The sequence below is a fragment of the Gordonia liuliyuniae genome (assembly GCF_021738805.1).
Taxonomy (GTDB): domain Bacteria; phylum Actinomycetota; class Actinomycetes; order Mycobacteriales; family Mycobacteriaceae; genus Gordonia; species Gordonia liuliyuniae.
Window position 1 is genome coordinate 171,530 of sequence record NZ_JAKKOR010000003.1, and the last position, 57,671, is coordinate 229,200.

General features: G+C 65.2%; 52 protein-coding genes (2 of these 52 running past the window's edge). 25 read left to right on the forward strand and 27 right to left on the reverse strand.

The genetic code is table 11. The features are described 5' to 3' along the window. On the forward strand, positions 1-1,079 hold the 3' portion of the coding sequence (locus L5G33_RS04770) for an MFS transporter (protein WP_236997175.1). Its footprint begins 349 nt before the window's first position; the window shows 1,079 of its 1,428 coding nt (coding positions 350-1,428); the start codon falls outside the window, past its left edge; it ends in the stop codon at positions 1,077-1,079. A 70-nt stretch (positions 1,080-1,149) separates the two neighbouring features. On the opposite strand, the gene L5G33_RS04775 is transcribed toward L5G33_RS04770, so the two are convergent. The 5 genes from L5G33_RS04775 to L5G33_RS04795 all read right to left on the reverse strand — a co-directional run bounded on the left by L5G33_RS04775 (position 1,150) and on the right by L5G33_RS04795 (position 5,296). After that, the gene (locus L5G33_RS04775) at positions 1,150-2,112 is read right to left on the reverse strand and encodes a zinc-binding dehydrogenase (RefSeq protein ID WP_236997010.1); all 963 of its coding nucleotides are present in this window, start codon (positions 2,110-2,112) and stop codon (positions 1,150-1,152) included. Positions 2,113-2,296: 184 nt separating this feature from the next. Further along, the gene (locus tag L5G33_RS04780) at positions 2,297-3,211 is read right to left on the reverse strand and encodes an AraC family transcriptional regulator (RefSeq protein WP_236997011.1); all 915 of its coding nucleotides are present in this window, start codon (positions 3,209-3,211) and stop codon (positions 2,297-2,299) included. 97 nt (positions 3,212-3,308) lie between these two features. Beyond that, positions 3,309-3,719 (reverse strand): arsenate-mycothiol transferase ArsC, encoded by a 411-nt coding sequence (locus tag L5G33_RS04785; protein ID WP_308191538.1) that lies wholly within the window; start codon positions 3,717-3,719, stop codon positions 3,309-3,311. Beyond that, positions 3,716-4,807: an ACR3 family arsenite efflux transporter gene (gene arsB, locus L5G33_RS04790; protein ID WP_236997012.1), complete on the reverse strand. Its 1,092-nt coding sequence runs from the start codon at positions 4,805-4,807 to the stop codon at positions 3,716-3,718. Before arsB ends, L5G33_RS04785 begins: the two co-directional genes overlap by 4 nt. Positions 4,808-4,837: 30 nt before the next feature. Further along, a complete protein-coding gene (locus tag L5G33_RS04795) occupies positions 4,838-5,296 on the reverse strand; it encodes an ArsI/CadI family heavy metal resistance metalloenzyme (RefSeq protein WP_236997013.1) in 459 nt (152 codons plus the stop codon). Between the two features lie 94 nt (positions 5,297-5,390). Here L5G33_RS04795 and L5G33_RS04800 point away from each other — a divergent pair, with 94 nt between their 5' ends. The 5 genes from L5G33_RS04800 to L5G33_RS04820 all read left to right on the forward strand — a co-directional run bounded on the left by L5G33_RS04800 (position 5,391) and on the right by L5G33_RS04820 (position 8,754). Further along, the gene (locus L5G33_RS04800) at positions 5,391-5,744 is read left to right on the forward strand and encodes an Rv2640c family ArsR-like transcriptional regulator (RefSeq protein ID WP_236997014.1); all 354 of its coding nucleotides are present in this window, start codon (positions 5,391-5,393) and stop codon (positions 5,742-5,744) included. A 47-nt stretch (positions 5,745-5,791) separates the two neighbouring features. Next, a complete protein-coding gene (locus L5G33_RS04805; protein ID WP_236997015.1) occupies positions 5,792-6,148 on the forward strand; it encodes a hypothetical protein in 357 nt (118 codons plus the stop codon). A 388-nt stretch (positions 6,149-6,536) separates the two neighbouring features. Beyond that, positions 6,537-7,535 (forward strand): LLM class F420-dependent oxidoreductase, encoded by a 999-nt coding sequence (locus L5G33_RS04810; RefSeq protein ID WP_236997016.1) that lies wholly within the window; start codon positions 6,537-6,539, stop codon positions 7,533-7,535. Between the two features lie 45 nt (positions 7,536-7,580). Next, positions 7,581-7,850: a DUF7218 family protein gene (locus L5G33_RS04815; RefSeq protein ID WP_236997017.1), complete on the forward strand. Its 270-nt coding sequence runs from the start codon at positions 7,581-7,583 to the stop codon at positions 7,848-7,850. Between the two features lie 208 nt (positions 7,851-8,058). Beyond that, positions 8,059-8,754 (forward strand): type 1 glutamine amidotransferase domain-containing protein, encoded by a 696-nt coding sequence (locus L5G33_RS04820; RefSeq protein WP_236997018.1) that lies wholly within the window; start codon positions 8,059-8,061, stop codon positions 8,752-8,754. 149 nt (positions 8,755-8,903) lie between these two features. Here L5G33_RS04820 and L5G33_RS19380 read toward each other — a convergent pair whose 3' ends face one another. Continuing rightward, a complete protein-coding gene (locus L5G33_RS19380) occupies positions 8,904-9,983 on the reverse strand; it encodes a TerD family protein (RefSeq protein WP_236997019.1) in 1,080 nt (359 codons plus the stop codon). Between the two features lie 1,359 nt (positions 9,984-11,342). On the opposite strand from L5G33_RS19380, the gene L5G33_RS04830 reads away from it, so the two are divergent. The 3 genes from L5G33_RS04830 to L5G33_RS04840 all read left to right on the forward strand — a co-directional run bounded on the left by L5G33_RS04830 (position 11,343) and on the right by L5G33_RS04840 (position 14,243). Next, positions 11,343-11,843, forward strand: coding sequence for a hypothetical protein (locus tag L5G33_RS04830; RefSeq protein ID WP_236997020.1), 501 nt, complete (start codon positions 11,343-11,345; stop codon positions 11,841-11,843). 1,861 nt (positions 11,844-13,704) lie between these two features. Next, positions 13,705-13,914 (forward strand): antitoxin MazE-like protein, encoded by a 210-nt coding sequence (locus tag L5G33_RS04835; protein ID WP_236997021.1) that lies wholly within the window; start codon positions 13,705-13,707, stop codon positions 13,912-13,914. After that, positions 13,911-14,243: a type II toxin-antitoxin system PemK/MazF family toxin gene (locus L5G33_RS04840; RefSeq protein ID WP_236997022.1), complete on the forward strand. Its 333-nt coding sequence runs from the start codon at positions 13,911-13,913 to the stop codon at positions 14,241-14,243. Before L5G33_RS04835 ends, L5G33_RS04840 begins: the two co-directional genes overlap by 4 nt. 427 nt (positions 14,244-14,670) lie before the next feature. Here the strand turns inward: L5G33_RS04840 and L5G33_RS04845 are convergent, their stop codons facing one another. From L5G33_RS04845 to L5G33_RS04865, 5 genes are all read right to left on the reverse strand, one after another. Then, positions 14,671-15,129 (reverse strand): hypothetical protein, encoded by a 459-nt coding sequence (locus L5G33_RS04845; protein ID WP_236997023.1) that lies wholly within the window; start codon positions 15,127-15,129, stop codon positions 14,671-14,673. A 241-nt stretch (positions 15,130-15,370) separates the two neighbouring features. Next, positions 15,371-15,901, reverse strand: a complete 531-nt coding sequence (locus L5G33_RS04850) for a hypothetical protein (RefSeq protein ID WP_236997024.1) — start codon at positions 15,899-15,901, stop codon at positions 15,371-15,373. A gap of 102 nt (positions 15,902-16,003) precedes the next feature. After that, a complete protein-coding gene (locus tag L5G33_RS04855) occupies positions 16,004-16,693 on the reverse strand; it encodes an LGFP repeat-containing protein (RefSeq protein ID WP_236997025.1) in 690 nt (229 codons plus the stop codon). A 252-nt stretch (positions 16,694-16,945) separates the two neighbouring features. Continuing rightward, positions 16,946-17,371, reverse strand: a complete 426-nt coding sequence (locus tag L5G33_RS04860; protein WP_236997026.1) for a low affinity iron permease family protein — start codon at positions 17,369-17,371, stop codon at positions 16,946-16,948. 90 nt (positions 17,372-17,461) lie between these two features. Next, positions 17,462-18,040, reverse strand: a complete 579-nt coding sequence (locus L5G33_RS04865; protein ID WP_236997027.1) for a hemerythrin domain-containing protein — start codon at positions 18,038-18,040, stop codon at positions 17,462-17,464. A gap of 254 nt (positions 18,041-18,294) precedes the next feature. Here L5G33_RS04865 and L5G33_RS04870 point away from each other — a divergent pair, with 254 nt between their 5' ends. Continuing rightward, a complete protein-coding gene (locus L5G33_RS04870) occupies positions 18,295-19,650 on the forward strand; it encodes a ClC family H(+)/Cl(-) exchange transporter (protein ID WP_236997028.1) in 1,356 nt (451 codons plus the stop codon). 60 nt (positions 19,651-19,710) lie between these two features. On the opposite strand, the gene L5G33_RS04875 is transcribed toward L5G33_RS04870, so the two are convergent. Beyond that, a complete protein-coding gene (locus L5G33_RS04875; protein WP_236997177.1) occupies positions 19,711-20,859 on the reverse strand; it encodes an ATP-grasp domain-containing protein in 1,149 nt (382 codons plus the stop codon). A 468-nt stretch (positions 20,860-21,327) separates the two neighbouring features. Between L5G33_RS04875 and L5G33_RS04880 the strand changes: the two genes are divergently transcribed. Further along, positions 21,328-24,156 carry an aconitate hydratase gene (locus tag L5G33_RS04880; protein WP_236997029.1) on the forward strand — a complete coding sequence of 943 codons (2,829 nt, stop codon included), beginning with the start codon at positions 21,328-21,330 and terminating at the stop codon, positions 24,154-24,156. A 62-nt stretch (positions 24,157-24,218) separates the two neighbouring features. Next, the gene (locus L5G33_RS04885) at positions 24,219-24,722 is read left to right on the forward strand and encodes a DUF309 domain-containing protein (RefSeq protein WP_236997030.1); all 504 of its coding nucleotides are present in this window, start codon (positions 24,219-24,221) and stop codon (positions 24,720-24,722) included. A 16-nt stretch (positions 24,723-24,738) separates the two neighbouring features. On the opposite strand, the gene L5G33_RS04890 is transcribed toward L5G33_RS04885, so the two are convergent. After that, positions 24,739-26,454 carry a phytoene desaturase family protein gene (locus L5G33_RS04890; protein ID WP_236997031.1) on the reverse strand — a complete coding sequence of 572 codons (1,716 nt, stop codon included), beginning with the start codon at positions 26,452-26,454 and terminating at the stop codon, positions 24,739-24,741. Next, positions 26,451-28,217, reverse strand: a complete 1,767-nt coding sequence (locus L5G33_RS04895) for a nitroreductase family deazaflavin-dependent oxidoreductase (RefSeq protein WP_236997032.1) — start codon at positions 28,215-28,217, stop codon at positions 26,451-26,453. Before L5G33_RS04895 ends, L5G33_RS04890 begins: the two co-directional genes overlap by 4 nt. A gap of 115 nt (positions 28,218-28,332) precedes the next feature. On the opposite strand from L5G33_RS04895, the gene L5G33_RS04900 reads away from it, so the two are divergent. The 8 genes from L5G33_RS04900 (at position 28,333) to L5G33_RS04935 (ending at position 35,744) form a co-directional block, all read left to right on the forward strand. Beyond that, the gene (locus L5G33_RS04900; RefSeq protein WP_236997033.1) at positions 28,333-28,899 is read left to right on the forward strand and encodes a TetR/AcrR family transcriptional regulator; all 567 of its coding nucleotides are present in this window, start codon (positions 28,333-28,335) and stop codon (positions 28,897-28,899) included. A gap of 226 nt (positions 28,900-29,125) precedes the next feature. Then, positions 29,126-29,641 carry a GNAT family N-acetyltransferase gene (locus L5G33_RS04905; protein WP_236997034.1) on the forward strand — a complete coding sequence of 172 codons (516 nt, stop codon included), beginning with the start codon at positions 29,126-29,128 and terminating at the stop codon, positions 29,639-29,641. Between the two features lie 121 nt (positions 29,642-29,762). Beyond that, entirely contained in the window at positions 29,763-30,374 is a 612-nt protein-coding gene (locus tag L5G33_RS04910; protein ID WP_236997035.1) for a flavodoxin family protein, read from the forward strand. 120 nt (positions 30,375-30,494) lie between these two features. Continuing rightward, a complete protein-coding gene (locus L5G33_RS04915) occupies positions 30,495-30,704 on the forward strand; it encodes a hypothetical protein (protein ID WP_236997036.1) in 210 nt (69 codons plus the stop codon). A 26-nt stretch (positions 30,705-30,730) separates the two neighbouring features. Beyond that, positions 30,731-31,000: a DUF6480 family protein gene (locus L5G33_RS04920; RefSeq protein WP_236997037.1), complete on the forward strand. Its 270-nt coding sequence runs from the start codon at positions 30,731-30,733 to the stop codon at positions 30,998-31,000. 78 nt (positions 31,001-31,078) lie between these two features. Beyond that, positions 31,079-32,335 (forward strand): ergothioneine biosynthesis protein EgtB, encoded by a 1,257-nt coding sequence (gene egtB / locus L5G33_RS04925; RefSeq protein ID WP_236997038.1) that lies wholly within the window; start codon positions 31,079-31,081, stop codon positions 32,333-32,335. Further along, positions 32,332-33,330, forward strand: coding sequence for an L-histidine N(alpha)-methyltransferase (gene egtD / locus L5G33_RS04930; RefSeq protein ID WP_372476859.1), 999 nt, complete (start codon positions 32,332-32,334; stop codon positions 33,328-33,330). The genes egtB and egtD overlap by 4 nt, the downstream gene beginning before the upstream one ends. Beyond that, entirely contained in the window at positions 33,327-35,744 is a 2,418-nt protein-coding gene (locus L5G33_RS04935; protein WP_236997039.1) for a phosphoketolase family protein, read from the forward strand. The genes egtD and L5G33_RS04935 overlap by 4 nt, the downstream gene beginning before the upstream one ends. Before the next feature lie 28 nt (positions 35,745-35,772). On the opposite strand, the gene L5G33_RS04940 is transcribed toward L5G33_RS04935, so the two are convergent. Then, on the reverse strand, positions 35,773-36,255 hold the full coding sequence (locus L5G33_RS04940; protein ID WP_236997040.1) for a hypothetical protein: 483 nt from the start codon (positions 36,253-36,255) through the stop codon (positions 35,773-35,775). After that, positions 36,252-38,639 (reverse strand): molybdopterin oxidoreductase family protein, encoded by a 2,388-nt coding sequence (locus L5G33_RS04945; RefSeq protein WP_236997041.1) that lies wholly within the window; start codon positions 38,637-38,639, stop codon positions 36,252-36,254. Before L5G33_RS04945 ends, L5G33_RS04940 begins: the two co-directional genes overlap by 4 nt. Positions 38,640-38,790: 151 nt before the next feature. Here L5G33_RS04945 and L5G33_RS04950 point away from each other — a divergent pair, with 151 nt between their 5' ends. Beyond that, a complete protein-coding gene (locus L5G33_RS04950; protein ID WP_236997042.1) occupies positions 38,791-39,291 on the forward strand; it encodes a CinA family protein in 501 nt (166 codons plus the stop codon). 43 nt (positions 39,292-39,334) lie between these two features. On the opposite strand, the gene L5G33_RS04955 is transcribed toward L5G33_RS04950, so the two are convergent. The 5 genes from L5G33_RS04955 to L5G33_RS04975 all read right to left on the reverse strand — a co-directional run bounded on the left by L5G33_RS04955 (position 39,335) and on the right by L5G33_RS04975 (position 48,050). Beyond that, entirely contained in the window at positions 39,335-40,390 is a 1,056-nt protein-coding gene (locus L5G33_RS04955; protein WP_236997043.1) for an enolase C-terminal domain-like protein, read from the reverse strand. Continuing rightward, on the reverse strand, positions 40,390-43,335 hold the full coding sequence (locus tag L5G33_RS04960; protein ID WP_236997044.1) for an FAD-binding and (Fe-S)-binding domain-containing protein: 2,946 nt from the start codon (positions 43,333-43,335) through the stop codon (positions 40,390-40,392). Before L5G33_RS04960 ends, L5G33_RS04955 begins: the two co-directional genes overlap by 1 nt. Next, a complete protein-coding gene (locus L5G33_RS04965; protein ID WP_236997045.1) occupies positions 43,332-45,128 on the reverse strand; it encodes a thiamine pyrophosphate-requiring protein in 1,797 nt (598 codons plus the stop codon). The genes L5G33_RS04960 and L5G33_RS04965 overlap by 4 nt, the downstream gene beginning before the upstream one ends. Before the next feature lie 84 nt (positions 45,129-45,212). Next, complete coding sequence (locus tag L5G33_RS04970) at positions 45,213-46,250, reverse strand: SDR family oxidoreductase (RefSeq protein ID WP_236997046.1); 1,038 nt, start codon at positions 46,248-46,250, stop codon at positions 45,213-45,215. A gap of 33 nt (positions 46,251-46,283) precedes the next feature. Beyond that, on the reverse strand, positions 46,284-48,050 hold the full coding sequence (locus tag L5G33_RS04975; protein WP_236997047.1) for a glycoside hydrolase family 15 protein: 1,767 nt from the start codon (positions 48,048-48,050) through the stop codon (positions 46,284-46,286). Positions 48,051-48,224: 174 nt separating this feature from the next. Here L5G33_RS04975 and L5G33_RS04980 point away from each other — a divergent pair, with 174 nt between their 5' ends. Next, positions 48,225-48,611 carry a VOC family protein gene (locus L5G33_RS04980; RefSeq protein ID WP_236997048.1) on the forward strand — a complete coding sequence of 129 codons (387 nt, stop codon included), beginning with the start codon at positions 48,225-48,227 and terminating at the stop codon, positions 48,609-48,611. Here L5G33_RS04980 and L5G33_RS04985 read toward each other — a convergent pair. The 4 genes from L5G33_RS04985 to L5G33_RS05000 all read right to left on the reverse strand — a co-directional run bounded on the left by L5G33_RS04985 (position 48,589) and on the right by L5G33_RS05000 (position 52,029). Continuing rightward, positions 48,589-49,035, reverse strand: coding sequence for a hemerythrin domain-containing protein (locus L5G33_RS04985; RefSeq protein ID WP_236997049.1), 447 nt, complete (start codon positions 49,033-49,035; stop codon positions 48,589-48,591). The genes L5G33_RS04980 and L5G33_RS04985 overlap by 23 nt on opposite strands. Positions 49,036-49,142: 107 nt before the next feature. After that, a complete protein-coding gene (locus L5G33_RS04990) occupies positions 49,143-49,766 on the reverse strand; it encodes a LutC/YkgG family protein (protein ID WP_236997050.1) in 624 nt (207 codons plus the stop codon). Next, positions 49,763-51,277: a LutB/LldF family L-lactate oxidation iron-sulfur protein gene (locus tag L5G33_RS04995; protein WP_236997051.1), complete on the reverse strand. Its 1,515-nt coding sequence runs from the start codon at positions 51,275-51,277 to the stop codon at positions 49,763-49,765. Before L5G33_RS04995 ends, L5G33_RS04990 begins: the two co-directional genes overlap by 4 nt. Further along, positions 51,274-52,029 (reverse strand): (Fe-S)-binding protein, encoded by a 756-nt coding sequence (locus L5G33_RS05000; RefSeq protein ID WP_236997052.1) that lies wholly within the window; start codon positions 52,027-52,029, stop codon positions 51,274-51,276. Before L5G33_RS05000 ends, L5G33_RS04995 begins: the two co-directional genes overlap by 4 nt. Before the next feature lie 221 nt (positions 52,030-52,250). On the opposite strand from L5G33_RS05000, the gene L5G33_RS05005 reads away from it, so the two are divergent. Further along, complete coding sequence (locus L5G33_RS05005) at positions 52,251-52,826, forward strand: DUF6328 family protein (RefSeq protein ID WP_236997053.1); 576 nt, start codon at positions 52,251-52,253, stop codon at positions 52,824-52,826. Between the two features lie 2 nt (positions 52,827-52,828). On the opposite strand, the gene L5G33_RS05010 is transcribed toward L5G33_RS05005, so the two are convergent. Then, the gene (locus L5G33_RS05010; protein WP_236997054.1) at positions 52,829-53,707 is read right to left on the reverse strand and encodes a sigma-70 family RNA polymerase sigma factor; all 879 of its coding nucleotides are present in this window, start codon (positions 53,705-53,707) and stop codon (positions 52,829-52,831) included. Positions 53,708-53,785: 78 nt separating this feature from the next. Between L5G33_RS05010 and L5G33_RS05015 the strand changes: the two genes are divergently transcribed. Together L5G33_RS05015 and L5G33_RS05020 are read left to right on the forward strand one after the other, a co-directional pair. Continuing rightward, entirely contained in the window at positions 53,786-54,169 is a 384-nt protein-coding gene (locus L5G33_RS05015; RefSeq protein ID WP_236997055.1) for a DoxX family protein, read from the forward strand. 152 nt (positions 54,170-54,321) lie between these two features. Beyond that, a complete protein-coding gene (locus L5G33_RS05020; RefSeq protein WP_236997056.1) occupies positions 54,322-55,134 on the forward strand; it encodes an enoyl-CoA hydratase/isomerase family protein in 813 nt (270 codons plus the stop codon). A gap of 16 nt (positions 55,135-55,150) precedes the next feature. On the opposite strand, the gene L5G33_RS05025 is transcribed toward L5G33_RS05020, so the two are convergent. Next, positions 55,151-57,671, reverse strand: the 3' portion of a protein-coding gene (locus L5G33_RS05025) for an excinuclease ABC subunit UvrA (RefSeq protein ID WP_236997057.1). Its footprint extends 2 nt past the window's final position; only the last 2,521 of its 2,523 coding nucleotides appear in the window; the start codon is cut by the window's right edge — 1 of its three bases falls inside, at position 57,671; it ends in the stop codon at positions 55,151-55,153.

The following is a 57,671-nucleotide window of genomic DNA, read 5'->3' on the forward strand; positions in this document are numbered from 1 at the left end:
TCGGCATCTTCGGCGCCATCGCCGGTGGCGGCGCGGCCGTGGGCCTTCTCTTGGGCGGACTGCTGACGCAGGTGCTGGACTGGCGCTGGACCATGTACATCAACGTCGTGTTTGCCGCCGTTGCGTTGGCCGGGGCCATCATGGAGATCAAGGAACCACCGCGAGATCACGATCACGTGGTCAAACTCGACATCCTCGGAGTCATTCTGGCGGGCGCAGGCCTCGCCGCGGTGGTGTACGGGTTCAGTCGGGCGTCGGAGACCAGCTGGACCGACACCGGGACGGTGGCGAGCCTCGTCTCCGCTGTGGTCCTGCTGGCTCTGTTCGTCGCTTGGCAGACCAGGAGCAGCTATCCATTGCTACCGCTCCGGGTGATCACCGATCGGGCTCGCGGCGGCGCATACCTCGCTGTCGGATTGTCGGTGATCGCGATGTTCGGCTCCTTCCTGTACCTGACGTTGTACATGCAGACCGTGCACCACTATTCGCCGCTCAGTGCGGGCGTCGCGTTCCTTCCGATGGTGCTCGGTATGTTGATCGGGTCCACGCAGATCGCGGCACGGCTGATCACGCGGGTTCCGCCGCGAAATCTCTTGGTTCCCGGCGCGCTACTCGCCGCGTGCGGAATGTTGCTCTTCACCCAGATATCGGCGGATTCCACCCGATATTGGAGTGTGATCTTCCCGGCCCTGCTCATGCTCGGCATGGGAATGGGCACCGTGTTCATGACTGCGATGAACTTGGCGACATTCGGTGTGGAACCGCATGATGCCGGTGTCGCTTCGGCCATGGTGAACACGTCGCAGCAGGTGGGCGGCGCCATCGGCACCGCGTTGTTGAACACGTTGGCCGCGAACGCGGCGACCGCCTACATCACCAGCAACAAAGGATCTGTACGTGGGCCCGACGACGTCGCACACATGCAGGCCCTCGCCCTGGTGCACGGCGAGAGCGTCGGCTTCTATGTCGCCGCGGGCATTCTCGCCGCAGTCGCGGTGATCACGGGTCTCTTGATCAATGTTCGTCGGCCGATCGGTACGCCCAACGAACCGACCGACGCCGCACCGGCCCCGGCATGAACCGTGGCCGGTGGCAGACATCAGAGATCGTCGCAGGCGAACGATCGCGTGGATATTCGCCGGCTCGACGTCATGACACCTTGAGCACTGCGCGGAAGTGCACGGTCGCCGCCATCATCTTGTCGTAGGCTTCGGGCGCCTTCTCCAACGGGAACACCTCGATGACCGGCCGGGTGCCAGTGAGGACGCTGAACTTGATCGCATCCGCCATTGAGTCCGCCTCGGTGAAGGTGCCCTTCACCGTTGCTTGCCCACCGAGGAAGTCGAGTGCGGACCAGCCGATCGGGTCATCGGAGACGGCGGCGAGGACCAGCTCGCCGCCGGTGGCCAGACCACCCAGCAGGGGATTGATGACGTCGGCGTGCGGGGCGGTCGCGATGATGACGGTGGCCCCGCCGAGCTCGGTCAGGCGCTCGGCGACGTCGTCGGCCGCAGCGTCGATGTAATGGTGGGCGCCGAGGTCGCGCGCGAGGTCGGCCTTATCCGCGCCGCGAGAGATCGCCACGACTTCGTATCCGGCCTTCGCGGCGTACTGCACGGCGAGGTGGCCTAGGCCGCCGATGCCGGAGACGGCGACGACGTCGCCGATGCGTGACTTGCTGTTCTTCAAAGCGCTGAAGACGGTCTCGCCCGCGCACAAGATCGGTGCGGCTTCTTCCGGGCTGATGCCGTCGGGGATCGCGACCACACTGCCCTGATACGCCGTCATGTACTCGGCGTAGCCGCCGTCGATCGTCATGCCGGTCGTCTCGCCGTGGCCCGCATGCCAGCCGACGCCGACGCGCTGGCCGGGTTGCCACCCTTCGACCCCGGCTCCGACGGAATCGATCACACCGACGACCTCGTGGCCGGGGATTCTCGGGTACGACGATGCCCACCCGTCGACGATCTTCGCCTCGCCATGGCACACCCCGCACGCCTCGACCTTGATCCGCACCTGCTCGTTGTCCGGTTCGGGAACCGGAACGCTCATGAGCTCCAATGCCTGTCCTACCGCGGGAACATGGACAGCCTTCATCGTCTTGCTCGTCACTGAAATCTCCTCGTGCTCCATCGCGCAGCGCGCGCGAGTTGAGCCGACCGTGCGGCCGGTGAGTACACCGTCGCAGCCCGGTACCGCTGGCGGGTTGCCCGATCATGGCCGAAATCTGCCTGATAGTGCCGCCGCGCCATTCTCGTCGTGACCGGTCCCTGCCGTTAGCCAGACAGTCAGCCACTCAGTCGGCGGGCGGTGCCGGGTCGTCGCGCTGGGCGATCTCACGCAAACGCTCCTGGACGCGGGCGAGATCTTGGCGTGGCGGGCTGCCGAACTCTCGCTTGTACTCGCGCGTGAACTGGGAGACGCTCTCGTATCCGACGTAGACGGCCGCGTCGGCGACACTGCTAGTACCTTCGAGCAACATCCGACGAGCTTCGCTGAGCCGCAACACCTTCTGGCATTGCAACGGGCCCATCTGGACGGCGCTCCGGAACTTCCGGTGAAAGGCCGACGGGCTCAACCCACTCGCACGAGCGAGTTCGTCGACCGTGAACGACTGCCGGTAGTTCTGCTTGATCCAGCTGTTGACGTGGTAGATGTCGGACGCACCGTGCAGGTTGACGACGGTGCCGGCGACTGCGTGACCGTGGCGGCCGATCAAGAGTCGATAGACGATCTCGCGGCGCAGGTGTCTGGACATGAACGTGCTGTCCGTTTGCGTGCTGACCTTGACGAGTCGAGCTAGGGCGTCCAGCAGTTGCGCATCTCCGTCAGGCGACGCGTCGCCTGACGGAGATGCGCCTGTGGGTCCCTCGTCCAGCTCGAGGAGCACGGAGCCGATCTCGTCGATGGAGAAGTCGACAATCAGCGCGAGCCACGAGTCTGTAGCGTCGGCCATTGTCGGCGTCTGGACCTCGGATACGACGTAGTCCCCGGCTTCGAACTGTCGGACGGCGCCCAGTTGGTGCAAAGCCAACGTACCGACGAGCACGAACATTACGTACGGTCGCTCCAGGCTCGGCATCCGCACCGTGCCACGCTCGCCCCGGTAGACGGCGAGTCCGGGCATTAGGGGGTGAACATCGACGGCGTCGGGCGCCAGGTCCAGCACTGCGCGCCGCAGTGTCTCCACTGCGTTAGCCGCGTCGCCCATTGTGCGTCTCCTGTGAACGGGGTACGGCATCGATTCTATCGATGAGGCAATCGGGCTTCGTCTGCTCGTTCGCGGCGAGATCGAGCGCCGACCCGGCTCAGACGTCGGTGAGCAGTTCGGTAGCGAGTAGTCGCGCACGGGCGGCGATGTCGTCGCGTACGAGGCGCATGCGTTCGATTCCGTCGATGCCGTGTTCGGATGGCTCGTCGGTGTCCCAGTTGACGACTCGGACTCCGGGCCGGTCGACGACCGCCTCCCGACCGAGCGTGACGACGAGGTCGACGCGGTGGAGTACATCGGGGTCGATCGGCTTCGGTACTTCGCCGATGATGTCGATGCCGATCTCACGTAACGACTCGGCGGACAGTGCATTGACCGCGGTGCCGGGTCGAGTGCCTGCCGAGTGGACTTCGACGGTGGCGCCGGCGACGTGCGTCATGAGCCCGGCGGCCATTTGGGACTTGCCGCCGTTCTTAACGCAGACGAAGAGGACCGACGGACGTGTCACCGGACGTTCCTTGCGGCGGTCGTCGGGGCGGCGGTGAACGGGAAGCGTCTCCGCAGCGCGAGTGAGACGTAGACGAGGGCGACGAGAACTGGTACTTCGATGAGCGGTCCGACGACGCCCGCGAGCGCTTGGCCGGAGGTGGCGCCGTAGGTGCCGATGGCGACTGCGATCGCGAGTTCGAAGTTGTTGCCGGCCGCGGTGAACGCGAGTGTGGTGGTTCGGGCGTAGCCCAGGCGCATTGCTGCGCCGAGCAGGTAACCGCCGCCCCACATGACGGCGAAGTAGGCCAGCAGGGGGAGTGCGATTCGCACGACGTCCCACGGCTTGGATGCGATCTGGTCGCCTTGCAGGGAGAACAGGATCACGATGGTGAACAGGAGTCCGTAAAGGGCCCAGGGGTCGATCTTGGGAATGAACGATTGTTCGTACCAGTCGCGGCCTTTGGCGCGCTCGCCGATCCGCCGAGAGAGGTAGCCGGCCACGAGTGGAATGCCGAGGAAGATCAGGACTGACTTCGCGATCTGCCAGGGCGAGGCATCGATCGTGGTCTGCTCGAGGCCGAGCCAGCCGGGCAGGACCGACAGATAGAACCAGCCGAGGACGGCGAACATGATGACCTGGAACACGGAGTTGATCGCAACCAGAACGGCAGCGGCTTCGCGGTCTCCGCAGGCGAGGTCGTTCCAGATGATGACCATCGCGATGCAACGTGCGAGACCGACAATAATCAGGCCGGTCCGGTACTCGGGCAGGTCCGGCAGCATCAACCAGGCGAGAGTGAACATCAGCGCTGGGCCGACGACCCAGTTCAAGACGAGTGATCCGATGAGAAGCTTGCGGTCGCCGGTGACCGTGTCGAGGCGGTCGTAGCGAACTTTCGCCAGGACCGGGTACATCATGATCAACAGACCCAGGGCGATAGGGAGGGAGACGCCGTCTATCTGGACCTTTTCGATAGCTGTGTCCACACCGGGGATCAAACGCCCCAGGAACAGTCCGGCGACCATCGCCACACCGATCCACACCGGCAGGAACCGGTCGAGCGTGGAGAGGCGGGCGACGACCTTGTCGTCTGTGGGTGCACTCATATGGGCTTCTTCTCGTCGAGCGGGGCGGGGTCAATTCGTAGCAGAGGGCGTGCAGCAGGGGGCGTCTATCGCTCGCGCGTCGCCGCTCGGATCGGACAGGAGCAGCGGGGTCTCGCCGAAGGTGTCCGAGTCGGCCAACACTGTGTAGACCTCCCAGCGTTCGCCGTCGGGAGCGCCGACCCAGACCTTGTCCTGGGTTGCGAAGCAACATGTGGTGTCGATCTGCTCTTCGGTGAACATACCGCCGTCGGTCAGGCGAGCGATCTCGCTGTGCACTGCTTCGCTGGAGTCTACTTCGACGCCGAGGTGATTGATGCTGCCTCCCTGCCCGGGATTCTCTAGCAGAACTAGTTTCAACGACGGTTCGGCGATCGCGAAATTGGCGTATCCGGGCTTCACCTTGGCCGGCGTCGTGTCGAACAGACGACTGTAGAACGCGATGGACGCGTCGAGGTCGTCGACGTTGAGAGCGAGCTGCATGCGCGACATGTGGTCTCCATGACTTTGATGAATGTCGAAATATGACATGCTCCGTTCTAGTTCATACTTTGATAGATGTCAAACTATTGGCTACGATGGTCGCATGCCTAAGACACTGCCCGTAGTCGACATCAGTGCTCCGATCTGTTGCGCACCATTGGCGGCGGGGTCGATGACGAGTGATGACGCCGTCGCGTTGGCGTTGCGTCTCAAGGCATTGGCAGATCCGGTCCGGCTTCAGCTGATGTCGATGCTGATGGGGGCGCGACTGGGGGAGGTGAACGCCAGCGATCTGGCGTGTGCCGTGGGGGTTTCGGGCGGCACTGCGTCGCACCATTTGAACCAACTCCGTAATGCCGGGCTGGTGGCGTCGGAGCGTCGCGGCGTGAACATCTTCTACCGGGCCGAACCGGAGAATCTCGAGGCGCTGCGACGAGTCCTCGATACGTGCTGCTGACGACAATCAGGGGTAGCGTAGAAGGCCCGATCCGTCAGGACATGGCAATGAAGATTCACGCTCGTTCATCAACTGTCCGGACAGCTTCGGTCGCGATCGTCGTCGGAGCCGCCGTCGCGTTCGGCGCGGTCGGACAGGCCTCTGCGGACGTCCAGCCCGGTGCGTACACGTCCACGACGTCGTCCTCGGGAGTGGTGTTGCTGCAGCGCACCGGCCACGTCGAGGGACACGACCTGGTGCTCATCGGCCGTTACCGTATTCATCCGACGTCCACGGGCGGCTACGTCGATTTCTTCCCGGGCCACCGTGTCTTTATGAACAGGGACGGACACGGCGGGTACAGCGGGCCCGCGTACTTCGGCGGAACCCGGATCGGCAGCTTCACGCTGACGCCGCGCCGCTGACCGACACGAGTTGTTGGCGCCCCGCCGCGCGGTGGTCGCCAGCGCTCAGACGAGCGGTGGGGCAGTGGGGGGTCGATCGGTACCTCGATCACGGTGGGGCCGTTACAATCCCAAGCCTTCGAGGTCGCCGAGCGCAATCGTCGTCTGCCGAGTCGGAAAACTCTGGCACGCGATGGGCCATGTCAGGGCACGCGATTGGCTGCCAGGCAATTCGGGCGGGAAAGTCGGCGCGCGTCGATATCAGCGAGCGTAGGGTCGGAATAGGACGCCGAGTCGACGGTTGTCGCAGATCCATCGGTTGACGTCCAACTCGATACAACTCGGGGAATGCCCTGCCGACGACGGACTCTTACGCCATCCAACCCACATCGAGAGAGCGGGGGAAGCTGTGCCAGTGCAATTCGGATACACGCTGATGACCGAACAAGCCGGTCCGAAGGATCTCGTTAAGTATGCGGTGGACGCCGAAGCCGCCGGATTCGATTTCGAAGTGTGCAGTGACCACTATTTCCCGTGGCTCTCGGCGCAAGGACATGCACCGTACGCGTGGACCGTCCTCGGTGCCGTGGCGCACGCGACCAACAATGTTGAGCTGATGACGTATGTCACGTGCCCGTCGATGCGATATCACCCGGCGATTGTGGCGCAAAAGGCCGCCACAATGCAGATAATGAGTGATGGTCGATTCACCCTGGGCCTCGGTAGTGGAGAGAACGTCAACGAGCATGTCGTAGGGGAGCGATGGCCATCGGTCGACGAGCGGCACGCGATGCTCGCCGAAGCGATAGGCGTCATCCGGTCTCTGCACTCGGGCGAGATGGTGGATCATCGCGGCGAGTATTTTCAGGTCGACTCGGCCCGCGTTTGGGACCTGCCCGAGGACGGGGTCCCGATCGGTGTGGCGGTCTCTGGGCCGAAGGGGATCGACACGTTCGGTCCACTTGCCGACCATCTGATCGCCACCGAACCGAATCGCCATCTGGTCGCAGCTTGGAACGATAATCCGGATACCGGAACGATCGGTGAGCAGGCGCGCGCCATCGGGCAGATCCCGATCTGTTGGGATCAGGACAGGAGCCAGGCCGTCGAACGGGCACACGATCAGTTCCGATGGTTCGCCGGAGGCTGGGATGTGAACGCCGACCTGCGGACAACAGCGGGGTTCGCTGCCGCCACCAAGTTCGTGACGCCCGACGACGTCGCCGATTCGATACCCTGCGGTCCCGATCTTGACCAGATCGTCGATGGCATCCGCCGGTACTGGGAAGCGGGCTTCACCGACATCGCATTGGTTCAGATCGGCGGAGACTCTCAAGACTCGTTCCTCCGTGACGTCGCGCCCACGTTGCTCCAGAAGCTGCGGGACGCTTCGTCCGAGGCCCATTGAGCATCGCGCCGAAGACTCACTCAACCGAGGAAATGGAGACATGACATGCCGCAGAAGGATCCTGGCCCGTCAGTGAAAGACGATGAGCTGTACGAGAAGCTGCGTGACGAAGGCGATTCGAAGGAGAAGTCGGCCAGAATCGCCAACGCGGCGGCCAACCGTGGCCGGTCTGCGGTCGGGGCGGCTGGCGGCCATTCGCACCGTTACGAAGACTGGACGGTCGATGAGTTGAAGTCGCGCGCGAAGGAACTCGACCTCACCCGCTATTCATCGCTCAACAAGGACGAGCTGATCGAGAAGCTGCGCGACCATTAGAGGTATCTCGCCGACAGCGGGAGCTGCCGCTTCTCTGCGTTCCGCCGAACGCGACACCGGACTGCGTCTGACGCGGCTCGGAATACAGCGGATGCGGCGCGGAGTTGAATTTAGAGACTGCGGGGGGACTGGCCCTTCCCAGTGTGGTGTCTCGTACTTCGCAGTGTGCCGAATCCGAACGTCCTCCGACCCTTAGGAGCAGATAAACGTGTCAAAGATTATCTTCGTGATGACCGGCGTCGACTACTGGACGCTCGCCGACGGCACCAAGCACCCGACGGGTTTCTGGGCCGAAGAAGCCGTCGGACCGTTCGAAGTCTTCAAGGAGGCCGGCTACGACGTGGTCGTAGCGACCCCGGGCGGTGTAGTACCCACCGTCGATGAAGGCAGTCTCAGTGCTGACGCCAACGGTGGTGAAGAGAATGCCGCGAAGGTCAAGGGCGCTCTGGATGCCATCACCGAGCTGCGGAACCCGATCGCGCTCGGAGACGTGAACCTCGACGACTACGTTGCTGTCTTTTATCCCGGCGGGCACGGACCGATGGAGGATCTTGCCGTCGACCACACCTCTGGCGAATTGCTGATCGCCGCCCGCGATTCCGGCAAGCCACTCGCGATCGTCTGTCACGGACCGGCGGCGATGCTTGCCGCCACTGCCGAGGACGGGACCAACGCGTTCTCCGGGTACCGGGTGGCCGCCTTCACCAACGCAGAGGAATCGCAGGCGGGACTCGCCGACAAGGCGAGTTGGCTGCTCGAGGACCGACTGACAGAAGCGGGCATTCAGGTCCAGATAGGTGACCCCTGGGCGTCCAATGTCGTGACCGACCGCAGCCTGGTCACCGGGCAGAACCCGGCGTCGTCCCGGCCGCTCGCAGCTGAGGTGGTCGCTCGCCTCGCTTGAGCTGAGGCCTTTGCGTCACAGCAAGCCTCCCCGTCCACCGTCCACTGGAAATAGGTGGGCGGGGCGGACTGCGCGTTCGCGCTTCCACTTCCGCAGCAGGTTTTGGCGAGATTGCGTTGCGGCTAGTCCTCGGCGTCGCGAGCCTCGGCTCAATCGTCGATGGCCACGCCGTGGTCGCGGGCGAGCCCGGCAAGGCCATCGGCCCAGCCCTGACCGAGGGCGCGTAACTTCCACACGCGCTCGCCTGACTTCTGGGTGTGCCGGTAGATCTCCACGAGGATGACGGCCTTGACGAACGGGTCGGCCTTCGGCTCGTACTCCCATCGGTCGCGGTCCGCGGTCGCGATCAGGCAAGCGTCTCTGAGGGCGCTGAACGGTGTGTCGGTACCGACGGCCATGGTGGCGACTACGAGGACACGCGCGACCGACGTGGGCAGGGCCGAAGGATAGATGACTGCACTCTCGGTGAAGTCCAGGACAGTCCCGTACTTTCCGGTCAGTTGGACAGTCCCGTCGGGTGATGCTGGCTGGTTATAGAAGATGAAGTCGGAATCACGTCGAACCTGACCACGGTCGTCGAGCAGTAGGCAGCTGAGATCCGCCTCGGCTCCGCTTGCGCGAAAGGTAACGGCCAATTTAGCGGCGCCGACCTCCGGCAGCACGACGTTCTGCCCACCTTGCAATCGAACCGCAGCGGTGGGCTCCATGGTCGGCGGAGTCGAGTTCGGCTGCTGTGGCGGGAATCCAGGGGACGCGCTTTGTGCCGTCAGCCATTGCGCCAGGGGACGCAACTGGTACGGATTGCCCGAGAGTTGGCCGTTGTCGCGGCGCGCTGCGCCGGCGAGTTCTGAATCCAGTTCGGCGAGTTCACGCGACGATGCGCCTACATCCTCGGCGTCAGCAACCAGCGCCGCGAGTGCCGGGATATCGCCGAGGGGCAGCGGCTTCACCGATGTGGAAAACGCCCCCGACGCAGTTGTTCGCACACTGCACTGGATTTCGTCGCCGAGGTCGAGGATTCGGAAGGCGGCGTCGGCGTCCTGCCACCGTGACCTTTCCACGGCCTCCCGCGACCATCGGCCGAAGGCGACCACGCCGAGGCGGCGGGTATCGGGAAAGCGCGTGAGGACCGCGGCGTTGATCACAGTCACCGACGGTGCCACCGCGAAGGCTTCGCGTCGCGACCAGGTTCGACGCCAGGATGTGGAGCTACCAGCCGACGCGGTCACGTTTCGTCCTGCACCGTCGCGCGCTGATCATGCGCCACAACCTGGAACAAAGTGTCGGTTCAGTGCCTCCGAGAGATCGGTCTCGTAGGCACTGAACAGATACAGGGCATCTTCGGTGAGAATGAAGCCGACGTCTCTGCTGGCGAGTACTTTGGCCTGTCGACGACGCCTAGAAACCCACCCCGGCTTGACAACTTGTCCCAAGGGATATTCGAATCGACGATCCATGCCGCAGGCCTTCGGTCGTCACTCGGTTGCAGCACCATGGAGGACATGGGACCACACGCAGGCCCTGCGTGTGTCGTCCCAGCCGCATTCGAGACATGGGGCGACGATCGTCAGTAACGAGTCGAATAGGCGCGTGCGAAAAGATACTGTGTTGTCGACCCACGAGTGCCGTCAACGTCGCTGTCTATCGCTATCGGTCCCGGAGGCCAGTAAGTGAAGAGGGTGCGGGCTTCATGGGCGCTGCTGGCGGGTGCTCGCAATTGCAGCTCCTGTTTCGGCAGCGGGTGAACCTGTTGCGTGGCTCTCGCAGTCATGTTCGAAAGGCTGGGTGCTGAGCGAACCCTCAACGAAGCCCCGGGCGAAGTGCGAGACGAGCCTGTTCAGCGCACTCGAGACGACTCGGTTCGCGCTGCTCGCAGCACTTGTGCTCGTTCCGCAACTCGTGGCAATCGTGTGGTATCGGCTCTGGGCGTCCACTGCAGTGGTTGTTGCTCTGATTCTATTCACCGGATTCGGACTAAGTGAATGCCGACCTATTGGCTCGCGATGACCGAGAACACCGAAGACACGAGCGGGGGAGTGGTCGACCGGAAGTCACGCGACCGACGACACCGGGCGCTCCACGAGCTCGTGGCGATAGTAAAGTCGCCCGGTCGACCGACACTGATTCGAGTCTTCGCCGAGGACGAGCTAGGCCAGGCGAACCGCTACGCACCACACACGTCCAGTTCTTCGATGACCGCGCGCCAGCAGAAGGCGCACCGAAGGGGCGTCTCTGACGGCACCCCATCTGCGTCACGAGTTAACGATTAGCTCCGGTCGGCCTCAGTCGTGCGGGTAGCCGCACCCGGCCTCCGGGTACCGCGGACTGCCGGTTTTGTACGTCCGTTTGCAGTACCCAGGGGGTGTGCCGTCGCCACCAGAACGCGGGCGAATCAGTTCCAAGACAAGCCCTACGCCCATCAGTCACCTACAGAGCCACGTACGCTCGGCGACGATCCTCTTCCGCCGTCAACGTCACCTATTGACGCTGTTATACCATGGACTACGCGAAGTATGATTGCCTGGAACGAGGCGATCGCGCTAGTTTCACGGGGTGTCCAATTGTAAATGGACGATCGGAGGAGAATGTTGACCGAGATCGACCGTTGCGACCGGATAGAAATTTGCGACTCGGGGTTTCGGATAGATGGCGACAAGGAGAACTACAACGAGAAGGAATGGCAGACAGCTGATGGTCTGCTGACCTACTCGATGGGCGGTCTCCACGTACTTGCGGGTAGTGATGGCGGTTCCGCGGGAGTTCGATTCTGCTATTCCGACGACGAGATACCAGAGTCTGGGCAGTGGGATAGCTCGGCCACTGTTCACGTCAACTTCGTTGACGGACTCTCCTTCGTGGATACTTACTCCGAGAAATTTGGTGTCGGAGACGACCTCAAATTCCTGAGCCTTCCGGAGCGAGACCTCATCGTTCGTGTGTCTGTGACGGGTAGATCCCGTGCACTGAACAGCCGGGAAGGGGCGTTCGACGCTGAGGATCCTTCCGAACTGCCCGAGCAGTTCTTGGTGGAAGCCTGGCCTGCCGGGGCGGACATGAACTACGGGATCGTCGTCGAGTCCGACGGGTAGGAAGGGCGAGGCGCGGCGTCGTAATGAATCGCCCCGGCGTGTCCGGAGATGCTGTGGTGTCGACACACGTGTGGAGTCGACGCTCGTCTGTTATTGCTAGCGACCCGGAGGTCAACGAGTGAAGGTGGTGCGAGCCGTCTGGGTTCTGGTGGCTATGCTAGCGATTGCAGCCCTTGTTTGGGCAGCCCTCGAACCTATTGCGTGGCTCTCGCAGTCGTGTTCGAAAGGCTGGGTGCTGAGCGAACCCTCGACGCGGCCCGCGGCAACGTGCGAGACGAGCCTGTTCAGCGCACTAGAGACGACTCGGTTTGCGCTGCTCGCAGCACTGGTAGTCGTTCCGCCGCTCGTGGCAGCCGCGTGCAATCGCCTCTGGATGTCCGGGGTAGTGGTCATGGCCCTGATCGCTATCACCGGGTTCGGACTCAGTCGATGGCCCACTTACTGGCTCGTCGTCGCTCTTATCGGTGCGCCATTGGCCTTCTTCGGCCTGATCCTCATTCTGATACACCTCGCTATGAAGACGCGGGAGCAGTCCCCAAATGCGCCGGTTCCGTAGGTCACACCAATGACCCGAGTGGCCTATGAGGGCCGTTGATGCTGAAGCATTTGATACGCCCCGGCGGGTAGTGTCTGGATGCAAACGAGGGCGGCGACCGAGAATGCGCTGTGACGGGAGTAGATTTCGTTGGCAGTGCACCATAACCGCCTGTGCACTGCCTCAGTGAAGATCAGGTGCCACCTTTTGGTGCGGCACCCGCCAATGTGATCCGTTCAATGGGAATCGTCGTCACCCATCGCCGCATCAGGGCGATCTGACGGATTCCTATCATCCGCACTATAGATTTCGTTTAGGTAGACGGCAAGCCATGATGCGTTGGCGTTGGCGACTAGTTTAAGCCCGTCCTCGGTGAATAGTTGCATCTCTTTCAATGTGTCCGCGACTGTGTACCTCGATTCGCCATCAGATCCCCAAGTTAGGACGAAGCTGGGATCATTCCAGTCGACCGTCAACGGGTCTGCGTACTGGCGCGACGAATCGTCACCAGAGGGTCTGATACGCTCCACTTTCACTGATCCCAACTACTGTCTCTGACATGTCCTCCCTAAGGAGTCGAGTGAGTCGTCGACAACACTATCGACAGTCTGCACACCGTTAGGGCTGTGTCCCGTATGTGTTTATCTCGTCAGCCGGCACCGCAGAACGGGGGCGGACGGTGATTCATTTGATATGATATGCGGAATATATTTGGGTTCGCTGCGTACTCATTGAATTCGCACTGCGAGGGACGTTCGGTCGCTGAAGATGGCGAATCAGTTTCGATGAAATCGGGAGTTGCGCTCGGCTGGCGGTGTGGTGGAGCACAGCCCGCTGACGGTATTCGGCGGTTCCGGAGACTCGTGAACATACCTCGGCGTTCCAGAGCTGGCTCATCGCAGTCAGCGGCCTCCATATTTCATGTTGGGTAGGGGTCTTCTCGTAGCCGCGGCCCGAATGATCAATGACAGGAAGGTCGACCCACGGCCGGGAGGACGATCTACTGCAGATCGTCTGATCGACAAATGATTGTGACCACCTGGGGCGCGGGTAGTAGCGTCGGTCTGGTGACAGCCGATGTGAGAGATACCGTGCGGACTCGCGCAGCTCAACGGCTTCGGAGTCTCGAGTATGTGTCCTCGAGTTCTCATCGAGGGTGCCAAAGTCCAAACTGCGTTGTGGTCTGAAGTGGGCGAGGGCGGGCCATTGATTTATCTGGTGTAATACGCAGCGATTTACCGGCAACTCTGCATATTCGATTGCTGCATATTCATCGCCGGGTTGTACGCGCTGGCCACTCCGCCGTGTTACATGTAACATGTGGCCATGGCAGTCAGGGACAGGGTCGGTGAGTATCGCCGCCGGATGCGGGAGCGCGGATTGCGACCGTTGCAGGTCTGGGTTCCCGACGTGCGTACTCCGGAATTTGCCGCGCAAGCCCACGCACAGTCGGCTCTCGTCGCTCAAGCCGATGCCGACGGCGGCGAGCAGGATTTCGTCGAGGCCGTTGCGGCGCCTTGGGACGACGAGGCGTGATTCGCGGCGAGATCTGGACTGTGTCGGGTGGTGTGTACGCATCCAAGCCGCGGCCCGCCGTCATCGTCCAGGACGACCTCTTCGATTCAACGCTGTCGGTAGTGGTAGTGCCGATGACGAGCCAACTCGTCGAGGCGCCATTGTTGCGCATTCGTATCCCAGCAGGCCGGGATGCTTCCTCAGGCCTGGAGCGGGACAGCGACGTGATGGTTGACAAGCTGACCGCGGTCCGGCGGTCGAACGTATTGACACGTGTCGGCCGTCTGACTTCCAAGCAGCTCGTGGAAGTCGAACGCTCGTTGATGGCGTTTCTGGGACTCGCGCGATGATGTGTAGTCAACTACCTTAGGGTGGCGGCCGGAATCGCTTGGCCCCTGAATAGGGTTGCGGCACAGAGCGGTATGCACTGTTTGACATGACATAATGTATATTATCGGCTGATCGGGCACACTGCGAGTACAGCGTAAGACAGGTCCGCGGGCGTATTTACCGTTCCCGGTTGGTGAATCGCCACACTGTTTCAGCGCATCCTGCCACCGCGATGTGCATTGACGAATAGCATCCGCCGCTCGCTGGAGTTTGCGAAGCGTGTGGGTCACGCTTCGCTCCTGTTGGCGTCGCAGGCTGTGGCAGGTTTGGATGATCCGCTCACAGGCCAATAGGCATGTGAGACGCTAATCCCATAAACGTCACCGTGACGAAATTGTTAGGGGCTGAGGCGCTGTGTTGACGCTCGTGTCCGGTTCCGCCATTGCCTCAATCGTCGCGCAACTCCACACCGGGGCTCAATATAGGGTTTCCATCTGCGCTGAGCTCCCTTGAAACCTCAATAGTTTCAGGATCCCGAGTAATCAACTTGCGGTATACGGGCTCTGAGACGACCAGTTGATCAAGCCGGTTCAACGATAAATCATCCTTCATAAATCTCCCTACGATCCTCAGTAGGACGATATCAGGCAGTGTAACCTCGTCCTCAAGCAATGGTCCATGCCAAATAAGTGAGTCAGCGCGACCAAATTCGACTCCAGTGAACCCATTATTCTGAAAAACTTCAGCAAGGCCACGAGTGGCAGCGAAATATCCGTACCGCCCTATTATTTCCCTGTTTATAGTGTAATCAAAGTAGAATTCTGCGGCCGTTGGATTCTGATCCTCGTCGAATTCTACCGGCTCTACGTGAGCATTCGACGATTCCCGAACTCGATAGTAACTCACTATCTGCTACCTCCAAGTGGTCGGCTGTGTCGGCATCGTCGGCGGCGGGGTGTAGGTCGGGACGCTAATGCGTGCCAGCTCGGCCCGTACTGGCACGCATCGGATCACACAAGCATCTGCACCCGCACACCACCAGCACCGTCGGTGATGCGGACACGATGGCTACTCCGGCGAAGCCGGAGTGTCCCGATGCTGGCCGCGAGAGCGGCACCACGACGGCTCGTAGCACTCCGAAATGGCATCAGTCAGCAGTTCTCACAATGTCGATGCGGAACTGCTGGATAAGGTCCGAAACCGGCATGCGTTCCTGCGCTGGCAAGTCCCTCTCGCCCATCAGGTACTTTTCCACAGATTCAGCGCCACCACGTATGCGAGCCCATACGCGATACTCACCCTCGTTCACAATGGTTCCCCTGAGGGTATCGTCTATACCGAACTCCAGCGTGTCTCCTGTCATAAAGAATGCCGGAGCGGTAAACTTGATAACCGTAGAATCTTCAAGGTGCCACGACTCATCGTCGGCATCAAACTCAAAATTCTTTCGAGGCTCATGAATGACCACTCGTACTCCAGCGTACGTTCCGTTGGAAACGCCGGAAATGATCAAGCAGTTATCGCAGGACGCAACCAGCTGCCCAGGGTCCATAAGCTCAGGAAAACTCTGGACATCACTACTTATAAGCGAAAACTGGGAATGGTCAATCAAAACTCGACCGTACATCTCAGTTCGCGGTGACACACCGCCACTCATGGCATCATCCACCTCAGTCATTCCACATTAGACCTTCCGCGTCCTGACCTCTTTGTTCCGGTACGTCACTGTGACGGCTCGGTCAGGGCCTCAACGATCAGTGCGTAAGTGTCACCTGAAACGTCACTCCGCCGGAACGACCTTCCCGTTCACAGTCACGGTGACTTTGTCGGTCTTGGTGTCGTACGTGATGGAGCCGTGCTCGAAGAGCGTCTTCTGTACGTGACCTCGTGTTGTCTGGTCGCTGGTGACCGGCCCCAGTGGACCTGCCGATCCGTTCGTCCCGACGAGGGTCGGCACGCCCTTCTCATCACGTTCGACGTTCCACGCGTCACGGATCTTGCCGTACGTCATATACGCCGGTGTACCGGGACTATTGTTCTTCGCCGTGATCACACCGCCGTGGAACTGCTGGAAGACGACGCCGCTGTCACGAGTGCCTGCGTTGCGCGAGCCGGTGAGCGGGAGCCCGAGGATCTTCTTCTCTGCCGGTGTCGTGGCCGAATAGCGCGCTGCAATCGGTCCCGTCATCGTCACATCGACACCGCGTTCCCCCTCCACAGTCACCTTCGACTTCTGCGCGACGCCCGACACCTGCGGGGGCGTCGACGAGGATCCCGCAGCGGAGTCGTCCGACGCCGGGGCGGATGCATCGGAGGTGGAGGAACCCGATACCGGGGCCTCGGCAGACGTCGTCGCCGAGGTGTGAGGGGCATCGTCCGTGTTGTCGTTACCGCATCCGCTGCCGACCAAAGCTACCGTCGCCGCTCCGATGATGACGGCGATTGTCCGACCGCCTGCAGTGCTCCTCATGAAGTCCTTCCAGCTCGCTATCAGAACGCTTCCGCGTTCTACTCAACAGTCTTCGCCGTTCCGTTGTGTGAACGATGTACAGCATCGACGGTGCCATATGGTGAGTGGCGCCCGGCTGACCATTCCGAGGCTACCGTGCAGCCTGCGGTGGTTGTGTCGGTTGACCCACACCTGGCCCGACCGAGCTATCTGCCGTCTCATAGAAAGTCGCTTGCGATCCAACACCGGAACTGAAGGCGATCCTCGTCGCCTCTACTCACTCGACTCGCGATCCTCCAGGCCGACCGCGTCTCGCAGTTCGTGCTGCTCCGCGTCGAGGTCGGGATACTCGCGCGAGACGACCTCCATGAGGTCGGCCAGTCCGTCAGCGATGGCATTCAACTTGTGCTGAGTCGCGTCGTCGACGCGCTTCTGCGTGTTCTGCAGCAACGCCATGAGCAGGAACACCACGATCGTCGTCACAGTGTTGATGATCAACTGCCAGGTGTCCATGTTCTTGATGACGAAGTACGACGGCAGCCAGATGAGGACGATCGCCGAGCAGAAGACGAAGAATCCGGCACGCGACACCAGTCGGTCGGCCCAGGTGGCAGCACGGTCGAAGAGCGAGAGTGATCCCCTGATCTCGCTCGGGAACTGGGCAGTGCCCGACGACTTATGACGGTCCGTTTCGGTCATTGTCCACTCTTCCTGTCGCCTATTGCTCGAGGAGCGCTGCGCCTCGCTCCTCGCGCTCAGTGCCGCCGATGTCAGCAGTCGTACGAACCTTCACTCGATGTGGTCCTCTTTCGTCATGCGCCCGGCGAGCACGTCGCGCAGCCGGTCAACCAGACCCACACCTGGGCCCACAGTCTTGTGGAACAACTCAGAATGCGGAGCGTCGGGATGCGGGCGCGTCGGAGCCACGAGCTTGGCTGCCTCGACCTTCCGCCCCATCTCGACGAGGTCTTCGTCGTTGAGCACTCGTCGCAGCTTAGGGAACTGGTCGTTCTCCTCGTCGCTCGCGTGATGGCGCAACTGGTCGATCAGGTCGTCGAACGTAGAACTGAACGCCGGATCATCGGCGTCGAGGCCTTCCAGCTTCTTCATCGTCTCCATCAACTGCTGATGTTCAGCCTCGTCATGGTCGACTTCGTCTCGGCCGTCAGGCACCAGGTCGATGATCGCCGGGTACACGTACATCTCTTCGGCGACCGCGTGCCGGACCACTTCTGCGGTGACCGTGTCAGCGATGTTCCTACGCATTTCTGGGTCAGACGTGCTGTGGACACGCTCGGCCAGTGCCACCATCTTTTCGTGGTCGTCGGTGAGGATGTCTACGACGTCTCGCTCTTCGAGGTCGGACATGTCAGGTCCTTTCGCTGTTGCCGACCATCCGGCTGGAGCGATCGTGGACGAATATGCGTCTGCTCCGCCTGCAGGGCTAATGCCAACGGTGGGTTACCCATTCGGCACCCGGGTCAATCCTTGGCGCCCAGCGGCAGGCGTTCGACCCTTCCGACTCGGATTCACTGCGGCCGCACCCCATGGTGTGACGCCCGACCCGCGACGACTCGCGACAGTTCGCGTCCCGTCCGCCGGATCCGCGGTAATTTCAACAGATGCCAGTCTCGAAGAAGCTCTCCCCCGGCTTGGTCAGGCTGTGCATCGTCGCCGCGGTCGCCGGCGTGATCATCGGGTTCGTCGGTGGCGCGTTCCGGTGGTGTCTGAGCCACCTCGACCGGTGGCGTGTGGACATGTTGGATTGGGCCGCCACGTTGCCGGGCCCCGGTTGGCTCATTCCGATAGGCGTCACCGCGGCAGGGGCGGTGATCGCCGCGATGATCGTGCACGTGATGCCGCTGGCATCCGGGAGCGGCATCCAACACGTCGAGGCGGTCCAACGCGGTGAAGCCGACCCTCCCCCGCTGCTGTTGCTGCCGGCGAAGTTCGTCGGCGGTCTGATCGCCATCGGCGCAGGCCTCGTGCTCGGACGCGAAGGGCCGACTGTGCACATGGGCGCCGCGGTCGGCGCGGCGACCGCACGGAAGGGCGGCCTCGATGACGACGATGTCCGGCAAATGCAGACGTCGGTGGGCGGCGCCGGCCTAGCCGTCGCCTTCAACGCGCCCATCGGTGGCGCGTTGTTCGTGCTCGAAGAGGTCGCCAAGTCGGTACGGATGCGCATCGTCGTTCCGACGCTGATCGCCGTCGCGGTGGCTGTCGCCTGTGCGCGTCTGGTGATCGGCGACGGCTCCGACTTCCACGTCGGAACCGTCGACACGCCGTCGATCGTGCTGCTCCCGGTGTTCATCGTCTTCGGGCTGATCACCGGTGCGATGGGCGGCGTGTACAACCGCGTGATTCTGGGGGCCCTCGATCTGGTCGCCCGCTTCAGTCACGTTCCCGCGGTGGTCAAAGCCGGGATAGCCGGGGCGATCATCGGTGCGCTACTGGTGATAGACCCGCTCATCGCCGGAGGCGGAGACACCGTCGCGCAGAAGGTCCTCGACGGCGGCGGCCTGGCGCTGCCGCTGGTGGCTGCGCTGTTCCTGATCCGGTTCGTGGCCGGGCCGCTGTCGTATGCGGCGGCCACCCCCGGCGGCCTGTTCGCGCCGCTGCTTGCCGTCGGCGCGTTGTGGGGCATGCTGTTCGCGGCACTCACCGACGTGGTGTTGCCCGGTCAGCAGCCGTCGCTGACGGTCGCGATGGCCATTGTCGGCATGTCGGCGTTGTTCGGCGCGGTGGTGCGGGCCCCGGTGACCGGTGTGGTGCTGGTGATGGAGATGACCGCGACGACCACGGTCACCGTGCCGATGCTGGCGGCTACGGCCGCCGCAGTCCTGGTAGCCCAACTCGTCGGGTCGCCACCGATCTACGACTCGCTGCGCGAACGGATGCTTGCGTCCGCGGCGCCCTCCCCCACGCCTCCCGCCTCGACCGACGACGACGGACCAGAGCCCGACCGGAACACATGACGGAGGCGCCGGGATCCCCGAGGCGTTCGAGGAGCCCGGCGCCGACGGCCGCAGCCTGGATCAGGCGATCGGCGTGCCGTCCCAGGACACGTCGAAGAACTGGGCCGCCATGAGCTGTTCCCGCTTGTTGCGATCGATACCGAGTTCTTTTCGGTAATGCAGGACGTGCTGCAACGACAACGCCGAGTACAGCAGCGGAAGCGCGTCACCCGGCCGCTCGTACACACCGCCGGAACGATGTGCGGCCGACAGGTCTTTGTGCAGGTGACGGGGATGTTTGAGGATGTCACGCAGAACCGCGGCACGGATCGACTTCTTGCGACCGGGCGGCACCACGACGAGTCCGCTCGGGTTGAACAGCGCGGTGTCGAACTCTTCATCGGTGGCCAACGTGCATCCGGCGGTCGGACGCGGATTGCATTCGACCATGTGGTGCACGCCGTCATCGGTGACCAGGTAGTCGAAACTGATCTGGCCGTGCCAGTTCAGCTCGGACGCGAACCGCTGCGCGGTCGCCAACGACTCCGGGGAATCCACCGACTCGAACACGATTCCACCGCGGTCATCGATGGCCAACGGATGCTCGTAGCACGAGTGCAGCACGACCTCGCCGTGATGGACGACGCTCCAGCTGCATCGGTTGACACCCGTCAGGAACTCCTGGACGAGCCACGGATCCTCAGGTGTCGGATGAATGTCCGCGAGGTCACCGTCGCCGGCCAATGGACCGGTATTGGTGAGGATGTCCAGACCGCCCCGCCCGTATGCGGCGCGGGCGAACCAGTGGTCCCACCGCTGGACTGCCTCAGCGAGCTCCGCCTCGGACGTCGCGGTGATCGACTCGGCCACGGGGAGACCGAACTGCCGGCACAACTCGGTGAAGGCGACCTTGTCGTGCACACGGGTCAGCGTCTCCAATGGCGGGAAGAACTGTTCGAGGTCGCCGCGACCGGCTGCCAGCCGGTCGCGGTGAGCGGCGAGATAGAAGACCTCCTCGAACATCGGGATCAACCAGTTGATCTGGTGCTCGTCGATGACCTTTTCGACCGCGCCGATGAACTCTTCGGTCTGCTGCGTCGGAGCAGGCACCACCACGTGGTGTCGAGCGCCCCGCGAGTGGCTGCCCGGCGCCGCGGAGAACGTGTCTGCGGCTACGACGTCGCGGCCGCTCGCACCCAGCTTGTGGATCTCGTCCACCGCGAACGGCATCCGCGAGGTCGTCACGAGAACGCGGGGATCGGCTTCGGGGCCGGCGGCGCGGGGTCGCCGTTGGTCTGAGGCATGAGGAGGGTCCTTTCGTCGGTCATCTCGACGGCGTCGCGTCCGATCGCGGCGCCCAGTCCATCAAAGAGTCGCGCTGGCCCGATTCGGTCACGACGAGAGAGGAGACACCGTCGGCGCGATCGACGGGAGCGCGACGTGCACGATCGTGGAAGTCGGGTCTGCGTTCTGGAACCTCCTCTGGAACGAGATGATAGCGAGGAATGTCGTGATGATCACGGATATGAATATCAACGCACTCTTGGTGATCTCGTCGTCGCCCCCGATAATCCGGCGCGGTCAACCAACTCTCAACCCATTTCGGGTCGGACACGTAGGCTCGAAGGTAGTCGACACGACCACACGGCCTCTCAGCCCTGTTGAGGCCGCGCGTCCAACGCGGAAGGTGGACAGACGATGGGTGCGAACAGCTTCAACGCACGAGACCGGCTAGATGTGGGCGAGAGGTCGTACGAGATCCACCGAATCGACCGGGTGGACGGATCGTCGCGGCTTCCCTACAGTCTCAAGGTTCTCCTCGAGAACCTTCTCCGTAACGAAGACGAGCGTCTGGTGACTCGCGCGCAGATCGAAGCCGTGCGGGACTGGGACCCCGATGCGGCGCTTAACCCGGAGATCCAGTACACCCCGGCGCGAGTGCTGATGCAGGACTTCACCGGCGTCCCATGCGTCGTCGACCTGGTCGCCATGCGTGACGCGATGACCGATTTCGGCGGTGATCCGTCGAAGATCAACCCGCAGATCCCCGCCGAACTCGTCATCGATCACTCGGTTATCGCCGACGCGTTCGCCAGCCCGGACGCTTTCGGCATCAACGCCGAGCTGGAATTCGAACGCAACAAGGAGCGGTACCAACTACTGCGATGGGGACAGCAGTCGTTCGACGACTTCCTGGTGGTGCCGCCCGACACCGGTATCTGTCACCAGGTCAATCTCGAGTATCTGGCACGCGTCGTCTTCACCCGAGACCGCGACGGCGTCACCCAGGCCTATCCCGACACCCTCGTCGGCACCGACTCGCACACCCCAATGGTTAACGGTCTCGGTGTGCTCGGCTGGGGAGTCGGCGGCATCGAGGCGGAGGCGGCGATGCTCGGTCAGCCGATGAGCATGCTGATCCCCCAGGTGGTCGGGGTCAGACTCAGCGGCGACCTGCGTGAAGGGGCTACCGCGACAGATCTCGTGCTCACCGTGGCCGAATTGCTGCGCGGCGTCGGCGTCGTCGGCAAGTTCGTGGAGTTCTTCGGTCCGGGTGTCGCCAACGTCCCATTGGCCACCCGCGCAACCATCGGCAACATGAGTCCCGAGTACGGGTCCACATCGACGATGTTCCCGATCGACGCCGAGACCATCGACTACCTACGCCTCACTGGACGTGACGACGAACAGATCCGACTCGTCGAGGCGTACGCCAGAGAGCAGGGACTCTGGCACGATCCGGGCCATGTGCCCGACTTCTCGCGCGTCGTCGACCTCGATCTCTCCTCTGTCGAACCCTCGATCGCGGGACCGAGCCGCCCCCAGGACAGGGTGCCCCTCGGCGATGCGCCGCGGACCGTGCTTGGCCTGCTCGCCGGTGATCAGAACCGACCTCACTCGGGTGAAGACGACGTCGACAACGCGTCCGCTGACTCGTTCCCGGCGAGCGATCCGATCTCCCTCGGCTCCTCCGACGGGGATGACGCACCGCCGCGTCAGGTCTCCGACGAACAGCTCACTGCGAACGAAAGGCTCGGCTGGCCAAGCGATCCCGCAGACGTCGTGATCGACGGCGCGAAAGCGATCGTCGACCACGGTGACGTCGTCATCGCCGCGATCACCTCGTGCACCAACACGTCGAATCCCGCAGTCATGCTCGGGGCGGCGCTCCTAGCCAAGAAGGCGGTCGAACGCGGGCTGCGGACCCGTCCGTGGGTCAAGACGACCCTCGCGCCGGGCTCCCGCGTGGTCACCGACTACTTCGAGCGGTCCGGACTGACCCCGTACCTCGACGAGCTCGGCTTCAATCTCGTCGGTTACGGCTGCACCACGTGCATCGGCAATTCCGGACCTCTCATCACGGAGGTCAGCGATGCCGTCGGCGAGAACGATCTCAACGTCTCCGCAGTACTGTCCGGAAATCGAAACTTCGAGGGACGGATCCACCCCGAGGTGAAGATGAACTTCCTGGCCTCGCCACCCCTCGTCATCGCCTATGCGCTCGCCGGCAGTCTGCACACCGACCTGCTGTCTCAACCGCTGGGGACCAACGACGACGGCGAAGACGTCTACCTCCGTGAGATCTGGCCGACGGACGAGGAGATCAAGCAGGCCGTCGACGCGAACGTCGAAGCCCAGATGTTCACTGACGGCTATTCGGACATCTACGCAGGCGACGACAACTGGCGCGAGATGAGTGTGCCGGACGGCGCGGTGTACGACTGGGACGACGCGTCGACCTACATTCAGCGTCCCCCGTACTTCGACGGCATGACTCGCGAACCCGAGCCGGTTCGCGACATATCCGGGGCGCGAGTACTGGCCAAACTGGGCGACTCGGTCACGACCGATCACATCTCCCCCGCCGGCGCGATCCGGCTCGACAGTCCGGCCGGTCGCTACCTCACCGACAACGGTGTCGAACGCAAGGACTTCAACTCGTACGGCTCACGCCGAGGCAATCACGAAGTGATGATCCGCGGAACATTCGCCAATGTGCGGCTACGCAACGAACTCGTGCCGGGAGTCGAGGGCGGCTTCACCACATTGTGGCAAGACAGTGAGCAGGGGTCCGGTGGTGAACAGGCGGCGATCTACGACGCCGCCGTGTCGTACCAGGAGCGAGGCGTGCCACTGGTCGTGATCGCGGGGCGCGACTACGGGTCGGGCTCGTCGCGTGACTGGGCCGCCAAGGGCACCAGGCTGCTCGGGGTGCGGGCGGTGATCGCGCAGTCGTTCGAACGCATCCATCGATCGAACCTTATCGGCATGGGTGTGCTGCCGTTGCAGTTCCGCGACGGCGAGTCCGCTGAATCGCTGAACCTCGACGGTGACGAGAGCTACTCGATCTCCGGGGTAGCCTCCGGAGACAGGCTCGCCGAGGAGGTCACGGTGACGGTCGAGAAGGAGGGACGGTCCCGCGAGTTCACCGCCACCGTCCGGATCGACACCCCGGCCGAGGCCGCCTACTACCGCAACGACGGCATTCTGCCGTACGTGCTCCGGAAGCTACTTGGCGACAGCTGACGACGGAGTGTCGGCCGACCGCTCGAAACCGTCTCGGTGACGAGAGATGAGACGATGGGTTCATGGCTATCCCAGGCGACATGGACCGTGATCGCGACGACGACGGCCGGGCGCGTAACGCCCGCCCCCGCGACGCACTGGGCCGTCCGCTGCCGCCGGGAAGCGCAGGCGTCGAGCGTATCCCCGACGACCTGGACCTGCCGCCGGCGGAGTCGTTGGCGTGGGCGCAGGATCTACTGAACCGTGGTCTCGCTTTCAACGCGCACGAAGTCCTCGAAGGCGCGTGGAAGAGCTGCCCAGGCGACGAGCGCATGCTCTGGCAGGGGCTCGCCCAACTGGCCGTCGGCGTCACCCATGTTCAGCGGCGCAACACCAAGGGCGCGCTGAAGGTCCTTGAACGCGCTGCCAAACGGATCGGCCACCACGACGGTCCGGCGCCGTACGGCATCGACGCCGTAGGACTGATCGGATACGCGGACGCCCTCATCGCCGACCTCCGGCAGGGCGCCGATCCCGCGCCGGAGCTAGTGATGCCTCGTCTCCTCGCTCGGCCGGATCATCGTTGATCCGATCTGTACTCCCCTACTCCGTCGTCGTCGAACGCAATGACCGTGTGGCGTCGAGGGGATCGAAACCTTCGGGCCACTTGGGCAGATCGGTCGACGTCGAGACGACTCCACCCGCTCTGATCTTTCCGACGAGATCGCGTCCGGTGATGAGCGACGCTGCGTGGACGCCACTGAGCATCGAGCCGACTGTGCCGGGACCGAACGGCGAATTGGTCCCGACTGCGTAGAGTCCGGCTATCGGGGTCTTCACGCCCGCTCGCAGTGGACCCAACTGCGCCAGGGTCTGCCGCAGACCGAACGGGGCGGCCCCACTGTTCCCCACGAATCTCTCCTGGGTGGCGGGAGACCCCAATTCAGCGAACTCGACGTTGTTCGAGGCACCTGGAAACGACTGTTCGAGCCGTTGGAGCATCCCGTCCAGGACGATCTTCTTGATCTCTTGATACCGGGTCCCCAACCGATAGCGTCCGGATTCGACGTCGTCCGTCGAGTACTCCCACAGTGATGGTGAATACGGAACGATCGTCTGAACTTCAATGGTCGAACCTCCTACGGGCGCCGCCCGCCGGTTCGACGGATCGCGGCGCGAGGAGGATTGCACGAACATGGGTTGACGATCGGCGAACTCCCGCGCCCAGCTGATGCCGTCGCTGAATCCCTCCCCCTTACTAACCTCACGTTGCAGCTTCGTCAGTGACCGATTGGAATCGGCGTCCTGCCAACTGGGAATCGCGAAATAGTTGGAGTTCGGCTGATGCGAGATGTCGTGGTTGACGGCGAAGAACCCGTTGATCAACGGGCGGGACATCTTCCACCTCTTGACGCGCTCCTGCATGATCCGAGGCAGGTGGTGAAGGCCGACGAGGTCCGTGAATGTCTTGATCGCATCGGCGTCCGAGACCACCGAGGCGGCCAGGATCCTCTCGCCGGACGCGAGCTCGACACCTTGCGTTCGTCCATCGTCGATGATGATGCGTTCGACGGTTGCGCTAGTCCGGATCTGCCCGCCATGGGTGCGCACCACCTCGGCGAAACCGGCCGCGAGCATCTGACCACCGCCCTTCGGATAGTACGATCCACCAGCGACATAGTCCTGAAAGTATGCGGCCATGGCCCCGGTGGGCACCTCGTCGGGCGTCGAGGCGAATGCGCCGCATTCGACGGAGAGCGCAGCCGTTGCGCGCGGGGAGAAGCCGCAGCCGGCGAGGAACACACTGTACGGAACGGCCATCAGCGGCCCGGCGATGTTCGCACCCGCCACCCATCGTGCCAACCCGGATGCCGATCCTTGGGACGAGTACCTGTCCATCGCCTCGCCGATACGCCGGAGAGTCCCGTGGTAGCGCTGGACGGCGCGACGCTCGCCGGGGAACGCGGTGAGGAGATTCTCGAGGTAGTTGTCCCACCCGAACGGCGTGGCGAGCTCGAAATCTGGTCCGATGATCCGGTCGAATCCGGTGGGATCCATGGGCAGCCACTCGATGCGGTCGTCCAGCCCGAGCCCACCGAAGATGTTGCTGACCACGCCGCCGGGACCGCAGCCGCCGACGAAGTGAACGCCACAATCGAACTCCCACCGGCCTCGTCGCTGGAACACATGGGACGACCCGCCGAGCGCGCTGTAGCGCTCCAGCACGAGGACGCTCTTGCCCGTCGCGGCGAGATAGGCTGCGGTCGACAACCCGCCCAGGCCAGCGCCGACCACGATCACGTCAAGTTTCTCAGTCATGCTCGGCACCGTTCGTCACTCGATTCGTTGTTGGATGGACAGATATTTGGGCCTGCGTCGTCGAATGTGATCCGCACCGAGACGGGGTCGCTCTGCAACGCGCGGAACATCACACTCGTCACCGGCCCCAACGCCGGATGCGGCGCGAACGACCTCGTCCGGGCATCGACGTCATCGTCCGGCAGTACCTCGGCGGTACCGGTTCGCCAGCGGTTGCCCTGCCTGATGCGCACAGTCGGGTCTGCCTGGATGTTCAGGGTCCAGCCGGCCCGGAGTCCGTGCTGGCTGATGAGCCAGGCTCCGGTGTCGTCGAACGACGCCGACACCGGGACTGCACGGACCAGGCCGGACTTGCGGCCGGTGGTCTCGAGTCGGGTGGCGAGCGTCGACACGAGACCCCTGCGCATCGCGAACTCGACGGCCGGGTTGGCCACGCGCCTGCCGATCGCGCGCTCGATCTGGAATTTGCGCAGCGATGCGCCGCCGACAGCGGAGCCGTTTGCGCGTCGGCTGCGGAACGCGTCGACGCCGTTGCGTTGCACAGCCGTGAGCGCGGTCCGCCACACCGGCCGCGCTGCATCGGGTTCCAGACCGGCGCCCATGCGATGCAATTGGTCGGTGTGCCACTGCAGATCGAGGGCGCCCTCGAGTGTCTTGACGGTCGGCGCTGAGCGACGGACCCGATTCGGCACGCGCAGGCGCACCGTTGGAGACACGAGCACCGAGACACTCTTGTCAGTCAGGCCGCGTGCAGCCTCCGGCTCGACTGCCGCTGGGCGACCGATGCCGACGACGTCGCACTTCCCGCCGACGACGGCATCGCCCATCGCCGCACGTGTTCGGAACCCACCGGTCACCGCGAGCGGTACATCGCCCGCGAGTTCTCGCACCGTCTCGGCGTACTCGAGGAAATAGGCCTCCCGAGTTCGCGTGCTCGCCGAGACCACCGGTCGACCCATCATCGCGGGTGACTCGTAACTGCCTCCACTGACCTCGATGAGGTCCACGGATTCGCGGGCGACCATGGAGATCACGGCCCGCGAATCGTCCTCGGTGAATCCACCACGCTGGAAGTCCGCCGAATTCAGTTTCACACCGACCCCGAACCCGGGGCGGACCGCCTCCCGCACACCACGCACGATCTCCAGCAGGAAGCGTGCGCGTCCGGCGACGTCGCCTCCCCAGCCATCGGTGCGCTGATTGCTCAACGGCGACAAGAACTGCGACACCAGATAGCCGTGCGCTCCGTGAATCTGAATGCCGTCGAAGCCCGCGGTCTCCGCGACCGCTGCGGCCGTGACGAATCTTCGGACGATCTCCGGGATCTCCTCGCGCGACAGCTCCCGCGGTGTCGGGACTCCCGGAATCGACACGCCGACTGCGGACGGCGCGACGGCCGGTCCGGCTCCTGTGATCGGATTCGCTTGGCGGCCCGGGTGATTCAGCTGCATCCACACCTTGGCGCCGCCGTCCTGCGTGGTCTTGGCCCACCGTGTGAGACCGGCCAAATGGCGCTCGTCCTCCACCACGATGTTGCCGGGTTCACCGAGATGGCGGCTGTCGACCATCACATTGCCGGTGACGATCAGGCCGAAGCCGCCGTCGGCCCAGCGCGCATACAGGCGCGTCAGGCGAGTGTCGGGGCCTCCGGCAGCGTCTGCGAGCCCTTCGCTGAGCGCAGCCTTCATCATCCGATTCGGCAAGACCTGGCCGGACGGCAGAGTGAGTGGCGTGGCGAGGGTCGCCTCGGTGGTGTTGCGCATGGGGCCTCCTTGTGTCGCAACCGATCGGAGTTATACCAATTGGTCTACTTACCGCACGATATGAGACCGAACGGTATATTGCAAGGGTGAGGCTCGAAGAGGAAAGGAGGTCGGCGTGGCGACAGCAGCGAAGGAGCGACTGGTGCGTGCGACGACCGAACTGATGCGACGGCACGGTGTCGCGGGCACTGCGGTGTCGGAGATCCTCTCCGACAGTGGAGCTGCCCGCCGATCGATCTATCTCAACTTTCCGGGCGGGAAGTCCCAGCTGGTGACCGAGGCGACTCGCGTCGCGGGCGCCTCGATGGCGGTTGCCATCCGGGCGATCCTGGACGCCGACGACCCGATCGAGGCGTTCACCGCCTTGTGGATCGAGTTGCTCTCAACAACGGACTTCGACGCGGGGTGTCCCATCGTCGCCGCAGCCCTTGGGCGGGCGGACGCCGCTGACGCCGCAGACCTGGCCGGTGAGATCTTCACCGAGTGGTACGGCTTGGTTCGTGAGCACCTCATGGCCGAGGGGATCGCGCCCGACATGGCCGAGTCACTGTCGATCACCGTCGTCTCCGCAGTCGAGGGTGCGGTCGTCGCCTGCCAGGCGCTGCGGTCTACGCGACCGCTGGAAGAGGTCGGCGTGAGACTGCGGGAGCTGATGGCGATACATCGGCCGGCGGAGGCCTGAAATCATCTCGCAGTCGCCCCTGACCATCGTTGATCCGAGCCGACCATAAATCTGGTGACGAGACTCCGGCGGGCAGCTACCATCGCCATGACGCGCTGACTGCGCGACCACTGCTGCGGCCGGGAGGTTGATGAATATGGCTCGGCGTACCGCACCACGCCCTTGCCCGGGTCGCATCGACTTCTACTGAGCGCCCCGGTCTGTCGACACTGACCAGGAGTCTCGTATGTCTATACCGTCATCCCCACTGGCCGAATCAGATCTAATCACCAAACGTCTCGTATTGCGCCCATGGTCTGCAGACGACATCGCCGCCGTCCTCGAGCATCGCCGTATGGCGCACTGGGCGGATGACTTTCCTGCGGAGGGCGACGCGGTGATCGCAGGCGTCATCGCCGACGGTCCACTCCGACCCGAACCGCATCACCGGATCATCGTCGAACGGCATCATGGGTTAGCCGTCGGCTCGATCAGCCTGCTGTGGCCGCCGAGCGACGACAGCGCTGTGGAACTCGGGTACGGCGTGGTGCCGTCTCGTCGGGGTCGCGGCTACGCATCGGAGGCGGCACGCGCTATGATCGGCCTGGCGATGACGTCACCACACGTCGTTGCCGTGTGCGCCGAGGTCGAGCGGACCAACCCCGCCTCTGCCCGAGTGCTGCTGAACGCCGGCATGCGGCGCTGCGGTGAGGATTCGACCCGCATTCGTTATCGCACGGCGACGTCCGGGCGGTCTGTGTGAGTGTCCGGGGGCTGGTGCCGACATCTCACCTCGGAGCAGGCCCCCGGTCACTGCGTCATGATTGAAGATTGCTGCGTGTCGCGAGTGTTTGCGATTGTGCCGCAGCGGGTACTTCGGCAGTATGTCTGAACTTCGCGCCGTAGCGCTCATCTGTAGTTTAAAGCCCTCACCAGCACCATCGAGCACCGAACTACTCGCTAGTCAGGTCCTCGACCAGTTGGCCGGACACGGGGTCGCCGTTGCGCCGCCGATCCGGCTCGTGGACTACGACGTCAAGCCTGGAGTCGACGCCGACATGGGTGACGGCGACCAATGGCCAGAGGTTCGCCAGGCGATACGCGATGCCGACATCCTGGTGTTCGCCACACCGACCTGGCTCGGCCATATGTCGAGCGTGGCTCAGCGTGCCCTCGAACGTCTCGACGCCGAACTGTCCGACACCGACGCCGGCGGCCGTCCGGCGATGCTCGGCAAGGTTGCAGTGACCGCGGTCGTGGGCAACGAGGACGGGGCACACAAGATCATCGCCGATGTGTTTCAAGGCCTCAACGACATCGGATTCACGATCGCAGCCCAGGGCGGAACGTACTGGAACGGCGAGGCGATGCAAGGGACCGACTACAAGGACCTCGACGGACCTCCGGAGCCCGTGGCCGTGACCACCGCGAACGCGGCACGCAACGCAACGCATCTCGCAACCGCGCTGAACTCCCGACAGTATCCGCCGTACTAACACCCGGAGATCCGCCGTACGAACACCCCGAGGACGCAGCGATGTTTGACTCCGGCCTCGCCCGGGGTTCCTCGCCCAACACCCAGATGCCGACAAGTGAAGTTCGACAGGAGGTCGACGATGGCAACATACCGAGTTCTGAACCCTGACGAACAGGTCATCGATACGAAGGAGTTCGACAGCGCGCAAGACGCCTACGAATGGTTCTCCAATATCGAAGTCCCGTCGCACATGATCGGTTTCCGCATGGAGGTCGACCAGGACGGCGAGTGGGTGATGTTCGACCAGACCGACAGCACCGGTTCGTCCGAGGAACCGGGTGAACGCTGATGCGCCGGACCTCACCAGGAGGAAACATGGTTTACGACCCCGCTGAGAATCCCGATTCCGCGCGCCGCGGCGCGATCGATCCCGACCCGGCGGTGACGCCGGGACTCGACAAGGGCGGGCAGGTCCAGATAGGCGACACTCCGCCGGAATCCGCGCAGACATCCGGTCTGTCGAAACCCGAGGAGCCGCTGCACAGTCGGTTTCCACCGACCGGCGTCGCGGCACTGCTGGCGATCGTCGGTGTCGTTATCGTCTTCGGGGTCGTGATCGTCGGTCTCGTCCTCATGATCCTGTGAGACCGCCGCCGGAAGTGATCAGATCCCGGTAGCCTCCGACGAAACGAGAGGCCCGTCTTCGATTGTGGGGTTCGACATATGACCATCTCAGTGCGCCGCTCGACGACTGCGGAATCCGGCCCGATCGAACGGTTCCGCCACGTCCGTTCGCTCACCGATCTTCTGACCGAGCGGCTGTCCGCCGAGGATCAGACCCCGCAGTCGATGACTGAAGCGAGTCCCGCGAAATGGCACCGGGCCCACGTGACCTGGTTCTTCGAGGAGTTTGTGCTGCGGAGGGACCCGTCGTACGTGGTCTACGACGAGACATACCGTTACCTGTTCAACAGCTACTACGAAGCTGTCGGCGAGCGACATCCGCGACCGGAGCGAGGGCTGGTGACGCGGCCGGGAATCGACGACATCACCGACTACCGTCACCACGTCGACACGGCCATGGCGGCGGCACTGACCGCGGGTTCACTCGACGACGACGCCCTCGATCTCGTGGAACTCGGATGCAATCACGAACAGCAACATCAGGAACTGCTCCTGATGGACATCAAGCACCTGTTCTCGACGGTCCCGCTCACTCCAGGGCCGGTCTACGTCGACCGCGAACTCGACGTCGGGGCATCACCCGCGCCGATGACCTGGCGCGCAGTTCCCGGCGGCATCAGTCACGTCGGCGCGACGGGCACGGCGTTCGCCTACGACAACGAGGGGCCGCAGCATCGAGTATTCCTCGAGGACTTCGAGATCGCCTCACGTGCCGTCACCAACGCGGACTGGCTGGCGTTCATGGCCGACGACGGCTACCGACGGCCCGAGTTGTGGCTGTCGGACGGCTGGGCGCACATCGGCCAGACCGGCTGGCAAGCGCCCGGCTACTGGAGTCGGGACGCGGCAGGTGAATGGAGCGCCTTCAGCCTGTCTGGGCGGCGGCCGGTGGTCGCCGACGAACCCGTGGTGCACGTCTCGTTCTACGAGGCCGACGCCTACGCCCGGTGGGCAGCCGCGCGGCTGCCCACCGAGTTCGAATGGGAGGCAGCGACGTCGGAGGTCGAGACCGAACGAGGCGAGCTCCTCGACCCCGCCAGATGTCATCCGCGCGCTGCAGGCACAGCGATGATCGGTGACGTCTGGGAGTGGACGGCCAGCGCTTACCTCCCCTACCCCGGGTTCGTTCCGGCGAACGGTGCGGTGGGCGAGTACAACGGCAAGTTCATGTGCGATCAGCACGTCCTGCGGGGTGCCTCCGCCATCACCCCGCGCGGGCACGAGCGCGCCACCTACCGGAACTTCTTCCCCGCCGCGTCCCGCTGGGCGTTTTCCGGTCTGAGGCTGGCGCGGTGAGCACGACGGCCGCGAACGCGACGGTGGCGAACGCGACGGTGGCGAACGCGACGGTGGCGGCGGACCATATCGTCGCGGGTCTGTGGGACGTACAGCCGGCGCTGCCCGCACGGTGGCTGTACGACGAACGCGGAAGCAAGCTCTTCGACGAGATCACGCGCGTGCCCGAGTACTACCCGACGCGTCGAGAGACGGCGATCCTGCGCGACTCCGCCCGCAGTATCGTCGCCGCCTCCGGAGCGTCGACGATCGTCGAGCTCGGGTCCGGAACCTCGACCAAGACCCGTCTGCTGCTCGACGAACTTCCCGTCGGCGCGACATACGCGCCGGTGGATGTGAGTGCGGAGATCCTGTCGGCGTCGGCTACGACGCTGGCCGGTGACTACCCCGGACTCGAAATCGTGCCGATCGAGGCTGATTTCACGACTGCCGAAGTCCCGATGCCCGCTGCTGCGGGTCTCCGGTTGGTCGCATTTCTCGGTGGCACGATCGGCAACTTCGATGAGGACGAGCGCACAGGGTTCCTCGCCCGCCTGGCGGCGTCCCTCTCGCCGGGAGACTCGTTCCTGCTCGGCACGGACCTGATCAAGGACACGGGTCGACTCACCGCCGCGTACAACGACAAGGGTGGGGTCACAGCGGACTTCAACCGCAACGTGATCGAAGCGCTCCGGACACAGATGCGCGCCGACGGCCTCTACGCCGACGACTTCGATCACCTCGCCCGCTGGAATCCAACCGCCCACCGAATCGAGATGCGGTTGCGCGCGCGACGCGACGTGAACGCCTACTTCCCATCACTCGACCGCCACTGGCGGTTGCGTCAGGGCGCTGAACTGCTCACGGAGATCAGCGTGAAGTTCACTCGCGGCATGGTGGCCGCGGAGGTGGAGGCAGCCGGGTTTACCGTCAGCGACACCTGGTCGGATCCGTTCGACGACTTCCTGCTCACCCTGTGTCGAAAGGAAACACGGATGGAACCGAGTCCGCGATGAGCGTCGACGCGAACGAGACTGGCGGGCAGGGCACGCGCCGCCTGGCGCGGACGGCCTACTCCGCGGCAGACCTCGACGCCGATCTGCGGTGGTGGGACGCCGCGAACTACCTGACGGTCGCTCAGATCTACCTGCAGGAGAACGTCCTGCTACGCGCGCCGCTGGATGCGGCGCACGTCAAGCCGCGACTCCTCGGGCACTGGGGAACGAGTCCCGGACTATCGGCGGTCTACACGGTGCTGAATCGCCTGATACGTCGTACCGATTCGGCATGGTTGTTCGTCACCGGGCCCGGCCACGGCGGACCCGCGCTGGTGGCCAACACCTATCTCGAGGGCACCTACTCAGAAATCTATCCAGACGTCACGTGCGACGGGCAGGGCGTGCTGCGGTTGTGCCGCCAGTTCTCGACCCCCGGCGGCATTCCCAGCCACGTGAGTGTCGAGACCCCGGGCAGCATCCACGAAGGCGGCGAACTCGGATACTCCCTCGCCCACGCGATCGGCGCTGCCCTGGATTCTCCCGAGCTTCTCGTAGCGTGCGTGATCGGCGACGGTGAGGCGGAGACGGGACCGTTGAGCGGATCCTGGAATTCGACGGCGTTTCTCAACCCGGCCCGTGACGGCGCGGTCCTGCCCATCCTGCATCTCAACGACGCGAAGATCTCCGGCCCCACCGTGATGGGGCGCCGGAGCGATGATGACGTCAGAGCAGACCTGCAGGGCAAGGGCTGGGAGCCGGTGTTTGTCGAGGGGCACGACCCGCGGGCGGTCTTCGCCCAACTCACCGACGCGATCGCCGGCGCGTACGAGACCATCCTCGGCATACAGGCCGATGCGCGCGGTGGCGCGGTCCCGACCATCAGGCGGTGGCCCGCGGTCGTCTTACGCACGCCCAAGGGGTGGACGGGGCCTCACCGCGTGGACGGACGACTCGTCGAGGGGACGCACCGGGCGCACCAGGTCCCGTTGTCCGGCGTCCGCGACAACGCCGATCACCTCCGGCAATTGGAGGACTGGCTTCGGTCGTATCGCCCAGACGAACTGTTTGACGGTGACGGCCGGATCGTCGAGGACATCGCCGGCCTCTCCCCAGCCGGCGATCGGCGGATGGGCGCGACGCCGTATGCGAACGGCGGTCGCCTGCGAGAACCGCTGGAGTTGCCTCCGGTCGAGGACTACGCGCTCGACATCGACCGGCCCGGCGGGCTCACCCACCCGACGACCCGGGTGCTCGGCGACTATCTGCGCGACATCTATCGCGCAGACCGTCGCTCCGACGGCGGCGGTACTTTCCGGTTGTTCTGCCCGGACGAGACTGCGAGCAACAAACTCGATGCCGTCTTCGAGGTAACCGACCGCTGCTGGCAGCTGCCGGCGCGACCCGACGACGACGACCTGGCACCTTCCGGACGAGTGATGGAGGTCCTCAGCGAGCACCTCTGCCAGGGATGGCTCGAAGGCTATCTGCTCTCCGGACGGCACGGTCTGTTCGCCAGCTACGAGGCGTTCGCGATGATCAGTGCGTCCATGGTCGTCCAACACACGAAATGGCTGCAGCACGCCGCGGAACTCGAATGGCGCGAGCCGGTGTCGTCACTGAACATCCTGCTCACCTCGACGTGCTGGCGCAACGACCACAACGGCTTCTCTCATCAGGGACCGGGACTCATCGACACGGTGATCCCGTTGTCGCCAGGTGTGGTCAGGGTCTGGTTGCCGCCGGACGCGAACTCTCTCCTGGCAGTCGCGGAGCACTGCTTCCGCAGTCGGGATCATGTCAATCTGATCGTCGCCGACAAGCAGCCGCACCTGCAGTACCTGACGGTCGACGAAGCCGCGAGCCAAGCCGCCGCCGGGGCCTCGGTCTGGCATTGGGCGGGAAGCGAGCGCGACGGCGCCGAACCCGACATCGTGTTGGCGTGCGCGGGCGACGTGCCCGCCCAGGAGCTTCTCGCCGCAGCCGACCTCCTCCGAAAGGAGCTGCCCGACTTAATGATCCGGGTAGTCAACGTGATCGACCTGATGGCGCTGCTGCCACCGGGAGAACACCCGCACGGAATGTCGGAAACCTACTTCGCGGACGTCTTCACGACGTCGGTCGACGTCGTCTTCGCGTTCCACGGTTACCCTCGAGCCCTCCACCAGCTCTTGCACGGACGACCGCACGCCGGTCGCTTCCACGTGCGTGGATTCTCCGAACAGGGCACCACGACGACGCCCTTCGACATGGTCGTTCTCAACCGCATGAGTCGGTACCACCTGGCCTTGGAGGCGATGAGACGGGCAGGCGCGGACGGTGAGCGTGCCGAGCGACTCGCACAGTTCTGCCGCTCACAGCTCGCGCGACACCACGACTACATCCGGCAGAACTTCGAGGACCTGCCCGAGATTCAGGAGTGGACCTGGACGTGAGGCTGTCAACCCGACAGTGCCTGTGGCGTCAACCCGACAGGGCCTGTGGCGAGAGAACTTTGAGCATGGCGGAAGTCCAGTCCAGCTGGCGCGACGTCTGGGGTCGGCACCGGGCAGCCAACTCCACCAGTCCTGCGCTCCGCGTGGCGTGAGCTCCCTGCGCGAGTAGCTGCCAGTCGACGGCGACACCGGCCGCCTGCTGGTGCAGGCGTCGCAGATCTAACAGCAGCACCAACGCCGGTCCGGGCCGGTGACCGAACAGTTCGCTCACCGGTTCGGCGACCCCCGACGCCAGGGCCGTCGTCCGTGGCGAGGATTCGAGGTCGATGCCCACCGACGGCGCGGCGTCGCTGATGGCCCGCAGATGCTCGCGTGACCACTCGGCCAGGTCGCCGGCGATATAGCAGATGTCGTGATCGGCCTGGTGCCGGTGCGAGACGCCGTCGAGGTCGAGCGCCAGACGGTGTTCGCTGCGATGCAGTTCACGGAGTACGAGTGCGAGTGTGCTCACGGCGTGTCCCCTCGGTTGTCGGTGGCCTCTCGAATGAGGGCGGCCGAACCTGTCTTGAAGACGGGTTGCTTGGATGCCGGATCCCAGTCGGTGAGCGTCAATTCGTTCGCCGCACGATCGTGCGGCACGGCCCAGTCGTCGTGATCCCGGTCGTCGTGTTCCCGGCTGTCGTGTTCCCGGCTGTCGAGGTCCCAGTAGCCGTAGTGGAACGGGACGAATAGCACGCCGACCCGGATTCCGGTGATCCGTGCTGTGGCGCGGATGGTGCTGCGGGGGCTGGCGACGGTGACCATGTCGCCGTCGCGTATGGAATAGTCGGCGGCGTCGGCCGCCGACATCTCCACCCAGACGTCCGGGGCCGCACTGTCGAGTTCCGGTGTTCGGCCGGTCTTCGTGCGCGTATGGAACTGGTAGACGGTGCGTCCGGTGATGAGCGCGAACGGGAACGACGGCGACGGTGGTTCGTGGGGCGGCAGATACCCAGCGGATCTGATGAGAGCTTTGGCGTCTGGATTCATCGCCCGATACTCGGTGGCCCCGAGCGGGGCTCCGGTGACGAGGTCCTTCCCGTACGCCTCGCAGTAGTCGGGCGCGCTCCAGAACTTTCCGTCGGAGTACAGCCGCTGCGTGCCCTCTGGCGACTCCGCGGTGCACGGCCACTGAATGCCGCCGCGATCGCGCAGTGCCGCATAGCTCATCCCGGTGTAATCGCATGGTCGGCCCGCGCTGCACTCCTGCCAATGCCGGAACGCCGACTCCGGATCGTCCCATTGTGGTAGCGGGTCGCCGTCGTTGTCCCGGAAATCCATGCGGCGCGCGTAGTCGAGGAAGATGTCGAGATCCGAGCGAGCCTCGCCCGGAGGGTCGATCGCCTTGTCGGAGATGTGCACGGTGCGGTCGGCGTTGGTGAACGTGCCGGTCTTCTCTCCCCACGCGGCGGCAGGCAGGACGACGTCGGCGAGTTCTGCTGTCTCGGTGAGGAAAATGTCCTGGACTACCAAGAACAGGCGCTGCTGGCTCAGGATGGTGCGGATGCGCGCCAGTTCGGGGAGCGACACCGCTGGATTCGTCGCCGACACCCACAGCATCTTCACTGACCCCTGTTCCGCGTACCGGAACATCTGCATGGCGTGCGTCGGCGGCCCGTAGCGCGGGATGCGAGCGACGTCGACGTTCCACAGCTTCGCGAGTTCGTCGATGTGCTGTTCGTTGGCCCAGTTGCGGAACCCGGCCAGATCGCCGTCGGCACCGCATTCGCGGGTGTTCTCCGCAGTGGGCTGCCCGTTCATCTGCAGTACGCCGCAGCCCGGTCTGCCGAGCATGCCGCGCACCAGGTGAATGTTGTTCACCTGGACGGCCGCTGCCGTCGCCTGGTGGGACTGGTAGAAGCCTTGGAGCACGGTCGACATGAGGCGCTCTGCGTGTCCGATGATCTCGGCGGCCCGCTCGAGATCCGCGGCACGAATCCCGCAGATGGCCGCAACACGCTCGGGCGGATAGTCGGCGACCACGGCGGCAAGTCCATCGAACCCCACCGTGTGTGCGTCGACGTAGTCGTGGCTGACCCAGCTGTGGGCGATGAGTTGGTGGAGTATCCCGTTCATCAGTGCGACGTTGGTCCCGGGCAGTGGCGCCAAGTGAACGGCCGCGTGGGTGGCTACCGGCGTGGGCCGGGGATCGATGCACAGCAGGGTCGGCGGGTCGGACCCGGCGAGACGGTCCAGGATGCGCATCCAGGAGACGGTCTGAGTCTCGGCGATGTTGTGACCGTACAGGGCGATCACATCGGCGTGATCGATGTCGGCGAAGGTGCCGGGTTGCCCGTCGCTGCCGAACGATTCCTTCAGGGCCTCCCCGGCCGTCGCGGTGCACAGGCGGGTGTTTCCGTCGAGGTGGTTGGTACCGATCGCCCCGTGGGCGATCACTCCGAGCGTGTAGTACTCCTCCAGGAACAGTTGGCCCGACGTGTAGAAGCCGATCGACCGCGGCCCGTCGTTCTCGAGAAGCTCTCTGCTGCGGGCCACCACCCGAGACATCGCGGTGTCCCAGTCGGTTTCGACGAGCGAGTCGCCGTCGCGGATGAGTGGCCGGGTCAGGCGGTCGCGGGACGCAGTGGCCTGCCAACCGAAACGGTCCTTGATATCGAGTCGCCCTCGGTTGATCCGGTCGCCGCGCCGACCACGTACTCCCACGATCTGGTCGTCGCGCACCGCGATGTCCAACCCGTCACCGTTGGAGTGAAGGACGGACGCGGACGCGACCCACCGGTCGACGTCGTCCTCTTCGACCCCCTCGGCGAGCTGCACATCCACGCGCTCCGGCCATTCCGCGCCCGCCCCGTACGGCGTACGTTGCCCCCACACCTCGGACCGGGACTCCGTCATCGCAGCTTCCTCCTTCGACCTGTGGCGACACCGACCTGTGGCGACACGCGCTCTGCACCCGGGTACCCGACGTGTCCGTCCGGTAATCATCGCCACACCGCGTCTGCGTCAATTCCGCCAATCAGCGGTGCAGTACGGGTACACCGGACTCATGGCTACCTCCCCGACGTCCGACAACGCCGCAGCCGACAACGCCGCGCGCGCAGAACAGGTGGGCGAACTGGCACATCGCGCCGGGCGCACCGTCGCGACGGCGGAATCCCTCACCGGCGGGCAGATCGCCTGCACGCTGGGCGCGGCGCCGGACTCGTCGGAGTGGTATCGGGGCAGCATCGTCGCCTACGCCTCCACGGTGAAACACCAACTGCTGCGTGTGCCCGACGTTCCGGTGGTCTCGGAGATCAGCGCTCGGACGATGGCGGTGACCACCGCCGAACTCCTCGGCGCCGACTTGGTGGTGGCCGTGACCGGCGCGGCCGGGCCGGGGGCGCAGGAGGGGCGTGAGCCGGGAACCGTGTGGTTCGGGATCGTCGACGGCGACGACATTAGCACCGAGTACCGCGAGTTCGACGGCTCGGCGGTCGACGTCGTGTCGCAGACGGTCACCGAGGCGCTCGACCTGTTCGCGGCCGCACTGGGCGGACCTTCCTGACCGGAGTCCACCGACCGGGGCTCCGCGTACCGTCGGCCGCCCCTCACTGGGCGACCGCCGTCAACCCGTGCCCGGGGCCGGTGTTCGGCACGAGGACGCCGTCCGCCAAGCGCGGGACACCGTCTGCCAGTGCAGGTTCCAGCCGCGCGTGATCCACGAAGTACTCGATGTGTCGAAGGTTCGGCGTGGCGGCGGCCACCGGGGTGTGCAGCGCCGGCGCACAGTGCGCCGAGACCTGCAGGTGGTGAGCCTTGGCGACGGCCGCTGCGCGGAACCAGCCGGTGTACCCACCGCAACGGGTGACGTCGAGTTGCACGCAGTCGACCGCCGCGGAGATTCTCTCGGTGTCGTCCACGGTCCAGGAGTACTCCCCTGCCGTGACGTCGCAGTCGAGCCGGTCACGGAGCCCGCGCAGCCCGTCGACGTCGTCACTGGTGACCGGCTCCTCGAACCACGTGATGCCGAGGCGGTCCAGAGCGCGTCCGACGCGCACGGCCTGGCCCCGCGTGTACGCCCCGTTGGCATCGACCATGCAGTCGACGCCTGCGGGGGCCAGTTCGGTCAGCAGCCTCGCACGGTCCAAATCTCGGCCAATCTCGCTGCCCCACGCCTCACCGATCTTGATCTTCATTCCCGCACAGCCCGACCGCGCCCAGTCCCCGACGTTCGCGGCCAAGGTGTCAGCGTCCTCGTTGACGAATCCGCCCGAGCCGTACACCGGGATCGCGGGGCGCTCTCGGCCCCACAGCCGGGGCAGGCTCACACCGAGGGTCTGGGCGTGCAGATCCCATAGCGCGACGTCGACGGCGCTGATCGCCTGCATCACTAATCCGGTCGCCCCGATATTGCGGCACGCGTCGACCATCGCCCGCCAGCATCGAACCGGCTCGGAGACGTCGGCCTCGTCGAGCGCCCGACGAAGTACCGTGTCGATCACCTCGGCCGCGGCAGCGTGGCTGTACGTCCAACCGAACCCCTGATGGTCGCCGTTGACGACCGTGACGGCGACCGCGGTGGTGCTGTCCCACCGCAGTGTGCCGTCGGCCTCCGGGTGCGGTGTCGGGAAGCGGTGGACCACGGTGCGCAGGCTGATCGGCATCAGTCGTCGCCGCTCACGATCCGGTCCGCGAGCAATTGCGCGAGGTGCCGCCCCTCGCGTCCGTCTGCGAGTTCGGCGATCTGCGTACGGCAGCTGAACCCGTCGGCGAGCACCTGCGTAGACGCGCCCGCATCGCGGATGGCGGGCAGAAGCGCCTGCTCCGCACACGCGATGCTGACGCCCTTGTGCCCGGGCTCGAATCCGAAGTTTCCGGCCAGCCCGCAACACCCGGAGTCCAGATACGTCGCGTCGATCCCGACGTCGGACATCACCGCTCGATCGGCTCGGACCCCCATCACGGCGTGCTGATGGCAGTGCGTCTGCACGATCGCCTCCACCGTGCCCGCCTGCACGTTCGGCGCCCATCCCGGCGTGTGGTCGTGCAGCAGTTCGGCCAACGTCACGGTCTGCTCGCGCAATCTGACGGCGAGTTCATCCTCACCTAGCAGGTCGACGGCGTCGGAGCGAAACACTGCGGTGCAACTCGGTTCGAGCCCGACGATCAGGCCGCCGCTGCGCAGGTGGGTGGCCAGTCGAGAGATCGTTCTCCGCAACACCACTTCGGCGATGCCCAACTGTCCGGTGGAGATCCAGGTGAGTCCGCAGCACAGGTCGCCGCCTGGGATGTCCACGGTCCAGCCCGCGTCCTCCATCACGCGTACCGCGGCCCGCCCGACGTCCGGATGGAATCGGTTCGTGAACGTGTCCGGCCACAGCAGGACGGTGCCCCGGCTCCCGCGCGCTTCCGTGCCCCGGCGGCGCCACCACTGCTGGAGCGTCCGACGAGCGAAGCGCGGAATCGACCGGTCCTCGAGGCCGCCCAACCGGGTGGCGAGCCGCGCCAGAGTTTCACGACCGGTCGCCGCGTTGACCAGTGCGCCGAGACGTGCGCGCCCGATCACCGCACCTGTCAACGGCAGCCAGCCCATCACGTAGTGCGCACGGGGCCGCAGACGATGTGCGTAGTGGTGCGACAGGAACTCGGCCTTGTAGGTAGCCATGTCGACGTTCACCGGGCAGTCGGACTTGCAGCCCTTGCACGAGAGGCACAGGTCCAGCGCGTCGCGGACCTCGGTCGACCGCCACCCATCGGTGATGACGCCGTCCGAGTGGCCATCGAGCATCTCGAACAGGAGCCGGGAGCGTCCTCGCGTCGAATGCTCTTCCTCGCCGGTGACTTGGTAAGACGGACACATCACCGAACCGCTGGACGGCACCGTCTGACGGCACTTCCCCACCCCGACGCATCGATTGGCCGCGCTGACGAACGAGCCGTCGCCTCCGGGGTAGCCGAAGTGCAGATCGGACGGCCGCTTCGGGTACCACTGGGCCCCCAACCGCAGGAAGCTGTCGACGGGGTTGGGGTCGACGATCTTGCCCGGGTTCATCCGTCCCTCGGGATCGAAGATATGCTTCAGCGCACCGAACGCCTCGACCACCCGGTCGGGGAACATGATCGAGAGCAGTTCGCCGCGCGCCTGCCCGTCGCCGTGCTCACCGGACAGGGAGCCGCCGTAGCGTGTCACCAGGCCGGCGGCCTCCACGAGGAACTCCCGGAAGTGCCGCACACCGTCCGCACTGAACAGGTCGAACGGGATGCGCGTGTGCACACAACCCTGACCGAAATGCCCGTACAGACTGGGCGCGGTCTCGCCGGCGTAGCCGAAGCGCACGTACAGCGACTGCAGGTCGCGTAGATAGTCGCCGAGCCGGTCGGGCGGGACGGCAGAGTCCTCCCACCCCTCCCAGGTCTCGCGGTGCCCCGGCACGTGTGCGGTCGCCCCAAGCCCGGCCTCCCGGACCCGCCACAGTTCGACGGCGATCGACGGATCATCCAAAACCGCGACGCGTGCGTCGTCCCGGTCGAGGGAGAGGTCGTCCAATGCGCAGCGGACCGCGTCGTCGACGTCGGCGCGGGTGCGGGCGCCGTACTGCACCATCAAGAACGCGTTGCCCTCCGGCAGGTCGTCGAGGGCATCGGAGTTCAGGCCCTCCAGATACTCGTCGTGGATCAGACGGCGGTCGAGGCCCTCGAGCGCGACCGGCCCAGACCGGACGATGGTCGGCACGTCGTCGGCGGCCAGATCGACGGTGTCGTACCCGATCATCACGAGAGCTTCCTCGGGCAGGACGGGCACCAGGTCGATCTCCGCCCGCAGGACGGTGACCAGGGTCGACTCACTCCCGACCAGAAGGCCGGCCACGTCGAATCCGTTCTCCGGCAACAGTGAATCCAGGTTGTATCCAGACACGCGGCGCGGAATGTCCGGGTATCCGGCGCGGATGTCGTCGGCGTATTCGTCGCGGAGTCGCCGAAGCCGTCGATAGATCGCCGACACCGGGTCTCCCCGATGCTCGATCGCCGCGTACGCCTCGTCGTCGGTCGGGCCGCACCAGAAGCGCGTGCCGTCGTACGTGATGACGTCGAGGCGTCGGATGTTGTCGGCCACCTTGCCGGTCCGCTGTGCGGTTGCCCCGCACGAGTTGTTGCCGATCATGCCGCCCAGGGTGCAGTTCGGGTGGGTCGCAGGCCGAGGACCGTACTCGAGTCCGTGCACGGCGAGTCGACGGTTCAGATCGTCGAGGACGATGCCGGGTTCGACGACGGCGGTCCGCGCCTCGACATCCACCGACACCAGAGCATTGCAGTACTTGACCCAGTCGATCATCACCGCGACGTTGGTGCACTGGCCGGCGAGGCTGGTGCCGCCGCCGCGCGAGACCACGGGCACCCCGGCGTCCCGGCACACCGCGATCGCATCCGCACCGGCGTCCACGGTCCGCGGGACCACCACGCCGATGGGGACCTGCCGATAGTTGGAGGCGTCGGTGGAATAGGCCGCCCGCGTCCCAGCGTCGAACCGGACCTCGCCGTCCACCGCTGCCACGAGCCGGTCCCGCAGGGTCGCGGTGTCGGCGGGCGTCTCCGCCGCCTGCGCGGTCATGGCTCCGGCTTAGTTCCGGGAATGTACTGCTGAACCTTCTGTTTGACGCCCTCCTTGATCACACCCCACGAGTCTTCGTCTCCTTCGATCAATGCGGTGCTGAGCGACTTCGCCTGCGCGAAGGTCGCGTGCGGCGGGATTGGCGGGATCGACGCGTCGCACCGAACGTCCAGGAGTGTCGGACGGTCGGCGGCCAGTGCGCGGTCCCAGGCGTCACCGAGTTGATCGGGATCTTCCACGTTGATCCCGCCCAGACCGATGCCGCGCGCGAACGCCGCATAGTCCATCTCCGGGAGGTCCTGCGATTCCGCGAATTTCGGGGACGCACTCATCGCTCGCTGCTCCCACGTGACCTGATTGAGGTCGTTGTTGTGCAGTACCACGACGATCAACCGAGGGTCGGTCCACTGCTTCCAGTATCGGGAGACGGTGAGCATTTCGGCGAGCCCGTTCATCTGCATCGCGCCGTCACCCTCGAAGGCGATCGTCGGACGGTCCGGGTGGGCCCACTTGGCTCCGATCACGTACGGCACGGCAGGCCCCATCGTCGCCAGGGTCCCCGACAGCGACCCACGCATCTCATCCCGGAACTCGATGTGTCGCGCATACCAGTTGGCTGCACTGCCCGAGTCGGCGGCGATGATCGAGTCGGACGGCGCCCGCTTGGAGAACTCGTGGAAGATCCGCATCGGGTTGATCGGGTCGGCGTCGGTCATCGCTCGTCGCTGCGCGGTCTTCCGCCAGTGGGCGACGTTCCTCTCCACCGTCGATCGCCACGAGCGATCCTCTTGCTGTTCGAGCAGCGGGATCAACTGCTGCAGCGTGCGTTTGGCATCGCCGACCAGGTTCACCTCGTTCGGGTACCGCATGCCGATCCACTTGCCCGACCGGTCGATCTGCACCCCGCGAGCCTGGTCGAGCTGCGGCATGAACTGCGTGTACGGAAAGTTCGATCCCACCATGAGCAACGTGTCGCACTCGTCCATCAGGTGATAGCTGGCCGTGGTGCCCAAGAGCCCAATGGAGCCGGTGACCCACGGCAGCGTGTCGGGGAGGACGTCGCGCCCGAGAAGGGCTTTGGCGCATCCCGCGCCGAGGGTCTCGGCCACCTGGGTCAACTCGTCGACGCATCCGCGAGCCCCCTGCCCGACGAGCATCGCCACTTTGTCGCCGTCGTTGAGCACCGCTGCGGCGCGGGCGACCGCGTCCGGGTCGGCGTCGGCGACGCCCTGTTCGATCCCCAGGCTCGACGGCACTTGCTTGAATTCGTGGGCGGGCGGTTCGTAGTCGAGCTCGAACACATCCGACGGGAAGATCACGGCGGTGGGCGCGTGCTCAGACAGTGCGACCCGGATCGCGCGGTCGATGAGATTGGGGATCTGCTGGGGCACCGTGCACATCTGCACGAAGTCGCTGCACACGTCCTTGTACAGCGAGAGCATGTCGATCTCCTGCTGGTAGGAGCCACCCATCGCCGACCGCTCGGTCTGCCCCACCAGCGCGACGACCGGCACGTGATCGAGCTTGGCGTCGTAGAGCCCATTGAGCAGGTGGACCCCACCGGGACCGCTCGTGGCCGCGCATACGCCGATGTCGCCGGAGAACTTCGCGTACCCGACCGCTTCGAAGGCACTCATCTCCTCGTGCCGGGACTGCACGAACTGCGGATCGTTCTCGGCCTCGGCCCACGCCGCGAGCAGCCCGTTGATCCCGTCGCCCGGATACCCGAACACCTGTCGAACACCCCACTCGCGGAGCCTGGACAGTACGACGTCGGCGACCGTTTCACTCATAGCGCCTCCTCACAGCAGTGACGGAACTTGACTCGACTCCGGGTACCCGATGTGGTGACGGTTCACACATGGGCCGCTACCCGGTCACCCCGGCCGGCGATGAGCGTGCATCCGCGCGGCGACCGCGAGCCCGCCTGCAGGCACGGCACTCGCCGCCAGGGCTGCGAGCGTCCGATGGCGACCGATGAACGAGACCGGATCGCTGGGGTGCGCGAGGTCGTCGAACTGTCCGCGCGCACCGCGATCGACGTCCTCGTCCTGCGCGCGGTACAGATTGGCGCCGTGATCGGGCAGGAGGCGAGCCGTCTGCTGCGACCGGACGCCGTACCGGGCCAGGTACCAGTCCATGACTCCCGGGGCCAGCCGATTGCCGAGCACCGTGTAGACCGTCGGGACCCCGACCCAGCGGTTGCGGCGCGGACGTCGCGCGGTGTCGGCGATGGCGCGTGCGGCGACTTCGGGCTGGTAGACCGGCGGTACCGGCATCGGGTGCCGCGGCATCTTGTTGAGATTCCAGTCGAACTGCGGAGTGTTCAGCCCCGGCAGCGTGATGAGGCCGACCGAGACTCCACTGCCCTCGTTGCGGAGCTCGGTGATCAACGATTCGGTGAAGCCCTTGATGGCGTGCTTGGCGCCGCAATAGGCCGACTGCAGTGGGATCGCACGGAACGACATGGCCGACGCCACGTTGACGATGACACCGCGATCACGCGTCCGCATTCGGGTCAGAGCTGCCCGCGTCCCGTTGACCTGTCCGAGGTAGGTGACGTCCGTCATCCGCCGGAACTCGTCGGCGGTGGTGTCGCGGAACAAGCTGAGCGCTCCGGCGAACGCATTGTTGACCCAGACGTCGATGGGGCCGAGCTCGGCTTCCACAGCGTCGGCTGCGGCCTCCACCTGTGCCACCTCGGCGACGTCGGTCTGCTGAGTCCACACCGCCGCTCCCCGCTCCTCCAGATCGGCGCGCGTCGCGTCCAGCCCGGCGCGACCGCGAGCCAGCACAGCGACGTCATACCCACGGTCGGCGAAGATGCGGGCCGCTGCCCGCCCCACGCCTGCTGTGCCGCCGGTGACCACCACGACCGGACGTCGACGACTGACCGGCTTGGACAGACGGTTCATGGCATGCCTCCCTCTACGACGGCGGCAACCGGCTCACCGGTCGAGGAGCAGGGAGCTCTCGATCATCGAGGCGTGTACGAACGCTTGCGGCAGGTTGCCGCGCAATTGGTGCTGCGCGGCGTCGAACTCCTCGCTGTAGAGGCGCCCTGGTCCGTACGCGCACCGTATCCGCTCGAACCACGCCTGAGCTTCGGTGTACCGCTGTTGACTGTGCAGTGACTGGGCTACCCAGAAGCCGCACAGTACAAACGACCCCTCGACGCTCCCGAGCGGGTCGTCGCCGTGCGCGAAGCGGTACGCGTAGCCGTCCAACGTGAGCCGGTCCAGGTACGCGTCGAGCGTCAGCCGGCTGCGGGGGTCGGTGAGGTCGACGGCGCCGCGCAGCCCCGCCTCCAGGAGAGCGCCGTCGAGACCGGGGTCGTCGTCCGCTCGCTGCCAGCGGCCGTCGCGGGTCAGGGATGTCCGGGTCGTCTCGGCGAGGATGTGGTCGGCCAACCGTCGACGATGCTCAGCGTGTCGGTCGTCGATCGCGTCGGCGGTGGCTCGCAGACCTGCCACGCAGGCCAGACGACTGTGCGTCCAGCGCCGGTTCTCGATCTCCCAGATCCCGGCGTCCGGGCGCTGCCAGAGGGTCTCGATCGCCTCGGCGGCTACGCTCACCGCGCGGTGAGCGTCGTCGCCGAGGCAGTCGGCGCGTGCGGCGTGCGCGAACAGGGACAGTGCCTCGCCGAACTCGTCGAGTTGGAACTGGTCGCGCACCCAGTTCCCGATCCGGTCGCTGCCTCCCGGATAACCGGGCAGCCCGAGCCTGCTCTCCGACGGTACGTCGGCCCCGCCCACGGTGTACGCAGGCGACAGTGATTCGCCGTGTTCGCGCAGGCGCGCCGCGACGAATGCCGCCGAACCGGCGAGGAGGTCAGTGTCCCCGGAGACCGCGGCGGCGATGCCACAGTAGCTCGTATCCCTGATCCACACGTAGCGGTAGTCGTAGTTACGGCTGCCGCCCGGGCGTTCGGGCATGCTCGTACTGACCGCGGCCACGGTTCCGCCGTCACGGTGAGTCAGTCCACGCATCACCGCGTAGCTCTGCCGTGCGTCGGTCGGGCACAGGCCGCCGAGGTCCGGGGTGGCTCGCGACCACGCTCGTCGCGTCGACTCCCACACCCTCGGCATCTCGTCGGGCCGACGCGGCAACGGTCTGTCCGACACCTCGAACTCGAGATCGCACGACTCGCCTGCCGCCAACATGATGGTCAGCTGCCAGCTGTTGCGATCGGCCGTGGCGGCCGTGACGGCCTGCGGATCCGGTGTGCTCCACCGACAGTGCAGATCGCGGCTGCGCATCGCCCAGCCGAGCCCGTCGGGGAGTCGCTCGCCGCTGACATCATCGAGCGTGAGCGTCGCAAAGACGTGCGCTGGTCCGGTGACCGCACGCACCTGTCGCAGCAGGACCGCGCGGTGCTCGTCTCCCGGATACGCCAGAGCTTCGACGCATTCGACGGTTCCCGACCCGGTGACCCATCGGCTGTGCCAGACCAGCGACCCTGGCTCGTACGCCCCACCCCACACGAATCGCGCAGCCGGGCGCACCTCGTAAAACGACCGTCCGCCCAAAAGATTGTCGAACAGCGGCGACGAATCCCAGCGTGGGGCGCACATCCAGCCGATGTCGCCTCCCGGCCCGATGAGTGCGCCGCGCTCGCCGTCTGCGACGAATGCGTACTCGCGCAGCACGTTCGGCCGCGGCTCCCGGCCGAGGAGGCCACCGTCGGAGCCGTGACCTTCGGCGACGGAGTTCATCGAGATGACTAACTCGCGCGTGTCCGGTGCGCTGCCATGGCCGCAGCCTACTCCCGCCGCAGCCTTCTCCCGCCGCACCAAGGTGCCACCGCTGGTTTGGACAGCGCTCGGATGGGAATCCGAAGGACGGACGATCCGAGACCCGGGTCGTGTCCGTTCCAGGAGAGATGATCAATGTTCGAAGTCGACGGCCCGGCCCCCATTCGCATCGCGACGTGCCACTTCGAGCGGGCCGAGAGTTTCTGGCATCGAGCGCTGGGGTTGGTGTCTCGACCGCGCGGACTGAACCGAGTGGATCTCGTCGACGGCGACGGCTGCACCCGTTTGCTGATCCGCCGGGCTCCCCCTCCCCATCGCCAGCACCCGCGCATCATGATCACGGTCCACGACGCCGCGGATGTGCTGGCCGCCGCGCAGCGTCTCATCGCGCTGGGCGCCTCCTACCCGGAGTCGCATCACCTCTCGCACCCTGGTTGCGCCGTCCTCTACGACCCCGACGGGAACACCATTGAGATCCACACGCGCGCCAGCAGGTTTGTCATCGGTGGAAACCCTGGATGAGTTCGCCGAGCCGCTGCGACTCCTCAACCGCTATCGCGCTGCGGAACTCCGGCCACACCTGCTGTTCCTCGAACGCGATGCGGTCGCGCTCGGCAGCGCTGAAAGCGGTGAGTGCTTCCTCGAACTCGGCGCTCCCCGCCTCCGCGTTCTCGACGGTCTGCAACAGGTGTGTGGCCTTCGCCCCGCGAGACAGAGCGTCATCGGCCAGTCGGTCACCGTCGTCGAGCACCCGGCGGACCGCAGGCCAGAACAGTTGCTCCTCGACGGACCTGTGCTGGGATTCGGCGGTCACAAGTTCCACTGCCCGGGCGCGGCGGTCCTCGACGGTTGACGGTCCCGGGCCGGGTGGCGCGTCGAGGACGTCGAGCAGGGCCAGAATTCTCTGATGGTCGTGGCGCAGGTATGTCGTGGCTTCGGTGTTCATTGATCTCCTCCTGGGAGCCGAGAGAGCTCCTACGCCGGGAAGCGTGTGGACTGGAGAACTACCCGGACCGATGGCAGACCAAACGTGGGTTCGCGCCCGGCTCCGGCTCAGCGCACTATGATCACGTGCAGATTGCGCGGCCCGTGCACACCCTCGACACGTTGCAGTTCGATGTCCGACGTCGCCGACGGCCCGCTGATCATGGTCGTCGGCCGTTCCGGCACAAGACGGCTGATCGCTTCGGGTACGCCGACTTCCACGGTCGACAGATCGACTACGCAGACGTGCAGGTCCGGGACGAGTGTCAGTGCCCGGCGCCCCTGGTCGGGGCCCCCGTCGAGAAAGATGGTGCCGGTCTCGGCGCAGCTGACTCGAGAACCGGTCACCACGCCGTCGAGTGAGTCGAGTTCCGGTGCAGGCACGCTCGCGGAGTCGACGACCACTTCGCCGTCGAACGTCACCAGCCACGACTCATCGAGCCCGGCGGGCACTCCCACCCGGGTAGCGCCCGCCTCCCGCAGGACGCGCGTCACCGTGGCCGCGATCTCCGCGACAGAGCACGGGTGCACTGCCGCCTGGTAGTCGACGAGTCGATCGGTGAGCAGTGCGAGTCGATCATCGTCGGACATCGTTCGCCCGGTCCGGTAGTTCCGGGGGATCTCGTGGTGCGCGGGAGGAGCCAGCGCCAAGGCGTCGCGGAGCCGACCGAGGACCACGTCACGAGACGTCATTCGCCGACCTCCTGGCGTGCGTCGGCGATCTCGCGCCGTCCTTCCGCGGAATCCCACCACTGCCGGGCCGTCTGCTTCGGCGGCGCCGGTATGTCACGCGCGTCGGTCCAGGCGCTCAGCGGCGGAGGGAGCGTCGAGATCTTGCCCTTCCTCCCAGCCATCAGGCGCCCCAGGCCGGCGGCTCGCTGCGCAGCGGTGAACTTCCTGGCCGACGACATCGCGATGGATGCCGCCCGCATCGCCGCGGCCTCCGCGCCGAAGACCGCCTGTTCCACCTTCTGGTGCCGCAGTTCCACCAGGAGTGCCGGGATGTCGATCTTCACCGGGCACGCGTCGAAGCACGCGCCGCACAGGCTGGAGGCGAAGGGCAGCGAGGAACTGGGGTCATGACTGCCGTTCATCCCGGCGAGTTGCGGTGTGAGGACCGCACCGATCGGTCCCGGATAGGTCGAGCCGTAGGCGTGTCCGCCGGTGCGCTCATACACCGGGCACACGTTGAGGCAGGCCGAACAGCGGATGCAGTTCAAGGCTTCCCGGCCGACCGCGTCGGCCAGCGCTGCACTGCGGCCGTTGTCGAGCAGGACCAGGTGGAAGTTCTGGGGACCGTCGTCGGCTGCGACTCCGGTCCACATCGACGTGTAGGGGTTCATCCGCTCCCCAGTCGACGATCGCGGCAGCAGTTGCAGGAAGACCTCGAGGTCGGCGTACGTCGGCACGATCTTCTCGATGCCCATGACCGTGATCAGCGTCTGCGGCATCGTCAGGCACATACGGCCGTTCCCCTCCGACTCGACAACCCCGAGGGTGCCGGTCTCGGCCACCCCGAAATTGGTGCCGGAGATCGCGACCGGCGTCGTCATGAACTTGCGTCGCAGAAACTTTCGGGCGGCGTCGGCGAGATGAGACGGATCGTCGTCGAGTGCGGGATCGACGCCGTCCATCTCAGTCAAGAAGATCTCCCGGATCTCCGACCGGTTGCGGTGAATCGCTGGGACCAGGATGTGCGAGGGCGTGTCGTGGCCGAGTTGGACGATCAGCTCGGCCAGGTCCGTCTCGTACGCGTGAATTCCTGCCGATTCCAGGTGTTCGTTGAGTCCTATCTCCTGCGTCGCCATCGACTTGACCTTGATGACCTCGTCCGAGCCGGTTTCGCGGACCAGCCGAGTCACGATGTCGTTCGCTTCGACGGCATCGGCTGCCCAGTGCACGACTCCGCCGCGTGCGGTGACGGCGGTCTCGAATTGCTCGAGGAGTTCCGGCAGGCGGTTCATCACGTCGGTCTTGATCGCCGAACCGGCGTCGCGCAGCTGCTCCCAGTCGGGCAGCTCTGCGGTCACCTGCAGCCGCTTCTCACGGATCGTGTGCGTGGCCTTGCCGATGTTGCGGCGCAGCTGGGCATTCGCGAGTTCGTGATGGGCCGCGTCCGGAAACGACTCGCGACCGCGCAGATTTCCCGCGCCTTCCGGCGCGCGTGGGGGAAACGCGGGTGACGGCAACACAACCCGCGTCATGCCGTCACTCCCGCGTGGTTCTCCTCGGACACCAGAATCTCCGCGAGATGCACGGTTCTCGTTCCCATCTGGAGGCGTGTCATCCCTCCACCGATGTGCATCAGGCACGACGAGTCGCTCGCACAACAGTATTCGGCTCCGGTGTCGCCGACATTGCGGATCTTGTCGGCGAGCATGGCCGTGGAGGTCTCGGCGTTCTTCAATGCGAAGGTACCGCCGAATCCGCAGCACGAGTCGGCCTCCGGCAACTCGACCAGATCGATGGCGCGCACATTGCGCAGCAGTTGTAGTGGCTTCTCGCCGACCCGCAGCATACGGAGCGAGTGGCAGGTGGGGTGGTAGGTGACCCGATGCGGATAGTAGGCGCCGACGTCGGTCAGACCGAGAACGTCCACCAGCAGTTCGGAGAGTTCGTAGGTCTTGCCCTTGACCGTCTCGACCCGCCCGCTCAGACTCGGCGGACCATAGCGTGCGGCGACGATCTCATGCTGGTGGCGCACCGAACCCACGCACGACCCGGACGGCACCACGATCGCGTCGATCGACTCGTCGCCGAAGGTCTCGACATAGTTCTCGACCAACGGCAGCGCGTCTGGTTGATACCCGGTGTTCACATGCATCTGCCCGCAGCACGTCTGCCCGGACGGGAACACCACTTCGTGGCCCAGCCGACTGAGGAGCAGCGCGGTGGACCGGACAACGTTGGGAAATATCGTGTCGCCGATACACGTGGCGAACAGGGCGATTCGCATGGGCGTCTCCGAGATTGTCGGGTACTCACCCACACCGTAACGCCGGACCCGAACGACGCGTCGCGGATTCGGCATCGCCTCGAATGGCCCCCTCGCGTGCGTGGCCCCGCCCCGCGGCACGGGCCGGCGCGTAGGCGCTACCAAAGTGGGCCGAACCGCTGAGTTCGGGGTGCGAACAGTGGGACGATTGAGGATGTGACGTACGAGGCTGACGCCCTAGCATGAACACTCGCGACGGGGGTATCGGTGACGGGGGTATCGGTCATGGAGGTATCGGTCATGGGGGTACCAGCGACGGGGGTACCAGTGATGACGCCGACTGGAACCAGAACGAGCGGGACGAGACGCAGACGCAACGGCTGGACCGGAACTGGAATTCGTTGCTCCAGGAACTCCGAGTCGTGCAGACGGGCGTGCAGATCCTCACCGGCTTCCTGCTCACCCTGCCGTTCCACGACGGCTTCGAAGATCTCGGCGGGGCCCTGCGCGTGGTCTATCTGATCACCGTGTCCTGCGCGGTCGCTGCGGCGATTCTGCTGGCTGCACCGGTCGCCCTCCACCGGGCCCTGTTCCGCCGCCACCAGATCGGCCTGATCGTCGCGTACGCCCACTATCTGTCGTTCATCGGCCTCACCCTGTTGGGGTTGGCGCTGAGCGGCGCGGTCACCGTCGTCTTCGGTGCGACGGCAGGAACCATGTCGGCGGTGATCGCCGGTGTCGCCACATTCGTCGTGTTCGCCTCAGCATGGCTGGTCCTGCCGTTGTGGCTGCGTGTGACGACCGACCACCACGACTAGTGCTACCGGTCGCTCACCGGCGCGTCGGGCAGGTCGACGCCGGCAAGGATCGCGGGATCGAGGATCGACGTGATCTCTACCATCCGGCCGCGTTCGACGGTGCAGGCCATGACACTGATCGGCTTTCCGCTTCGGCTCCACGCCAGGATGCCCGGCCGCCCGTTCACGAGGACACGTTCAGCAACGACGCGCGACCGCGCACCCCGGCGCGCGGCGTCGACGACATGGTCGGCACCGATCTGAACCGACTCGCCGCCCGTCGTGACTCGTCGCCACGTCACGTCTGGATCGAGTACGTCGAGCAGCCCGTCGAAATCACCGGTGCGCGCGGCGGCGAGAAACGCGTCCACGACGCGCCGCTGGCTCCTCGTCGACTCCTCTGGTCGTGGTGCGCCCTGAACCTTTCGGCGCGCCCGGCTCGTCAGCATCTTGGTGGCGTCGGGCGACTTGTCCAGAATCTGGGCGATGTCAGCGAATGGGATGGCGAAAGTGTCGTGCAGGACGAACGCGAGACGTTCGTCTGGCCGCAACGTTTCGAGGACCACCAGGAGTGCCGAGCCGACGTGATCGGCGAGCAATGCCGCGTCCTCCGGAGACTCCTCGTCGGCCATGACGACGATCTCGGGCACTCCACGATCGATCGAGACCTCGGGACGCCCAGACCTCGAACGCAGCGTGTCGATGCAGATGCGGCTGACCACAGTGGTCAGCCAGGCACCGAGGTCGTCGATCGATCCGGCGGCCCTACGGGTCAACCGCAGCCACGACTCCTGAACGGCGTCTTCCGCGTCGGGGTGTGAGCCGAGCATGCGGTATGCGACCGCGGTCAAGCGGGGACGCTCCGCGTCGAAGGCGGCTGCGAGTCGGTCGTGGTCGGGCATCTGTTACCTGTCCTCTCTTCGGTTCGTCATTACTCATGACGGTTCTTCACGAACCGACGTAACAATGAAGGAGGTCCTATGAACGTGACACTGTGGATCATGACATCCGTACTCGCCGTTGCGTACACGGTGGGGGCGGCAAGTCAGCTGATTATGTCGAAGGAGCGGTATCGATCCCTCGCCGACAGCCAGCACTGGGTCGACGACTTCGGCGCGGGCCACATCAAAGCGATCGGAGCAGTCAAACTCACCGGCGCGATCGGGTTGATACTTCCTGCGGTGGTCGATGTCGCACCGGTGCTGGTACCGCTTGCGGCGTGTGGGCTGGCGTTGTTCATGGCGGGTGCCGCTACGACACGCTTCCGTCGTAGCGAATGGATGCTGATGGTCGGCGATACCGCGTTCCTGGCCGCGTTCGCCTTCATCGCGTGGGGCCGGTTCGCGTTGTCGCCGTTCGTGTGAACGGCTCGCTGTCGGTCGACTCTCTTGACGAATCCCCTGGGAGAGGGTTCACTAACCCTGGATGAATACATATTCATTCTGAATGAGCGAACGTTCACATCGTGGTGTCGGTGCCAATCCGGGGCCCGTGTGGCGCGACAGGAAGGGCCGTCATGGATTACGCCGACTACAACCAACTCATGTTCGAGCGACGCGAGAACGGCGTCCTCCTCATTACCCTCAACCGGCCGGAGAAGTACAACGCGACCGACGAGGAGATGCACGGCGAACTCGCGCGGGTGTGGCATGACGTCTCGAAGGATCCGGAGACCCGCGTCGTCGTGGTCACGGGCGCCGGAAAGGCGTTCTCCGCGGGCGGCGATCTCGGGATGGTCGAACGCATGGCGGGCGACCACGAGGCGGTCGCCGCCATGCTCGACGAGATGAGCGAGATGGTCTACGGCATCGTCAACTGCGACAAGCCGGTGGTCTCTGCGATCAACGGTGTCGCGGTGGGCGCCGGGACCGTGGTCGGGTTGCTCGCCGACATCTCGATCTGCGCCGAAGACGCCAAGATCGGTGACGGTCACGTGAAGCTCGGTGTGGCCGCAGGCGACCACGCCGCCATCATCTGGCCGCTGCTGGCAGGCATGGCGAAATCCAAGTACTACCTGTTGACCGGCGAGATGGTTACCGGCGCCGAGGCCGAACGCATCGGTCTGGTGTCCAAGGCACTCCCCCGCGATCAGGTGCTGGACGAGGCGTTGCGCGTAGCCGACGTCCTCGGTTCCGGGTCGCAGAAGGCCATCAGGTGGACCAAGCGCGCACTCAACAGTTGGATTCGCGACGCCGGGCCCATCTTCGATCAGTCCGCGGCCTACGAGATGTTGTGCTTCATGACCCCGGACGTGGTCGAGGGGTACACCGCGCTGCGCGAGAAGCGCGCTCCGGTGTTCCCGTCTGCGCGGGCACGTTCCGCGGAGTGATGGAGCGCCCCGGTCGCTACCGCACGCGCGCGAGGAATCCGCCGGTCACGCTCTGCGGGTTCGCAGCGACCTCGTCCGGAGTGCCGACGGCGACCACACGGCCGCCGTCGGTGCCGCCGCCGGGCCCCATGTCGATGACGTAGTCCGCGTTGGCGATGAGGTCGAGGTCGTGCTCGATCACGATCACGGTGCCGCCCTGGTCGACGAGGCGCTGCAACACCCCGAGCAGGGTCCGGACGTCCAGCGGATGGAGTCCGACGGTCGGCTCGTCGAAGACGAAGAGCGTAGCGTCCTGGCGATGGCCGAGGTCGGACACGAGCTTCAACCGTTGCGCCTCCCCACCGGACAGAGCGGGCGTCGCCTCCCCCAACGTGAGATAGCCGAGTCCGACGTCGCGGAGTGCCGTCAACTTGGTGCGGATCGACGGCAGGTCTGCCACATGCGGGTACGCGTCGTCGATCGGCAGGGCTAGTAAATCGGGCAGGGCTAGTAGATCGGGCAGGGCGGCATCGCCGTCGCCGGCCGCCGACCTTCTCTGGTAGGCCTGTGCCCGCGGCGCATACCGACGTCCGTGACACTCGGTGCAGGCGATGTCGACGTCGGGCAGAAACTGGACGTCGAGTGATATCTGACCGGTGCCCTCGCACCGCGGGCACCGGAGCGAGCCGGTGTTGTACGAGAAGTCCGACGCGGTGAGCCCGGCCTCTCGCGCCGACTCCAGCCGTGCGTAGGCGCGTCGAAGATCGTCGAGGACACCGGAATACGTCCCCACCGTGGAACGGACGTTGATGCCTATCGGGGTCGCGTCGACGACGTCGATCTTCTCGATGCCTGCGGCGTCGAGCCCGACGACATGCGCGGGAGCCGTGCCCTCAAGCGCCGGTACGAGACTCTCGAGGACGAGGGTCGTCTTCCCAGATCCGGAGACCCCGGTCACCGCGGTGAGTCGCCCCTTCGGGATCGCCACGTCGAGGCGGTGGACCGTGTGGACCGGCGTCGTGCGGATGGCGAGCGCACCGTTGTCGAAAACATCTGCCGCAGCACATTTTTCACGCACCACGACTTCCTCTGATCCGGTGAGGAAACCACCGATCCGGGTGTCCGCGGCCGCGCTGACCTCCTCGACGCTCCCCTGCGCGATCACTCGCCCGCCGTCGCTGCCCGCGCCCGGGCCGATCTCGACCAGGTGGTCGACCCCGCGCAGCACCTCCGGGTCGTGATCGACCATCACGACGGTGTTGCCGCCGGCCACCAGATCGTCGAGGACCCCGCGCAGGCCGACCAGGTTCGCCGGGTGCAGTCCGATGGACGGCTCGTCGAGTACGTACAGGACGCCCGTCGTCTCGTTGCGGACGGCGCGCGCGAGCTGCACACGCTGGCGTTCGCCGGTCGAGAGCGTGTCCCCGGCGCGGTCCAGGGTGAGATAGCCCAGACCCAGGTCGACCAGACGTCGTGCCATCCCGAGCAGTGTCGACACGAGAACCTCGGTCATCGGTGCGAGTTCGGGCGGCAGTGCCGCGGGAAGGGCACGCGCCCAGTCGACGACGTCGTGCAGCCCGAATGCGGTGACCTCGGCCAGGTTCTGGCCGTCGATTTGCGGGGCGCGAGCCGCGGCCGACAGGCGGGTGCCCGCGCAGTCCGGGCAGGTGTGCTCGGACAAGAAGCGGCTGACGCGGGTGAGGCGCTTCTCGGTGTCGGCCCGTTTGAGCTCCTCCGTGATCGTCAGACGCGCGTTGCGGAAGGTGAAGTCCAGATCGTGGACGCCCTTCTTCGAGGTGACGGCGATGTGCTTCTTGACCTCCGGCCCGTCGAGGACGATCTGTTTCTCGTTGTCGGTGAGGCGGCACCACGGGACGTCGGTGCGCACGCCCATCTCGCGAACGATCTGCGGCTGGACGCGAAACCCGTAGACCTGCCACGGGATCACCGCGCCGTCGTCGATCGACTTGGTCACGTCGGGGACGAGCGTGGCGTCATCCACGAGTCGGACGGAGCCGAGGCCTTCACAGGTGGGGCAGGCTCCTCCAGAGTTGAACGCGAGCGCCTCGGCCCCCGGGGCTAGGAAACTCACCCCGCACTCCGGGCAGACGATCGGCACTTCGGCCGCGGCGTTGAGCGTCGGCGCCTGGCGGTGGCCGTTCGGGCAGACGTGCCCGGACAACCGCGAGAACATCAGACGAAGGACGTTGAGGAGTTCGGTTGAGGTGCCGAACGTCGACCGCGGCCCCGGCAGCGGAGGCCGCTGTCGCAGCGCGAGAGCAGCCGGGACATGCGAGACCGCGTCGACGTCGGCGCGCGGAGCCTGTCCGATCCGTCGGCGCGTGTACGTCGACAACGCTTCGAGGTACCGCCGGGAGCCTTCGGCATACAGGACGCCCATGGCGAGCGACGACTTCCCCGATCCTGACCGCCCGGCCACGCCGACCAGACGGCCGAGCGGAATGTCGACGTCGATGTCGCGCAGGTTGTGGACCCGCGCACCGCGGACCTCGATGACGGTCGGCGCCGTGCGGTCAGCTGAAGTCGATCGATTGTCC

Coding starts and splice junctions, on each gene's coding strand:
- L5G33_RS04780 (WP_236997011.1), bottom strand. CDS start 3,211: ATGGGCGACGCGGCTAACGCAGTGGAGACACTGCGGCGCGCAGTGCTG.
- arsB (WP_236997012.1), bottom strand. CDS start 4,807: ATGAGTGCACCCACAGACGACAAGGTCGTCGCCCGCCTCTCCACGCTC.
- L5G33_RS04795 (WP_236997013.1), bottom strand. CDS start 5,296: ATGTCGCGCATGCAGCTCGCTCTCAACGTCGACGACCTCGACGCGTCC.
- L5G33_RS04800 (WP_236997014.1), top strand. CDS start 5,391: ATGCCTAAGACACTGCCCGTAGTCGACATCAGTGCTCCGATCTGTTGC.
- L5G33_RS04805 (WP_236997015.1), top strand. CDS start 5,792: ATGAAGATTCACGCTCGTTCATCAACTGTCCGGACAGCTTCGGTCGCG.
- L5G33_RS04815 (WP_236997017.1), top strand. CDS start 7,581: ATGCCGCAGAAGGATCCTGGCCCGTCAGTGAAAGACGATGAGCTGTAC.
- L5G33_RS04835 (WP_236997021.1), top strand. CDS start 13,705: ATGGCAGTCAGGGACAGGGTCGGTGAGTATCGCCGCCGGATGCGGGAG.
- L5G33_RS04850 (WP_236997024.1), bottom strand. CDS start 15,901: ATGACTGAGGTGGATGATGCCATGAGTGGCGGTGTGTCACCGCGAACT.
- L5G33_RS04855 (WP_236997025.1), bottom strand. CDS start 16,693: ATGAGGAGCACTGCAGGCGGTCGGACAATCGCCGTCATCATCGGAGCG.
- L5G33_RS04860 (WP_236997026.1), bottom strand. CDS start 17,371: ATGACCGAAACGGACCGTCATAAGTCGTCGGGCACTGCCCAGTTCCCG.
- L5G33_RS04865 (WP_236997027.1), bottom strand. CDS start 18,040: ATGTCCGACCTCGAAGAGCGAGACGTCGTAGACATCCTCACCGACGAC.
- L5G33_RS04870 (WP_236997028.1), top strand. CDS start 18,295: ATGCCAGTCTCGAAGAAGCTCTCCCCCGGCTTGGTCAGGCTGTGCATC.
- L5G33_RS04875 (WP_236997177.1), bottom strand. CDS start 20,859: ATGCCGTTCGCGGTGGACGAGATCCACAAGCTGGGTGCGAGCGGCCGC.
- L5G33_RS04880 (WP_236997029.1), top strand. CDS start 21,328: ATGGGTGCGAACAGCTTCAACGCACGAGACCGGCTAGATGTGGGCGAG.
- L5G33_RS04885 (WP_236997030.1), top strand. CDS start 24,219: ATGGCTATCCCAGGCGACATGGACCGTGATCGCGACGACGACGGCCGG.
- L5G33_RS04890 (WP_236997031.1), bottom strand. CDS start 26,454: ATGACTGAGAAACTTGACGTGATCGTGGTCGGCGCTGGCCTGGGCGGG.
- L5G33_RS04895 (WP_236997032.1), bottom strand. CDS start 28,217: ATGCGCAACACCACCGAGGCGACCCTCGCCACGCCACTCACTCTGCCG.
- L5G33_RS04905 (WP_236997034.1), top strand. CDS start 29,126: ATGTCTATACCGTCATCCCCACTGGCCGAATCAGATCTAATCACCAAA.
- L5G33_RS04910 (WP_236997035.1), top strand. CDS start 29,763: ATGTCTGAACTTCGCGCCGTAGCGCTCATCTGTAGTTTAAAGCCCTCA.
- L5G33_RS04915 (WP_236997036.1), top strand. CDS start 30,495: ATGGCAACATACCGAGTTCTGAACCCTGACGAACAGGTCATCGATACG.
- L5G33_RS04920 (WP_236997037.1), top strand. CDS start 30,731: ATGGTTTACGACCCCGCTGAGAATCCCGATTCCGCGCGCCGCGGCGCG.
- egtB (WP_236997038.1), top strand. CDS start 31,079: ATGACCATCTCAGTGCGCCGCTCGACGACTGCGGAATCCGGCCCGATC.
- L5G33_RS04935 (WP_236997039.1), top strand. CDS start 33,327: ATGAGCGTCGACGCGAACGAGACTGGCGGGCAGGGCACGCGCCGCCTG.
- L5G33_RS04945 (WP_236997041.1), bottom strand. CDS start 38,639: ATGACGGAGTCCCGGTCCGAGGTGTGGGGGCAACGTACGCCGTACGGG.
- L5G33_RS04950 (WP_236997042.1), top strand. CDS start 38,791: ATGGCTACCTCCCCGACGTCCGACAACGCCGCAGCCGACAACGCCGCG.
- L5G33_RS04955 (WP_236997043.1), bottom strand. CDS start 40,390: ATGCCGATCAGCCTGCGCACCGTGGTCCACCGCTTCCCGACACCGCAC.
- L5G33_RS04960 (WP_236997044.1), bottom strand. CDS start 43,335: ATGACCGCGCAGGCGGCGGAGACGCCCGCCGACACCGCGACCCTGCGG.
- L5G33_RS04965 (WP_236997045.1), bottom strand. CDS start 45,128: ATGAGTGAAACGGTCGCCGACGTCGTACTGTCCAGGCTCCGCGAGTGG.
- L5G33_RS04970 (WP_236997046.1), bottom strand. CDS start 46,250: ATGAACCGTCTGTCCAAGCCGGTCAGTCGTCGACGTCCGGTCGTGGTG.
- L5G33_RS04975 (WP_236997047.1), bottom strand. CDS start 48,050: ATGAACTCCGTCGCCGAAGGTCACGGCTCCGACGGTGGCCTCCTCGGC.
- L5G33_RS04980 (WP_236997048.1), top strand. CDS start 48,225: ATGTTCGAAGTCGACGGCCCGGCCCCCATTCGCATCGCGACGTGCCAC.
- L5G33_RS04985 (WP_236997049.1), bottom strand. CDS start 49,035: ATGAACACCGAAGCCACGACATACCTGCGCCACGACCATCAGAGAATT.
- L5G33_RS04990 (WP_236997050.1), bottom strand. CDS start 49,766: ATGACGTCTCGTGACGTGGTCCTCGGTCGGCTCCGCGACGCCTTGGCG.
- L5G33_RS04995 (WP_236997051.1), bottom strand. CDS start 51,277: ATGACGCGGGTTGTGTTGCCGTCACCCGCGTTTCCCCCACGCGCGCCG.
- L5G33_RS05000 (WP_236997052.1), bottom strand. CDS start 52,029: ATGCGAATCGCCCTGTTCGCCACGTGTATCGGCGACACGATATTTCCC.
- L5G33_RS05005 (WP_236997053.1), top strand. CDS start 52,251: ATGAACACTCGCGACGGGGGTATCGGTGACGGGGGTATCGGTCATGGA.
- L5G33_RS05010 (WP_236997054.1), bottom strand. CDS start 53,707: ATGCCCGACCACGACCGACTCGCAGCCGCCTTCGACGCGGAGCGTCCC.
- L5G33_RS05015 (WP_236997055.1), top strand. CDS start 53,786: ATGAACGTGACACTGTGGATCATGACATCCGTACTCGCCGTTGCGTAC.
- L5G33_RS05020 (WP_236997056.1), top strand. CDS start 54,322: ATGGATTACGCCGACTACAACCAACTCATGTTCGAGCGACGCGAGAAC.